The sequence below is a fragment of the Chryseobacterium sp. OV279 genome (assembly GCF_900128945.1).
Taxonomy (GTDB): Bacteria; Bacteroidota; Bacteroidia; order Flavobacteriales; family Weeksellaceae; genus Chryseobacterium.
The window spans coordinates 163,280-220,950 of record NZ_FQUD01000002.1; the positions used below are offsets into that span (position 1 = coordinate 163,280).

Below are 57,671 nucleotides of genomic sequence, written 5' to 3' on the forward strand. Positions count from 1 at the left end.
TAAAACTGTCGGGGCGGCAGGATTCGAACCTGCGACCTCCTGGTCCCAAACCAGGCGCGATGACCGGACTACGCTACGCCCCGATTATTAGGTCATCTAGACGAATTTTACTTCGTTTTTGCGAGTGCAAAGATAGAAAATTATTTTGAATAAAAAAGACTATTTGTGAAAATTATTTAATAATTATTTGTTGCATCATCGTAGTTGCGGATTAAAAAAGAGACTGTTTTTTCACGTAAGAAAATATTAAATCTTAAATGTCAGGGTTTTATATACATGGATTTCCTGCTTTTTTAAATTCTATCGAAGATTTTAATAGAAAAAAAAATAAAAAAAAAAACCTCCGGAATTTCTCCGAAGGTTTATTATTGCTGCAAAAACGGCAGTGTAAGATTTAATCTATTTTTTTATAAATTTTACATTTTCTGTTTTCTTGTCGCTTTTGAAAGTAATGAAATACGTTCCTTTTGTCAATTCAGCTACACGGATTTTCTGATCTTCAAGAGCTCCGGATTTTACGATTTGACCCACTGCGTTGTAAATTTCATATTTAGTATTGTTAGCTACGTTCGTAACGTTAAGAACATCACTTACAGGGTTTGGATAAACACCTGCTGTGTTTTTATCTTTTGTCACTTCGCTCGTAGATAATGCTCCTAATACTTTAAACTGTTTTTGCTGTGAAGAGGTGAAATCATATCCGCCCACTACAATGTTTCCTGCAGAATTTTTAACTCTGTAGAAACCTTCGTACTCATAGATACCGTCACCTTCAGAATCATTGATCGTGAAAGTATAACAGTCATTAACAGGTAATACCCAGTTTTGAGTCATTACTGCCGGAAGAGGTGTACTTGAAGTTGGGTTTGGAACGTCAGTATAAGGACCACCGCTGTAAACAACAGCACCTGCGCTGTTTTTTAAGTCCCATGTAGTTTCAGATCCCCAGTAGTCAAGCTGTAATTCAAATGTAAAGTTGGTATTCGATACAGGGATTGTATTCCCAAGAACTACAGAAGAAGCATCATTGCTGGCTCTTTGATCGGCAACTCCGTTTACAGATGTGATCTTAGCAGAAATAGTTCCTGATCCCGCTCCTGAAGGAATGCTGATTATTGCATATTTATCCTGAGCTAAGTTTCCGTTCCAGTTAACAGTCTGCTGAGCGCCTCCGTTTACAGAATAAGTAATCACTGCAGAAGTAAGCGCGCTTGTTCCTCTGTTGTATATGGAGAACTGAGCGGTAATAGGTGCAGGAGTGTCAGCACACGATGTATCAAAGCAGTTTCTTTCACCTTTTAGTTCTGCATCGTTGGCAAATAAAGGAATAGCAATATCTGCCGTAGATGTTTTCAGTTCCATTCTTCTTGGAGAATTGTTCATTACAGCTACCATTCTGTCCTTTTGGTTGATGGTGAAGATGTTCATACATGTATCGTAAGTATAGTCCATGTAGTTTTCGAACATTTCATCAGGAGTACCACAGGTATTGGATTTAGGGTGCGCAGGGCATCCGCCGTTGGACGTTCTGTGTGTCGGAGTATCTGCAACGTAGTCGGTACCACAGTTCGCATCTCCCCAAATGTGTCTCAGACCCAGAAAGTGCCCCACCTCGTGAGTCATTGTTCTTCCTTTGTCATATGGTGCGGCTAATAAAAATGTTCCGTCATTATAAGTGCTGCTTCCGAAAGTAGCATAATTAGCGACTACACCGTCTGTATAAGCATAACCTCCATTTGTGTTCAATCCAGGTAAAGTGGAATTGGAAGGAAACTGTGCATATCCAAGAAGATCAGGATCAGAGAAGTTTACACTCCACATATTCATGTATTTTGTAGGATCCCAGATTGTCATTGGCTTCACGTAGCTGTCAATAGCTGCCGTTGACCATGAAGGCTGGCAAAGATTAACACGGTCTACTCCGTTGGTAGGATTTCCTTTAGGATCCACTTTTGCCAAAGCAAACTGTATCATGGTATCTGCGCCTACAGGGCTGGTGTTGGCTCCCGGAGTTCCAGTCAGTTTTCTGTAGTCATTGTTCATTACAGTGATCTGAGACTGAACTTGTGTATCAGTAATGTTAGGGGCTGTACCTAATGCCTGTCCATTGTGGATAACATGTACTACAACAGGGATTGTGATAACTCCACCGTTTTGAGACTTGTTAGCCTGTGCGTTGGCGATTAATGGTCCAATCCAGTCTTCAAACTGTTGCTCAGTCATTCTTTTCGGATCTTTTTGCTGTAACATTGCTTCATATTCCGTAGAAGCACATCTCACAAATCCGTTTGTTTTTCTAAGCTCTTCAAGGGAATAGACTTTTCCAAAAACAATCTTATCTTTAGGATCGTTTTTCTGTCCAAATGTCAAACAGAAGAGTGTTAAAAAAAGTAAAAACGGTAATTTAAAAGTAGTTTTACCTTTCATGTGTATATAATTTAATTAATTTTACAAATATATTTATTTTTACTAATAATTTTCGGTAAAATCTAAAAAACAATGAAAATGAATTATAAACTGTTGATTGCATTAATTCCCCTTGTTTTATGTAATATGAACTGTACTTCTCAACAAAAAGGAAGTTTGGGTACTATTGCATCAAATGGTGGACAGAAGAAATCCAGGATTGAAAAGATAGAAATCACGGAACAGACCAGAGGTACAAACAGATTAATTTCATTTACTCAAGGTTCTAAAACTACGTCTGTAAATGGAAATATATCAGTGGATGTATTGTCTGCAGCAGCTTGGGAAAGTATTGTAAAACAGGCCGAAGTGATTGATCTGGACAAAATAGCATCATTAAAATCTCCATCTGAAGGCAGATTTGGAGACAGAGCCTTTGCTTCCACGATATTGATTACGAGTGGAGGTAAGACCTACGAATCATCTACCTTTGATTCCGGTGTCCCGCCAAAAGAATTGGAAAGTCTATACAGAGAGCTTTTTGTTGAAATAAAATCCAAACAGAAACTTCCTAAAAAAGGTTTGCGGTAAGAAGTGATCGCTCTTTGATATTTTAAACCAGAGAGCGATTGATAAAAATTAACCTCCTTTCTTCCTCACAAACAAATAGAAGCTCAGTCCGGCAAAAATAAATACCGCAGCCATATTACAGTAATCCAGCGGTTCGAAAGATATATTCTCAAACATTAAATTTCCGTAAAATTTATAACTTCCGGTGTACACCAGAAAATCTGAATACTTTTTCTCATTGACAAGTCCTGAAAAAATAAGCATAAACATACTGAAGCCTATCGGATAGATAAAGTTTTTAAAGATAAGGCTCACGGCGAGCTGTATCATGGCAATAGCGGAAAGTGTGATGGCGAATTTCAGAAATACATAGAATATAACTTCTCTGAAATCATAATTCTGAAACCCAAGCTCCGGGAAAACAACACTAAACAAATAACCACTCAGAAGAAAAACGATATAGGTTAAAATCATCGAAAACCAAACCGTTATAAGCATAAACAATACTTTTGAGATAAATATTTTTGACTTTGAAACCGGTATAGTAAACAGAATTTTATAGTTGTTGTTCCTGTACTCTACGTCACAGCAGGCATGGACAAAGAGAGAAACCAGAATAGGGTATAGCATATAAAGAAACGTACCTATCGTTTTCCCTAGTATGAATTTCCAGGGGTTGGATGTTCCTTCTGCCGCTTCAAGTCCTCCTTCGGTAAGAATGCTGTACACGTTATAAAAATCAATAGCGAAAATAATAAGAGCGGGAAGCAGCAGGATCCCGAATATTTCCTTATTCTTGGAGAGTTTGTATTGCTCGGAAGAAAAAGCTTTATAGAAAGTATTAGTCATGGTTTTTAGAAATTAGGTTAATGAAAATTTGTTCAAGATTCGTGCTCTGAGATTCTATGTCGTAAATCTCAATTCCGTTGTCAACTGCTGTCTTTAAGAGTAAATTAAACTTTTCGTCGTCATTAGCCCTCACAGAAATTTTATTAGGACTGTTTACTGAAACTGGAAAAGATTTCTGCAGGACAGAAACCGCTTTTTCAGTGTTGTTTACTCTCAGAACCACGTCTTTTTCCACCTGGCTCAGAAGTTCACTCTTCGTTCCTTGGAAAACCATTTTACCTCCTTCAATGATTCCGATGTGAGTAGCTGTTTTCTCCAGTTCGCTCAGAATATGACTCGACAGGAAAATAGTTTTACCCTGCTCGTTCAGATGTTGAAAAAGCTTTCTCATTTCAAAAATTCCCTGAGGATCCAGACCATTCAGAGGTTCATCTAAAATCAGCAACTTAGGATCGTGAAATATGGCCATTGCAATTCCAAGTCGCTGTTTCATCCCCATCGAGAGAGCACTGGCTTTCTTTTTCTTTTCCTTGTGAAGATCTACCAGTTCCAAAACTTCATCAATCCTTTTACTTCCCTTTCCATAGATAATGTCCAGATATTTTAAATTTTCAAAAACCGTCAGTTTCGTATAAAAGCAGGGTGATTCTATCAGATTTCCTGTTGAGGCTAGAATATCTGTACGGTTCTGTTTTAAACTTTTATTCTGGATGAATATTTTATCACCCGTCTCTTCCAGAAGTCCCAGAAGCAGCTTTATTGTCGTCGATTTTCCGGCTCCGTTTCTTCCCAGGTAGCCATAAATACTTCCTTCCGGAACATTCAGGCTGATGTTGTTTAAAATGGGTTTAGAGCCTATGGAATAACTCAGGTCTTTAGTAGTGATACTTTCCATTATTTCTTGATTGGTGTTAAAACAGTATTGGTGTCTATATAAAAGATTCCGTCAAAAGAGCGGCTCCAGTTCTTTTTCATGTCTATTCTTTGGTTGATAGTCGATACGAATTCCTTCTTCATGAAGGAGCTTTCCGGAATATTTCTCAGGTTAAGAAAGAAATATGGAGTTTTTGTCCTGTGAAATACATTTTCAATAGCATATTTTCCTGGCCTGTCGGAAATGCTTCCATTGTTATTCTTTTGGGCATAGGAAGAAAAATCAATGATGTAAGCTGAATTTCCATATTGATTACGGATATAAGCGCCTAACGGGAGATAATCTTTACTGTATCTTTCCGCAAAAGAGTGAATATTCGCGCACCATACGATGACCTTTTTATCTTTATAAACAGAATCAATCTGATAGATAAGATTCTTAGCCATCAGCGAATCTCGGAACTGCATGCTCGGCATGGATCCAGGTTTATATTTCCAATTCTTGGTCAAATTATCCTTTATATCCTGAAAATATCGGGCGTATACTATATTTTCAGGTGTTTTTTCCAGTTTTAAAACAATTTGTTCAAGACGGGTTAATTCTTGCAGGAATTTATTTTTTTGATTTCCTTTTAAAACCTTGTTGACGTATCTTTTATAAATAAAATTATTGAGCTCATCAGTACGTTTGTTGAGAATGGGGAAGGTCTTAATATCGATGTTATTGCGGCTTAAAAAATCTTTTAATAGCTTTCCACGCTTGAATGCCAATACACCTCCCGAAAACTGAATATCAAAACCTCCGATTTCAATAGGGGTAGCAGATGTTTTGGTTTTTTGATAATACTGTATCAGTGGCTGGTTTTCTTTAGCGCCCCACCAGTATCCGAAAAGCCCCAGACCTCCGATAGAATCTGCAGAAATTTTGAGCTTGTGGTGTTTCATTTCTTCATTCATGATCCACGTATCATACTGTCCAGCTTCGTAAAGCACAACATGATAATTCATATTTTCATGAAGATATTTGATAAGCCGACTTTTAGCCTCGGAAGTAGATCCGTCAATATGTGTATTTTCTCCCAGTATCAGAACTTTATTGTCTTTCAGGATAGAATCAAATATTTTCAGATCGCTGTTGTCACGGGACTCCATAGAAATACTTTTCAAAGGATGTTTGTACCGCTGGATTTCTGAGAGTTGTTCTTTCGTATCCTTATCGGGAACTTTCTGGTATACTATTTTGTTCAGGATAAAAATGGCAATAACGAAAATGATAAAACTGTAAAGTATTTTTTTCATTAATTAAAATTTACAGGTTAATAAATTTTCTGTGGTTTTCTTTGATTGGTGTTATTTTATTAAGTAATGTTACTCTTCGGTGTGAATTATTTATGAGAATGACGAAAATAATGCCAGTGAATAGAGTAGTGACGAATTGTCATTGGGCATTTCGGATTGAGTACAGTAGAGTTAATTTAGGGATTTTAGGAATAAGTTTTTCAATTTGATATGAGTACAAAGGATGACCCTCAAAATATAAAACAGACGTTTTCGGAAGACATAAGAGGCCCTTAATTCAAGTAATGACACTGTCTTGCCACTTTGAATTTAATGAAGGGATAATAAATGAATAATTAATACGTTATATTTGTATAATCCGGTAATGTACCGGAAAACTCAATACCCTCCTTATTCTAACACCCGATTTTAGCACATCTGTTTGTTCGCGTCAGGTAGATCAAACAAGATATGTTATGTCACAAAAAGTAAAATTCTCATCAGTTTCTGGTTCTCATTTCTATGCAACCCTCAGGAGCAGAGTAGATGAATTTTTCAGTCAGAATCAAATAAGTCAACATGCCAACGCCCACATGTGGGGGAAAACTATATTTTTCCTTACAGGATTTATAGGGATTTACCTGATCATCATTTCGGACTTGGCGCCTGTCTGGATGCTTTTACCACTGGCAGCGGCTCTCGGAATGTTTAGTGCCTTTGTAGGCTTTAATGTATGCCACGATGCTATACATGGCTCCTTTTCCGGTAATAAAAAGGTGAATAAAATGTTCGGATTTATTTTTAATCTGATCGGTGCCAATCCATACGTTTGGAGCATCACTCATAATCTGGTTCACCATACCTATACCAATATCCCCGGACATGACGAAGATATTGAGATCGCCCCGGGATTGATCCGGATTGCTGAAGAAGATGAGGTGAATCGCATTCAGCGATACCAGCATTGGTATGCCTTTCCGCTTTACAGCCTGGCTTCTCTTTCATGGGTATTCCGCAAGGATTATGTGAAATTTTTCCAGAAAAAAATTGGCGCACATCAGAATAAACATCCTAAGCGGGAATATTTCAATTTATTTTTCTTTAAAGCACTTTATTACTTCCTTTTTATTGTATTGCCTTTATTGGTGCTGGATGTAAGCTGGTGGCAGTTTCTGATCGGCTTTCTGCTTTTGCATATTGCTGAAGGCCTGACGATGGGACTGGTGTTTCAGCTGGCCCACGTTGTTGAGGGGACAACCTTCCCTTTACCGAACGAAGCAGGGCAGATAGAAGAAGCCTGGGCAGAGCACCAGATGCGGACAACAGCAAATTTTGCAACACACAATAAGCTTGCGGCATTTTTCCTGGGTGGACTGAACAGGCAGATCGAGCATCACCTGTTTCCTAAAGTCTGCCACATACATTATGGAGAGATCTCCGTGATTGTGAAAAAGACAGCAATGGAGTTCAACTTGCCTTACAATGAAAATAAGAGCTTTTCATCCGCGCTGCGTTCCCATTTTCTAACGTTGAAAAAATTTGGCAAAGAGGCGGCTGTCAATTAACCGAATTATACCTGGTTACTTGTTGTAAAAGACGTTCAGACTTTAGGCGATAGCTTTCAAATTGTTTGTCGTTAAATGAGCGGGAAAAGAAAACAACAAAACTCACAATAAAAATGGTGAGTTTTGTGAGCATGGAAGTATCATTATTGAATACTTTTATGGATTACTTAATGCCGTTATTTTACTTAATTACGTGATTTTTTTTTATTTTTAATTTCAATTCAATTTTCCAAGTCAAAGCTTGATATAGTATGAAAAGCATCTATTGTTTTATTCTTTTCCCCTTGAAAGGTATCATAGTTAACGACTAATAATTTTCCTTTATAAATAATCGTTTCACAAGGGTTATCCAGTTGTCCATCAGAACCATCTGCATTGTCATTTTCCCAAATCAGCGAAATGGTATTGGTATCTAAGTTGAGCTGATGCACACTATTATTATCATAATTGGCAATAAAAATCGAATTCCTTTTTTCATCATAAAAAAATCCGTCACAGCATTTTAACTGATCTGAATCGAAAACTATTGTATTCGATTTTACTTTTCCGTTTTTGTCGAATTCCAGTTTATTAATAACACCATCTCCAAAATTTCCTGCATACAAATTTCCTTTTTTATCAAAAGCAATCCCGTCAATTCCTATCGTGTTTTTCGTAACTTCTGATTTTAAAGTAAAAGTGGCAATGATATAATTTTTCTTATTGGCTGCATCTAAAGTGATGTTTTTAGAATTTAATTGTTCCAATGAAAAACTGTAAATTCCGCTTTCTCTTCTGTTTTCAAATAAAGCATCTGTTATATAAACCCGGTTTTTATACCATCTTACGGCTTCTCCGAAATTAAATCCTTCAACCAAAACTTCAGCATTTATCGGTTTCCCGTCTTTTACATTAATCCGTATCAATCTTGAAAAGTTTTCTTTTCCTGTAAAAAACTGATTATCCATTATATATAAATTTCCATCGGGACCAAACTCCATTCCCATTGGATGTACTTTTTTAGTAATAGGATGCAATGGGAGTTGATCAAACCAAATGACGGGTTTATCATTTTTATCAAAAGTTAGAATTCTGCTTCCATATTGATTAAATGTAATTGGATTGGTGATCGATAAAAATAGATTGCCTTTTTTATCTAAGGCCATCCCGTCTGGCGTTTGGTTTGTTTCTCCCAAATCAGCAAACAAGGTTGGCTTTATGAGTTTAGAAGTTTTGCTGTATACTATTTCTTGTTTGCGCTCTTGTGAAAACAAGTTTAAGGCATTTAATAGCATTAGAATACCAATTGCATTTGTAATTACTTTTTTCATTTCGTTTTGTTGGTTTAATCATTTCCCGTTAAAAAGGGGTTTTATTATAGTACTTAACAGTGCTGCCAGTAGAATAATAAATTTGATCATTTTGTTATTTTAAGCGAATATAACCACGTCATTATGATCCTGTTTTGAGAACCGTTGAAGAGCCTGTTTAAGCATTCATATAATCGAATTTTAAATTTTATTGAATTCATGTGCTGAAATGCGGTTTTTAGAAGCTAAAACAGGCTATTCAGATTAATTATCGAACTTTAATCCTATATTTTGTTACTTTGCCGTCAATTAAAATATATAATGAATTTTATTAAGAGAATTGACTTAAAAAGGACAGCGCTTCATTGCTTATACTGGATTTTCTTTTTACTGTTTTTCTTTTCAAATAAATCGGACAATGAAGATTCTTATGCATTCATTGTTGTTTATTCCTGTAAAATTTTAGCACAGGCCGCTGTTGCTTACGGTTTGATATATTGGATTATTCCGGAAACTTTAAATAAAAAAAGATATTTACTTTTCATAATTTCGGCCTTAGGCTGGCTTTATGTTGTTTTTGCTGTTTTAATAATTTTAAAATTTTATTATCTGGAACCCAGATTTCCAACTTTCTTCGATGATTGGCTTGGGCATACAATGACGGTTCGTGAACGTCTTACTTCGGGCAAACTAATATTAAGAGAGTTTTCTTTTATCACATATCCTGTTATTATTTTAGGATTTATCAGTTTTAATCGCAAACAACAACGTCTTTTAAAATTGGAAGAAGAAAAAAGATCAATAGAATTAAAGGTGCTGAAAAACCAGCTGAATCCACATTTCTTGTTCAATACTTTAAATAATTTATATACTCTAACCCTAAAAAAAGATGATAAGGCACCTGAGGTCATTGCTAAATTATCTGAAATTTTAGACTTTGTTTTATATCGCTGCAATGAAGATTATGTTTCTGTGGAAAAAGAAATTACGCTGATTGAGAATTATATTGCTTTGGAAAAACTACGTTATGACGAAAACAGATTGGATATTGTATTTACGAAAGATATTCAGGAAAGTAATAAAATTTCGCCTTTGATTGTGTTGACTTTTATTGAAAATGCTTTTAAGCATGGTGTAATCAATGAAACTGAAAAAGCAACAATCAGGTTGAATTTAGAAAGCAAAAAAGGACAAATTATTTTTAGTATTGAGAATACAAGACCTCAAAATGAATTTGCCCGAATTTCAGACAAATCTAAAATTGGCTTAGAAAACGTCCGGAAACAGTTGGATTTATTATATCCAAAAAAACATCAATTGGAAATTGAAGAAACGAAGACGTCTTATAAAGTTAAACTTTGTCTGAAAAATCAAACCGGGAAAGAAGTTGCATAAGACCGCCGATCGACCATTCAAAACCATTAAATTAGCTTTTAGAATTCCAAACTACTTATCTCGAATGAAACACAGATGTATTATTGTTGACGACGAACCTTTGGCAAGAGAATTAATTGCTTCTCATTTGGCAAATTTTGAAAGTTTTGAGTTAATAGATTCTTTTGAAAATGCATTAAAAGCGTATTCCTTTTTAGAGTGTAATTCTGTTGATTTAATCTTCTTAGATATTGAAATGCCTTTACTGAAAGGAAATGATTTCTTAAAAAAATTAAAGAATCCGCCTAAAGTAATTTTTACAACAGCTTACAGAGAATATGCGATTGAAGGCTATGAACTTAATGTGATCGATTATCTTTTGAAACCCATTACTTTTGACCGCTTTTTTGTTTCAATAGAAAAATTTAAACAGCTTCAAACTCCAAAGAAAGAAGTTCATACAGAATCTGAAAATCATATTTTTGTAACAAGTGGTAATAGACATATTAAAATTATTTTTAATGAAGTTGTGTATATCGAAAGTCTGAAAGATTATATAACGATTCATTTGGAAAATGGAATATCACATCATATAAAACAGAATATCTCGGTTTTTGAAAAATTATTGAATTCTGATTTCATTCGAATTCATCGTTCCTTTATTATTCAGGCAAAAAAAATGACTGCTTATACTAAGAACGAAATTGAAATAAATTCCATAGAAATTCCCATTGGAACCAGTTACAAGGAAAACTGGCTGAATTATTTGGAAACCATTACTTCAAAATAGTAAAAACCGAATACCATCGTTAGTCAAGATTCAATGGGAGTGCTGAATAAGTGACCGTTATATTGACTTTCTATATCGCATGTCCTTAAGAGCGAGAAAGGATTCGAACCTTTGACTGTCCCGATTACAAAATCGGGATGCTCTATCTAGGTTTGCTCTTATTGAGATAGTATACAACAAAAAAGACTCACAATAAAAATTGTGAGTCTTTTTAAGTGAGCGCGTCAGGATTCGAACCTGAGACCGTCTGCTTAGAAGGCAGATGCTCTATCCAGCTGAGCTACGCACCCATTAAATAATTTTGAGAAAATTAATAAAACTGTCGGGGCGGCAGGATTCGAACCTGCGACCTCCTGGTCCCAAACCAGGCGCGATGACCGGACTACGCTACGCCCCGAAGTATATATTGATAGTGAAAGAAAAAATAGCGGAGGGTAAGGGATTCGAACCCTTGCGACGCTTGCACGTCGACAGTTTAGCAAACTGCTCCATTAACCACTCTGGCAACCCTCCTTTTTTCTTATTTTTTAATGATCGTTGTTCCGTTATTGCGAGTGCAAATATAGAATAGATTTCTTTATTTACCAAATAAAATTCAAGAAAAATTTGCGTATTTTTGAGGTGATAAATGATTAAAAAAATAAACTGATGCGTAAGACATTATATATCATCGGATTAAGTACTTTTGTTTTTTCATGTACTTCCCAACAAAATGTAAAAAAAAATACATACAAGCCGAAAACCCCGGTATCACAGGTAAAACCGACCGCTAAAACTCCGGTGGCCGAAACTCAAAAACCAAAAATTACCAACGAGCATGGTGTAGAATTTTTTACAACCAATTTGGCTGATCCCGCGAAAAATGATAATACGGCAAGCTACGGTTCTATAGTATCAGCAAAACCGGCCGGATATAAAGTCGTGAAGACTTATTTCCCTGCGATTGCACAGAATTTCAGACAGCGTTATCTTATATTACACTATACTGCACTTCCTGATGATACATCCATTAAGGTGCTTACCCAACAGGGTGTAAGTGCTCATTACCTGGTGAACAATACCGGAGATAATGAGATCTATCAATTAGTAGATGAAAACAAACGTTCTTATCATGCAGGAGTAAGCGCATGGAGAAATGACAAAAACCTTAACGATACCTCTATAGGGATTGAAATCGTTAATGCAGGTTATACATCAGATGCTACAGGAAAAAAGGTATTTGCTGGTTTCAGTGATGAGCAGGTAAGAAAAGTAGCTGCACTGGCTAAAGATATTGTGGCAAGATATCAGATACCGGCAACCAATGTGTTGGCCCATTCAGATATTGCGCCTACAAGAAAACAGGATCCGGGACCTATGTTTCCATGGAAGAAACTGTATGACCAATACCAGCTCGGAATGTGGTACGATGAAACGGCAAAACAGAATTTCCTTTCTCTGGCACAGGAAGAAGTCCCTGTAAAATATAACGATCCGTCGTTTATCTTTGTGGTTCAGACGGCATTGCAGAAATTCGGTTATTATATTGACCTGAGTGGAAAGTGGGATGATGCAACAAAAAGAACCATTGAAGCCTTCCAGTATCATTTCCGTCCGTTGAATTACGATGGAATTATGGACGCCGAAACATGGGCGACCATTCAGGCTTTAAATCAAAAATATCCAGCGAAATAACAACTAAAACGCATCGGTTCAGATGCGTTTTTGCTATATTTAAACAATAAAAAACAGTTAAAATATCTGTAATGGAAAATTTCAGAAAAGAGAGTGATCTGTTAGGCGAATTGAATGTGCCTGCAGACGCATATTACGGGGTACAGACGCAGAGAGCGATCGATAATTTCAAGATTTCAGGACAGCTTCTGTCTTCATATCCGGATTTTATCAAAGGTTTGGCTTTCGTGAAAAAGGCGGCGGCAAAAACCAATTATGAATTGGGTCTGCTTGATGAAAATCTTTATTTCAAAATTGCGGAAGCGTGTGATGAAATTGTAGCAGGGAAGTACCACGAGCAGTTTCCTGTGGACATGATCCAGGGAGGAGCAGGAACTTCGATCAATATGAATGCGAATGAAGTAATTGCCAATATCGTTTTAGAAAAATTAGGAAAAAATAAAGGCGAGTACGAATTCTGTTCACCGAATGACCATATCAACCTTTCCCAATCGACCAACGATGCTTATCCTACAGCCATCAAAATGGGATTATTGCACATGAATATCGGACTTGTGGAAAGACTGGAGAAAATCGTTGCCGCTTTCCGTGCGAAAGGGGAAGAGTTTCATGATGTCATCAAAATGGGCCGTACCCAGCTTCAGGATGCTGTTCCCATGACTTTGGGGCAGGAATTTGAAGCCTATGCCGCCACTTTAGAAGAAGATATTTCTAAATTAAATAACAATGCCGATTTATTTGTAGAAGTAAATATGGGCGCTACAGCTATCGGGACAGGATTGAATGCTCCTGTAGGTTATGCTACACTTTGTGCAAAAAACCTGGCTCAGATTACGGGTTTCCCGGTTATTTCCGCACCCAACCTTGTTGAAGCAACACCGGATACAGGTTCTTATGTGATCTATTCTTCCGCTACAAAACGTCTTGCTGTAAAGCTTTCAAAGATCTGTAATGATCTGAGACTTCTTTCTTCAGGTCCTAGAGCCGGATTATTTGAAATCAACCTTCCGCCAATGCAGCCGGGATCATCCATTATGCCAGGAAAAGTAAACCCTGTTATTCCGGAAGTAGTGAATCAGGTATGTTTTAAAGTATTTGGAAATGATCTTACCGTGACTTTTGCGGCAGAAGCAGGACAATTACAGCTTAACGTAATGGAGCCGGTGCTTTCTCACGCGATCATGGAGAACATCAATTTCCTTTGCAATGCTTTGGATACGCTTCGTGAAAAGTGTGTAGTAGGAATTACAGCCAACAAAGAGATCTGCCTGAACATGGTAAAACACAGCATCGGTATCGTAACGGCTCTTAACCCTTACATTGGGTACAAAAAGTCTACAGAGATCGCTAAAGAAGCTCTGGAGACCGGAAACAGCGTTTACAATCTGGTTCTGCAGAAGGGAGTTCTTTCCCAGGAAAAATTAGATGAAATTCTTGATCCTAAAAATATGCTGAAACCGCACAACAAATAAAATAATATAAGCGATAATTGATCCGTCTATCATTGATCAATTATCGCTTATCATTCATCATTTATAAATTCTAAGCTTGAGGTTTTTAATCATCATTCCTGCCCATAACGAAGAAGAAAATCTTCCTTTCACTCTGGATTCTTTACAGCAGCAAAGTTTTAAGGATTTCAGAACAGTGATTGTTAATGACGGTTCTACAGACAGAACGGCGGAAGTAATCAGTAAATATACGGATCACGATTCCCGTTTTGAAACCGTAAATCTTCAGAAATCAGCACACCAACCGGGTTCTAAAGTGGTCAATGCCTTCAAAAACGGTCTGAAAACTCAAAATACAGACGAATTTGATATCATCTGTAAATTTGATGCAGACATTATCCTTCCTGAACATTATCTTGAAACAATAGAAAAAGCCTTTAAAAACAATCCAGAATACGGACTTGTCGGAGGATTGCTTTATGTAGAGAAGGACGGAAACTGGGTGTATGAAGGAAATTCCAATAAACACCATGTGAGAGGCCCTATGAAGGCTTATCGTAAGGAGTGTTTTGTACAGATCGGAGGTTTGAGAGAAACGCTGGGTTGGGATAATATTGATTCCATTTTGCTGGAAAATCTGGGCTGGAAAGAAGTTGTTCTTCCTGAACTTCAGGTGAAACTGATCAAGGTGAAAGGAGCGGATTATACCATCAGACCGGCAGATTATTACGGTAGATATTTTTACTTTTTAGGACTGAACAGATTTCTGGCTTATATTGCGTCTTCAAAGGAAGCTGCGAAAAGTAAATCCATTTCTTTTTTCTTTAATATAATCAAAGCTTACGAAGCCTGCAAAACAGCAAAACTGGAACTGAAAATCTCAAAAGAAGAGCAAAAAGTCATCAACGGCAAACGCTGGAAAACACTAAAGAAAAAATGGCTGAAAATATAATAAATACAGATTAAAACCCAGTCAAACCTTTTACCTTTGCTAATCCCTAATCCCTAATCCCTAATCCCTAATCCCTAATCCCTAATCCCTAATCCCTAATTGAAAAAAATCGCCTACATAGAAATAGACACCCACGCAGAAATTGCACAGGCTTTCATGAATATCATGAAGGATTCTTCTGATTTTAATGTAGATTATTATTTTTCAAAGAAGATCAAGGATCTGGTGGAGGAGAATGATGAAACGGTGTTTTTATCTGACGGTTCTATGATTTTAGAGCAGCTGAAGTTAAAAAAATACGATCTTATCATTATTGGGACGGTTCACCGGTATTTCAACACCTTTCATGCATTGGTTCAAAAGTATAATGCATCGGTGATTGTTCATAATATCAATTTTTCAACGGCTTCCAAGGGGGCTTTGATGAAAAGTATTTTCAAAGGAGATCTTATTTACAGACTTAAACTTTGGTGGAAAGAAGGTTTATTTTATACCGGAAAAACGTATCGCAATGCTAAAAGTTTAATGGTATTGGATGAAGAACTTTCCTCAGATATGTATCAGTTTCTGCCTGTTTTTTACAGCGAAAATTTTGAAAAGCAGGAAAATGAAGCCCTGACAGTTGTGATTCCGGGAGGTGTCTCTCAGAAGAGGAGGGATTATGATCATGTTTTTAAAACCATTCAGAATTTAAAAACCGAAGAGAAATATGAGTTTATATTTCTTGGAAAAGCTAAAGATGATGAGCTGAAAAAGCTTGAAAAATTAGCAAAAAAACTTCCCGAAAACATCTCTGTACAATATTTTTCAGACAGAGTTTCCAATCATGATTTCGAAGAAGGGATGCAGAAAGCAGATGTTTTGTGGTGTCCGATTCAGCAGAAAACTGAATTTTTCAGCAGAGAAGAAATTTATGGCCTGACCAAAATGACCGGAAACCTTGGAGATGCCATCAAATATGGCAAAACAGCTGTTTTTCCTAAGGATTATCCTTCGAAACTGGAGTTTATCATTCCTGAGGCGGAAAATATTTTAGAGCAGTTTAAAACGCTTAAAAACGGTCGTTTCGATTTCCAGAAAGAATACAACAAAAAGTCTGTATTGAAAAAGCTGGAAGATGTTCTTTTGGGCTTGATTTAGAAGATTTCAGATTTCAGATATCAGACGTCAGACATGAGACTTTAGGTTAAGACTGGGATTGAAAAACGTCAATGGTGAATTTTGCTTCGCAAGTGAATGGTGAATTTTGAGAGAAAGAATCAAGAAACAAGACTTTAGATACCAGATACCAGATGTCAGACATCAGATTTCAGACATTATTATCAACCAGCAACTGCCAACTAGCAACTTTCTACACCCATAAACCTTAAAACACTCAAGCTCTCCAACCCCGCATCCCGTCCTTATTTAAATTTAAAAATACTTTTGATAAAATTGACATTCAGATAATTCTCGAGTGGGAATACTTTGGTGAAATAATTTCCGATGTAGATCAGGATCAAAACGACAGCCGGTTTGTAAACCAGGTTGATGAAATTATTGTTGAAAGTAGGCAAAACAATTGCCACTGTAATTGCTAATGTACAAATGATGGAAACAAAAATCATCTCAATGGTCAATGGAGAAACTTTGAAGACAAAGTAATTGAACGCAATCTTGATGACATTATAAGTCGTGAGTGAAATAGCGGTAGATAAAGCAATTCCGATCAGTTTAAGATCCGTATTTTTAATGAAATAATAGTTCAGTCCTATCGTAAGTCCTGCCAGAAGAATCATGACAAGAATGTTGAATCTGTAGTATTTGGAAAGCGAAATAATATTTCCGTTAAAGCCTGTTGCGAGGTCAATTAAAACAGCAGAACCCCAGATCCATACTACGGGCTCATATTCTCTGAGCAGGGTTCCGTTTTTAGGCATAAATTCCGTCAGATAAGGAAAGCCAACCATAATGCATGAAAACAGGACAGCACCTAAAAAATATAAAGATAAAGATGTCTTTTTGTGAAACCGGTCAAGTTCCTCCATATCGCCGTCTGCCAGTGTTTTGCTGATAATCGGGGCTGAAATATTAAAAAGTCCCAGCTGAGGAATAGAAATTAATGAAATCAAAGCATACAAAACAGAGTAGATTCCAACTTCCTCCATTCCCATGAACTCTCCAATCATGAAGTTGTTGATCGCGAGATAATTACCGAAAGTTCCTAAGAATCCGAAAAAGCTGTAGGCAGCAAATTCTTTATAAAAATTATCTTTTTTAAAATAGTCTGTACTGAAATCAAGGGTAATCTTTTCCAGCTTATTGGTATAAAAAACATATCCGATAAACATTAGGAAAAACATTCCGAAGAAAAATATGAGTGCCGTTCTTTCAGGTATTGGTGAGGCTTCTGTGTATTGGGAAACCAGATAGATGAAGATCAGAAAGGCTCCAAGGTTGGCAATTTTCGGGAAGAGATTGTCGAAAATATTTGAAACGACTATTCTTTTATAGTTTGAAATGTATTTATTGAAAATAGCACAAAAAGAAAGCATTAAGGTAAGAGGGAGGATAATTTCTTTGATTTTCCAGGCTTTTGTATTCTTAAACCCCGGAAAAAAATAGGGGAGCAGGAAAAAAACACATAAAAATAAAATGAAATTAATAAGAACGGCTGCTAATGAAAGCGAAAGCATATTTTGCTTTTTTCCGTCTTTGTCTACCTTATTGAAAAATTTTACGTTGGAATAAGAAATCCCGAAAACAACAAAAGGCACGAGTATTTCAGCGGTTGGCATGATGTATCTTAACGTCCCGTAGAACTCAAGATTATTCATGAAAATAAAAATGGAACCGGTACCCAGCAGAAAGCCAATATAACCTATGATGGAATACTTGAACCCCTGTCTCGCTACTACACTCATACTGTTCTTTTAATGGTTTTTTGGCGTAAAAATAATGTTGTTGATATAGCTGGTCTTGTTTTTTTCATCGTTCGTGTTGTGTAGTAAAATCTCTTCCGTAAGAAGTTCCAGCTCAAAACTGTCACGGTTAAGATATTTGGCTTCATATCCCCAGGTTTTTACTTCAGAAATATCATTCCAGATGGGATTTTCGTGGTGTCTCTGTTCCATTTCGACCATTAATGTCGGAAGAAACCGTTTGATGATTTCTTTGGCACCGGACAAGGTCTTCATTTCATTGCCTTCCACATCTATTTTAATGAAATCCAGTCTGTCGAAATGTTCTATGGCAGCCCATTCATCCAGCTTGATTACTTTTACCTTTTCGGTGTAGCTTTTCTCTTCGCCCTTTTCTTTGTATGTGGTGTTCAAAGTCCCGCGGGAAGCGATTTGTCTGCCATTGATGATCGGAACCTTAAATTCAGCGGTCGTGTTTTCGTCAGAAAGGGCTAAAGGAAATATCCTCATCCCTGGAAAAAGCCTTTTCAGACGTCGGTAAAGCTTTTTGTTGGGTTCAAAACCATAAATGTGCTCATGGTTCAGTTTGTTTTCCAGTTGATAAAGAAAAGTTCCAACATTCGCTCCGATGTCCAGTATTACAGCATTTTTAGGAAGGTATTCCTTGATCCATACCAGTTCCGGTTCTACATTCCGCGCCGAAAAATTACTTTTTGTAAGATTGTTTAAATTCTTAAAATATCTTTTCTTGTAAAAACCCGGACTTATATATTGTAGTTTTTCTGCAATTGTTTGGTATAAAGACATCCTTAGTTGTTTGACGAAAAGCAAAGATAAGCAAAAATGTTAAACTGATGTTAAAAAATAATAAATATAACCAATTGGTTATCAATTTATAACTTTTAAGTTGTATTTTATAAAAAATTGAATTTTAGAACATTGACGGTTTGCCATAAAGACGATTCCTGAAAAAGATATTCTGAAATAGGATTTCACCTGATTGATGATAAAATGAAGGCTTGTTTAAATTTATAATCACGATGATGACAAATCCACAGATTTACAAAAAGGTTTTTTTGACCACAAAAGCCACAAAAGTTTTTAACACTTCAGTTATTTAAAGTCTAAATGTCTTGCGCATGAAAAGTTCACATAAGTTTTGGAAAAATCAAGATTTTTGTACAATACTATCCATAAACATCTGTGAAAATCTGTGGAATCTGTGGTTGAAAAATTCAACTGCAAAAGTGACAAAATTAAAATTCCCACAGCTCACAGCTCCAAAAGCAATAAATTACTCCTGAAATCAATGCACCTGCGGGAACTTTAAAAATAAAACTCCTTATTTAGTTTTGAGAATATTTAGCATAAGCCTTGGCTAGTTTTTCATCATATTTATTTTGCCTGTAGCCGGCTCCATTATAGAGTTTGGCAAAACCTGCCCAGTTTTTATTTCTGAGATGAGCCAGACAATTATTTTTCTCCAGAAATTTTCCAAAAGCTTTCAAATGCTCACCTTCATTGATTTCCATTTGTGAAACGAAATGCTGAACATCCGTATAGCCTAAGTTTTTAGCATGATAACCCATAATCTGAAAACTTCCCCACGATGCAGAAGATAAGGCAGCCTCTTCGAAGTTCGGACTGTTGTCAAGGCTGATCGCTTCATTAAGCCGGTCATATTCTTTCACGCCTCCCTGATAATAGGCTCTCGTCCATTTTGGATAAAGGACATTCTGGCTGTTTGAATTGTAATAAGAATTAGGGTCAATGCCTCTTTTCTTGAGTTCGCTCCAGAAAACATGACCTTCAAACAGAATTTTTGGCTTATTGTTGATTAAAAAACCTTTTCCGCTGCTTTCAATTTCATTTACCGCTTTTACAGCAGCTAATTCCAGATTGTATTCTTCAGCAAAATTAATAAGATCACTTTCTTTCAGGAATTTATCAGTCTGGCTGACTGGTCTTTCATCTTTTTCAAAGAGAACGGCCCAGGTTTTTACGCCAACGATTCCGTCTACGACCAAACCGTTTTTGCTTTGAAAATCCTTCACCGCTTCATCGACTTCCAAAGTGAATGAATCTGAAATCTTAATGCTGTATCCCAGTTGATAAAGGATCTCACATAGTGTTAGTACTTCCGGTGCTTTTGTATAATATTTTAAAAGTTTCATGACAATAGTTTTTATTAAATAGTGAATTGTGAATTGTGAATTGTGAATTGTGAATTGTGAATTGTGAATTGTGAATTTTTTATGATAGACCTCAATAATCTCATTCTCATCCTTAATCTTAGTCTTAACCTCAGTCTGATATCTGACGTCTGATATCTGATATCTGAAGTCTGTCATCTAATTAACCGGTATCCTCGGCATCTTCTCACAAATCATCCCGATCAGGAAAAAAGATTTAAATTTCACTTCCTCCCTTTGAAGTTTATATTCCAAATTGAGAGGCATAGCGCTGGTGACACTGAAATTCTGATTTAATATCGCATAATCATCGATTCTCAGTTCGATACTGTAATCCCCGAGAGGAATTAATTGGTTGATCATCCCTGTTTCATTGCTTTCGATCTCAAAAATCCGGTTGTTATTGGTTCCTTTGATAGAAATACCGCATTTATAGATCGGTTCATTATTGATCTTATCTAAAATCCTGAACTGTACAACAGCTCCGGCAGGCGGTAGCGGAACAGGAATGGGAATTGGTGTCGGAGTAGGAATCGGCGTAGGAGTCGGTGTCGGTATTGTAGGGAATTTAGGTCCCCAGGAACCCCAGGGTACTTTGATGGGGTTGGCTGGCTGGGGAGTATGCTGTACCGGACTGGCTCCGTGAGGAACAGGATTGAGGGGTTGTAAGTTTTTAATATTATTGATGATGTTTCCCATATTAGTCTTACCCGCGAAAGATGCATTGACCGTTGTTTTCATTGCCTCTACCGGCTCCGGTTCTACAGCTGTTTTAGCATTGAAGCTGTTGACTACTGTTGCTTTTTGGGTTCCTGTAATTGCTGTTTTTCTAGCCATATAACTTAATTGATCGGACTTGATGGTTTTTACATTAGTGATCGCTTTCAGGAACTTCTGATTATTATTTTTATTCACAAAAACCTGCTGCTTCATCACCATCGGCCCGAAATAAACCAGCTGTTCCGCATTGCTTACACTGGCGTTGATTATTGACGGATCTAAAATCACTTTCAGATTTTTAATCAGAATCATGGTTTTTGGATAGGCGGGAAGCTTGAAATCGTTGGAAATTGTCTGCCCGTCTGATATTTTTTTAGGCTCTTTCCATTCAAAATAATTGGAAAGCATGAAATTTTTATTGAACCAGTTTCTTTTTAAATGAACAAAAGAATAATCCACTTCTACAGCCTGAATCATACTTTCATCATAATCAATAGATAATATTTCAGAAGGAATATTCTCATTGCTGTTTTTCGCTTCGGAATGAAGTCCCTCCAGTTCAGATTTTTCAATACGCATGCTGTTCCATCCGGATTCATTCTCCATAAAATCATAAGGAATGAAATTGATATCATGAATAGAGGAATTACTAATCACATCTGTCTTCTCAGCAGCTTCAAAAGTATGTTTTGCATTCTGTGCCATGGCGAGATAGAGATCAGCGTCAGATGATTTGTTAATTCTTGTCAGTTCCTTTTCAATCGTGTCTTTACTGCCTTTCACCTTCCATTCAGAAAAAGCGAGTTCTTTTAAATTGTTCAGGGTTATGAGCCTGTCGTTCCAGTTACTTTTTTCTTCCTCGGTATCAAGTCCGTCAAATAGCAAAAGATGATCAGTCACTTTATTTACGGTATCTTCAAATAACACTCTATATTTTTTGTAAGCTTTAAATTCCTTTGTATCGCTGTTTTTGGCATCAAATAAAACGGTGCTTTTATTGTCGAGAACTTTGTCCAGATTTTCCTCCAGGTTTTTCAGATTGTTTTTGTCCAGAATATCCCTGTAAATATCAAACAGAGAATTGTTCGGGTTCAGATCCCAGAAATTGGGTGAGATAGGAACTGAATTAAGTTCATAGGCTACATTCTGCTTTTTAATAATCGAAAGCGCCTTTTTTTGTTCATCGTTCAACAGGCTCTGAGGTTTCAGAAGTTCCAGTTCCTCATTGTCATAGATTCTAAGCGATGGACAAATCATTGGCAGATCATTCTCCATCGAACTTTGCGACATATAAATGTTTTTAAGCTTCTGGTAGACGGCTACAAAATATTTCATGGGTATAGTTTTTAGTTTAGGTGAATAACCGGCAGAAAAAACTTCTGCCGGCTATTCTTATTGAGAAGGATATATGAAGTTATAAGATAGGAAGAGGGAAGAAGGGAGGCTGGAAGTCAGTATTGTATATTCATCTTGTAATAGTTTTCAAAAATTAATTAAAACTATACCATGAATGAATTTTGGCACTAATAACTTCTTTCTTCCAGCTTCAGACTTCCTTTCTGCTTATGATTTCCCGTCTGCCCATTTCTTGATCTCCGGATTTGGGTTGGGAGATTTTGGTACAATGTGACATTTGTAACCGATAATGTAAATTCCTGTTGAAGTCAGCTTTTTGCCTTCCCATTCATAGCTGGATTTTACATTTTGGTTGTCGTAGCTATAGTTTCCTCCGATTACGAAAGGTCCTATTCCTACAGCACCACCTGCTGAAACTGACTTTTTAGCTTCCGTATACGCAGAACTGCTGTCCTTAAAGTTGAATGAAACATCTTTTGCGATAATCAGTTCAGTAATGATAGATGGCATTAATCCTTTACCTTTTCCGTCGCTGATCATGTCGCCGTTCAAAGTTTGTGGAGACTGTTCGTGAAGCTTCCAGTATTTGGATTCGATAAACTGTTGATTGAACCAGCCTCTTTCCACTCTTACCTTTCCAATTTTGAAAGAGATATCCATGCTGGTATAATCAGAGTTGATCTGTGTTTTCTCATCTTTCCCTCCGGCTTTTGCCCCGATGGAGAAAAGTCCCATGCTGAAACCGCCTGCAGCTCCCCAGTTATGAATGGTTTTAGAATAGTCGTAATTGGCTTTCCCTTGTGAGATAGAGATTTCAGGCCATCCTTTTGATTCTCTTAATGCATTGGCTGCTACGGGAATACATGGAGAATAATTCGTGTAATCTAAAATTCTGGTTCTCTGGCTGTTTCTGAATTCTGCCTGGATTCTTTTCTTGATCACAAGCATATGTTTTTCTTCAATTTCGCTCAGATAATTTTGAATTCTTTCTACAGCTTCCTTGTATCCTAAAGACTGCCATGCTTTTAAAGAGGCCTCTTCACGTTTTTTCATGTTTTTTCCGTCGATGGAAACTTTAGCCATTGCATCAGGATCTCCGTTATCAGCAGCTGTTCTGATTTCGTTGTTGGCATCTACAATATCATAATACTTCATCTGGTACTCTACATATTTAGCATAAGTAGGCGCTACAAAAGTGTGGATCAGTTCAGGCTTGTTAAAGTCGTCTACCGGAGCATTCTCATCAAAATCAGGATTTTTCACCTTTTTGATTTTGAATAATTTATCTCTCAGAGAATCCAGTTTTTTCTCTGTTTTTTTGTCAAAATCGGTGTCTACCACGACAGACCATTGTAATAGATCCTCGTATACTTTCGAAACTCTCTTCTGAGAATCATTCATAATGGTGATCGCTCTTCCTTTTCCGTCTGCAGTAAGTGGCGGAAGCTGAGAAGGAATAGCATCGGTCATTGCAGCGAACTGCTCCATCTGAAGATATTTTTTGAATTTACTGTTGGATAAAGCAGTCTGATAAGCTTCCATATCCACTTTCGGATTTCCGTTCGCGTCAAGAATGGGTTTTCCTGTTCCGTCCAGCATAGGTTTTGGTGAAGGGGCATCTCCGAAAAGTCCGTTCAGGGCATAATCGAAAGTATCTTCAGAAAGTGTAATCCCTACCGGATCAAAGGCGATGAAATCATCAGTTCCTAAATGTTCAGGATTTCCTCCGTTGGTTACCGTGTCATAAACCTGCTTTAAAAGCATGCTCATTAATGAATTTGTTTTGGCTTCTTGAGTTAAAGTTGGCATAATTATAAGTTTTTAAATTTTTTCTTTGCTTACTCTTTTTGGTTTTCAGCATCCTCCTTATTTTCTATGGTACAAATGTATTTCGGTTCTGAAATAAATTCAACAGTGGTTTTCCTGTTTTTTGATGTGGTTTTCACTGTTTTTAAATTTATGTTGTGTTTTTTATAAATAAAAGTGGTTTTTCTGAGGATAATAAAATGTCGGAAGGGTGGATTTTGAATAATTCCTATGAAGAAGAATGTTAAAGTTTGCATATTGTTATAATATTTTTTAAAATATTGATGTTTTGATAAAATTTTGGCAGAAGTTTTGATATCGAAACAATACTTATCGATAAGAACACCTAAAACTAATAATCACTGATTTTAACAGTTTAAATATTTAATAGTGATGAAACACCTAAACCAAAACCAGGAATTTCGTTTCAACGAAGTTCTGTTCGAGCACCGAAACAAAGAATACGGTGCCTATGCATTAAGAAATGAATCAGATAGAATATTAACCAAAGCACTTTTTGTGGGGGTGAGTTTATTGGCTGCCATTTCGATAACACCTCTTGTGATTTCGGCTTTTACGAATGGATCGTCTGTTCACGTACCTGTAGATGGCCCACCAGTAGTGATTAAACTAAAAAAAGTTGATGATCAGCCGAAACCGCCTGTAGAAATTGTAAAACCTGTACAGCCTGTTGCTCCGCCAAACGTGAAACAAGTAGATACTTCTGTGCCAACACCTAAAAGTGATGCTATAGAGCCAATTAAACAAGATAAGCCTAAAGATGCAACTCCAGGGCTGGTAGATAACCTAAAAGGAGAACCTGTAAAATCTGATAGCTATCTTCCTCCTCCTCCTGTTATTGGAACTGGTCCAGTTGTAAAGTATACTCCTCCGACAGCTCCAAAAGTAGATGATAATCATATCGCAGATCCTACAGAACTGGCTTCTGAAGCCGTATTTGCAGGAGGAATTGATTCATTCAGAAATAAAGTAATGAACAATTTTGACGGTTCAGGATTTGGAGACGATGGAGGTACTATGAAAACGGTGATCACCTTTATTGTAGAAAAAGACGGAACTATCTCAGGATTAAAAGCAAATGGCAAGGATGCTGACTTTAATAATGAAGCCATCAGAACCATTAAAAATATTAAGGGTTTATGGAAACCTGCTAAAAATAAGCAAGGGGAATCCGTAAGAAGTTATTTCAAATTTCCGATTTCGATGAACTTTGAATAGTTGATGAAAAACAAATCTTGATAGTTATCCACAAAGAATTTTTTTTGTGGATAATTTTTTTTATTGCTAAAGTGTTTATTAACAATATTTTAACTCAATTTTGAATTTCATCACTCATCGAGAGCAAAGAAAAAAGTGTATTTTTGAAACCTAAAGTTCTAATAATGGCAAAAATCATAGGTATCGCTAATCAAAAAGGAGGAGTTGGAAAAACTACCACAGCTGTAAACTTGGCGGCAGCATTGGGGGTATTGGAAAAAAGAATATTGATCATTGATGCCGATCCGCAGGCTAATGCAACCTCGGGGCTTGGTGTGGAAGACGTTCAGTATTCTACCTATAATCTTCTAGAGCACAGCGCAGATACAAGAACCTGTATCAAAAGAACCGCGACTCCCAATTTGGATATTATCCCTTCGCATATTGACCTGGTAGCAGCAGAAATTGAGCTCGTGGACAAAGAAAACCGTGAGTACATGCTGAAAAAAGCATTGGCGGAAGTGAGAGATGATTATGACTATATCATCATCGATTGTGCACCGAGTTTAGGACTTATTACAGTAAATGCGCTTACGGCAGCAGATTCTGTGATCATCCCGATTCAGTGTGAGTATTTCGCATTGGAAGGGTTAGGAAAGCTTTTGAACACAGTAAAAAATGTACAGAAGATCCACAACAAAGATTTGGGTATCGAAGGTCTTCTTCTTACCATGTACGACAGCCGATTGAGATTATCCAATCAGGTAGTGGAAGAAGTGAATTCTCATTTCCCGGACATGGTTTTTGAAACCATTATCAGCAGAAATGTAAGATTAAGTGAAGCACCTAGTTTTGGTGAAAGTATCCTGAACTACGATGCAGAAAGTAAAGGTGCTATCCAGTACATTCAGCTAGCAGAAGAAGTTTTGCTGAAGAACGAAAATTTAGTAAAAAATTAATTTAATAATAAATGGATCCTAAGTGAATGCACATCATCACTTATTAATTATCATTTATCAATTATATCTATGAAGGACAAAAAAAGAGCTATGGGACGTGGTTTGGGCGCTATTCTAAGTGCTGAATCCAAAGCGAGTATCAACTCCGCTACCGATGAAGGAGCAGATAAGTTTGTAGGAAATATCGTAGAGGTAGCTCTGGAAGATATTTATCCGAATCCGACCCAGCCGAGAACTTATTTTGATGAAAAAGCATTAAACGAACTTGCCCTGTCGATCACAAACTTAGGGGTAATCCAACCGGTTACTTTAAGAAAAGACGGCGAGAAATTCGAGATCATATCAGGGGAAAGACGTTACCGTGCCAGTAAAATTGCCGGGCTTCCGACGATTCCTGCCTATATCCGTTTAGTGAATGACCAGGAGCTTCTGGAAATGGCTCTTGTTGAAAATATTCAGAGAGAAGATCTGGATGCTATCGAGATCGCTTTGACTTACCAGAGACTTTTGGATGAGATTGGTCTTACTCAGGAAAACCTGAGCCAGAGAGTAGGGAAGGACAGAAGTACCATTACCAACTCAATCAGACTATTGAGATTGAATCCGGATATTCAGAACGCGATCAGAAGTGGTGAAATCTCTGCCGGACACGGAAGAGCCATCATCAGTCTTGAAAGTGAAGAGCATCAGCAGATTCTATTTGATCTGATCATCAAAGAAAAACTCAATGTGCGTCAGGCTGAACAGGCTGCCACCGCATTGAAAAACCCTAAATCACCGGCAGCGAAAAAAATAAATGCTGAGCTTTCCAACAACTTTAAGAGAGCCCAGAAAACGATCGCTGATATTTTAGACGTAAAAGTAGAGATCAAAACCTCCGGAAACGGTAAAAAAGGTAAAATAGTCCTGGACTTCAAAAATGAAGAAGAACTGGAGTATATTTTATCCCATATTAAATAATGAAGAAAATATTTTTCACATTTTTTTTGTGCACTTTTGCTTTCGCTTATTCGCAGGTAGTTCCTGGCGATACAGTTCGTATGGGACCTCTTCCTAAAGACAGTGTTGCGGTGATCACTAAGCCTTCAAAGCCGGCAAAACCTGTGAAAACAGAAGCTAAGATCATAGAAGATCTTGAAAATGCAAACGGACCCACAAAAAAAACCATCAAACTGAACCCAACAAGAGCCGGACTGTATTCTGCAGTGTTTCCGGGGCTTGGGCAGTATTACAACAAAAGGTACATTAAAATTCCTATTGTATGGGGTGCTGTAGGAGCCGGTATTGGATATACCATCTGGAGTAATAATCAATACAAGAAATACCGGGAATATTATGTAGCCAAGCTTAACGGAACACCTAATGAGTTTGTGGACAGCCACCCATGGCTGGATAAAAAAGCTTTTGGAAATGCCCAGGACAGATATAAAAGACAGCGTGATTACGCGATTGCCATCACAGGTCTTATTTACATTCTGAACATTGTGGATGCCGTGGTAGATGCCCATCTTTACGAGAGCCGGCATGACCCGGATCTTAGTTTTGCGCCTACCGTAATTCAGGATCAGTATGGATATTCTACTCCGAAAACAGGTTTAAGTTTAAGTTATAGATTTTAAAACAGAATTGTAATAAAGTTGATATGAGCCGAAGGGCTGATACCATCATCATAAATAAGATATCACATGAGAATAGCATTAGTTGGATACGGTAAAATGGGGAAGATCATTGATGAGATCGCACAGAAAAGAGGTCACGAAATCGTTGCCCGCCTGAAAGAAACTCCAACCGCTGAAAATCTTAATAATCCTGACGTAGCGATCGAATTTTCATTACCGGAAGTGGCTTATGATAATATCAAAGCATGTCTTGAACATAAAATTCCTGTAATCTGCGGAACTACAGGTTGGCTGGAGAAAAAAGAAGAAGTTGAAAACTTGGCTGTAGACAACGACAGCGCGTTTTTATATGGTTCCAATTTTAGTTTAGGTGTCAATCTGTTTTTTGCCCTGAACGAAAAAGTAGCCGATATCATGAAAAATGTGGATGAATACTCCTGCCAACTGGAAGAAATTCACCACGTCCACAAAAAAGATGCTCCCAGCGGAACGGCAATTTCCATTGCTGAAGGAATCATCAAAAATAATCCTAAATTTAACGCGTGGAAACTGGAAGAAACCCAAGGCAAAGAATTGGGAATATTCGCCATCCGTGAAGATGAAGTTCCGGGAACCCACAGCGTTTATTATAAAAGTGAAGTAGATGAAATTGAAATTAAGCATACTGCCTTCAACAGAAACGGGTTTGCACTCGGAGCTGTAGTCGCTGCAGAATGGATTAAAGATAAAAAAGGAAACTTCACCATGAAAGACGTTTTGGGGCTTTAATTTGTAACAAATTCTTTAAATTGCAGACCAATACAAGGGAAATGATGAATAGTAAATTATAAATAGCAGAACGCTGTAATCATTTATTATTCATCATTTATCATTTATATATTTAGAATAGGCACAGAAAAAACTATGAATTATTTTTTAACTTACACAGTATATGTTCTCATTTTGTCTGTACTGATGGGGATTTCCACTTGGAAACTGTTCAAAAAAATGGGGCACAGTCCCTTATTTGCATTTATACCTTTCTATAATTATTTCATTATTTTAAAGGAAACAGACCATCCGAAATGGTGGGCAATCCTGTCCTATCTTCCGATAGTAGGGCCTATTATGATGTCTGTTTTCCATATCTATCTGATGAAGAAATTTGGAAAGACCCTGTTTCAGCACCAGCTTCTTACCGTGATCCTGCCGTTTATCTATATGGCTACGGTGAACTATTCTAAAGATGCAGAAGTAGAAGATGTAAATGCCAACGACCTTTTCATTACCGATGAAGAGAAAAGTGCAAAAAAGAAAGATACTTTCATGGGGTCTATTACTTTTGCCGTAGTTTTTGCAACCATCATCCACGTTTTTGTAACGCAGCCGTTCGGGATTCCTACAGGATCCATGGAAAGAACACTTCTTGTAGGTGACTTCCTTTTTGTGAACAAATGGAGCTACGGATACAGAATGCCAATGCGTCCTGTGGCTATACCATTCCTTCAGGGAACCATTATGGATACAGGTCAGAAAGGAAATCCGAAAGATGATCCAAAATCATATGTTGATGGCATAAAACTTCCTTATACAAGAATTTTCGAGTTCGGAAAGCCTCAGAAAAATGATGTGGTTGTTTTCAACTATCCAAGAGATTCCGTGCATACAGCAATTGATAGAAAAGATCCTTATGTTAAAAGATGTGTGGCTGTAGCAGGTGATACTTTTGAAATGAGAGCCGGAAGACTTTTCGTCAATGGTAAACCAGAAACGGTTTTAGGTGACCAGGAAGTTCAGCACAGATATATTGTGAATACAGGCAGTCAGCTTGATATTCCAGGACTATATAATACCTACGGATTCTTACCGGTACAGGAGATTCAGGGAGAGAAAGGATATATTTATGCTTTCCAGGGACTGACAGACAAAACGGCTAAAGAAATCAAGCAGCTTCCTCAGGTTATAGACATGAAAGAAGATGTTACACCAAAAGGTGAAGCAGCGGTATATTACAGAGACGAAGCCAAAACAAAAATTGATACCACACAATCTATTTTCCCGATCAACAAAGCGTGGAACCAGGATTGGTATGGACCATTAAAGATTCCTAAAAAAGGAGATGTTGTCACACTTAATCAGGAAACCTTACCGGAATACAAATGGATTATTTCTCAGTACGAACACAACCGTCTGGAAAACAAAAACGGAAAGATTTTCATCAATGGAAAAGAAACTACACAATATACGATCCAACAGGATTATTATATGATGGTAGGGGATAACAGAGATGCTTCCTTAGATGCAAGATTCTTTGGTTTCGTTCCAGAAGAAAACATTGTAGGAAAACCGATGTTTACATGGATGAGTCTTCAGGGAGCTTTCTCAGACAGCAGCTCTACGTATCAGGCTCCGTTCAAAGTACGTTGGGACAGAATGTTTAAAGCAACCAATACGGGAGAAGCCAACAAAACTTCATACTGGTGGGTTGCAGCTATTATTCTTTTACTGTTCTTCGGATGGGAATATTTCATGAAATTATTCGGAAAGAAGAAAAAGGAAGAAGAGATATAATTGAATCTAAAACTTAAAGATAGAATGAAGTATTTGAAAAAATACTTCATTTTTTAATATGATGAATATGACAAATGTATTATTGCCGGTATTTTATATGCCCCCGATTTCATGGTTTTCAGTGTTTTTAAATCCTGAGAACGAGATTGTATTTGAACAGTTTGAAAATTTTCCGAAGCAGACCTACAGAAACAGAACCAACATCTATGGGGCTAATGGAAAGCTTTCTTTAATAATCCCTATTAATCATAAAGGTAAGAGAGAATTTAAAGATACGGAGATTTCTTACAGGGAAGACTGGAGAAACCTGCACTGGAAATCTATCAAAACGGCCTATCAGAGCTCACCTTATTTTGAATACTATGAAGATAAATTCAGAAAAATATATGATCTGAATGAGAAATTTCTTCTTGATTTCAACCTGAAAGGACTGGAAGTTATACAGCAGATCCTTAAAACAGAAAAGGCACAGTCTTTGAATGAAGAATATATCAAAAATCCTGAAAGCATTAATTTCAGAGAAAAGTTCTCGGCTAAACATCCTTCTGAATTTCAGATGGAAGAATATTACCAGACCTTCTCAGATAAATTAGGATTTTTAGAGGATTTGTCAATTTTAGACCTTATTTGTAACAAAGGTCCTGAAACTCTGACTTATATAAAAAATATTAAACAATCATACTAAGATAAAATCGCCGTTAAAAGAATTCTCTGGAAAATAAACCAATGACAATGGCGATTGTATATAACTTTAAAGTAAATATCAACATATGAAAAAGGTATTATTAGCAGCTGTTTTTCTGACAGGTTTTAGTTTCTCTTATGCTCAGGAAGCTCAGGCTAAAAGCATTGATCCCAAAGAAGATAAAGATCTCATGACTTGGTATCATAAAGATTTCTCAACCTCAAAAGTATACGGAGTAAATACGGCAAACGCTTATAAATATTTAGAATCCAAAGGTCTTAAGCCTAAAACTGTGGTAGTAGGAGTTTTAGACAGTGGTGTTCAGGTAGATCACCCGGGTCTTGTGAAAAACGTATGGTCAAATCCTAACGAAGTTCCCGGAAACGGAAAAGATGACGATGGAAACGGATACATTGATGATGTACACGGCTGGAACTTTATCGGTGGGAAAAACGGTGATATTGATATCGACAATATGGAGGTGACCAGAGTTGTTGCTAAATACAAACCGGTTTTCGAAGGTGACGATTCTGCAAAAAACAAAGCGAACCAGGCGAAAATGCCGGAAGACTTTGCGATGTACATGAAGTCTAAAGAACTTTTCAACAAAAAAAGTATTGAAGCAAAACAGAATCTTCAGACTTATACAATGATCAACAGTTTGATCCCTAATATGGTAAAATTGTTGGGAGGTAAGTCTGTAACTGCTGAAACCTTACAGGGAATTAAACCTCCTACGGACCAGAAAGATGCTATCGCGGTGCAGGTTCTGGGGCAGGTTTCTCAAAGCCCGGAATTCAAAGGGAAATCTTCTGCAGATTTCGAAAAACTGATGAAAGAGCAAATGAAAGAAGCAATCGATCATTATGCACCACAATCTAAGCAGTACGATCTGAGCTATGATCCGAGAAAAGAAATTGTAGGCGATAACTATGACGATTATGCTGAAAAAATCTACGGAAACAATGACTACGAAGGACCTGATGCAGAACACGGAACACACGTTGCCGGTATTATCGCCGGTCTTCCGCAAGGCAAAGAAATACAGTATGGGGTAGCTTCTAAAGTAGCTAAAATCATGTCTGTAAGAACCGTTCCAAACGGAGATGAAAGAGATAAAGATGTAGCCAACGCGATCAGATATGCCGTGGACAACGGAGCTAAAGTGTTAAATATGAGTTTCGGGAAGCCAGTTTCTCCAGGGAAAAATGTAGTTTGGGATGCTTTTAAATATGCTGAAGACAAAGGAGTTCTTTTGGTGAAAGCAGCAGGTAACGAAAATGAAGATGTTGCAGAACACCTTGCATTCCCTACGAACTTTAAAAATGTTACAGATGAGAAGCCTTTTGTAACTAACGTATTGGTAGTAGGAGCCAGCACCAACAGAAATAACGAACTGCGAGCAGATTTCTCCAATTACAACAAGAAAATGGTTAACGTTTTCGCACCAGGAGAAGAAATCTATTCTACAGTACCTAAAAACGAATATAAATATCTTCAGGGAACTTCTATGGCATCGCCTGTAGTAGCAGGAGCAGCAGCCGTATTATTGGCTTATATGCCCAACCTTAAACCTGATCAGATCATTGAAGCGCTTGTAAAGAGCAGCAATCTGAGCTCAGAGAACAAATTTCCGGAGTATTCTCAGGCCGGAGGGGTTATCGATCTTCAGAAAGCAGCTGAATATGCTTACACGAATTTCTACAACGGAAAATCTTCACCATCGAAGAAGCCTGCGAAATCCGTAAAAAAGGCTGTTAAAAAATAATATATCTCCCTGTATATAAGGAGAAACCATTTAAAGTCCGAAATTTTCGGACTTTTTTTATTTTTATTTTTCAATTTGGCACGGTTTTTTGTAACTTTATAAGTAACAAAATAATAAACAACAAAATGAAAAAGTTACTACTTGCAGGGATGATTGGAACATCACTTTTTGCAGTGTCTTGTTCCTCAGTGAAAAAAGCAGAAACATCACAAAACCAAAGAGTTGAATATCTTAAATTAAAAGGCGACTGGCAGATTGTCAGCGTTGATTATGAAAAAGGATTCAAGATCAAGCCTTTTGACGAAGGTGCAGATGCTCAGTGTTTTGTAGGAAGCCATTGGAGATTAATCCCAAATAATTACACCGGTGCCTACACTTTAAACGGAGGAGGAGCTTGCCCAAGCATTACTCAGCCAATCAAATTTGAAGTAAAAGACGGCAATACTTTCATGTTTAAAAAAATCGCTGAAGGAACTAAAGCTAAGCAAAATCTTGCAGGATATTCTTTAACGATTACCAACCAGTCTACAGATCAGTTCTCCCTTGTACAAAGTGTTCCATTTGATGGAAATACAGTGCAGGTTGTTTACAACTTTCAGAGAACATTCATGAAATAATTTATCAACATAAAAGATCAAAAAAATGAAATTTACTAAAACATATATAGGAGCTCTTTTCTTATCATCAGCATTATTATTAACCAGCTGTGAAGCTGTTCAGAATTCTAACCACCAGCAGAGAGGTACAGCAGTAGGTGTTGCATCTGGAGCTGTAATCGGAGGTATTTTGGGGAATAATGTAGGAAGTGGTAAAAACTCAGCTTTAGGAGCAGTATTGGGAGGTATTATCGGTGGTGTTGCAGGTAACGTGATCGGTAACAAAATGGATAAACAAGCTAAGCAGATTAAAGAAACTTTACCAGGTGCTGAAGTGGAAAGAGTAGGTGATGGTATTAAGATTACCATGAATGAAAGCATCGTAAACTTTGCTTTTGATTCTTCAAACTTAACTTCTGTTGCACAGACCAACCTAAATAAATTAGCTCAGGTTCTTGCTGACAACCCGGATACAAACATCAACATCTACGGTCATACAGACAGCAAAGGTGCAGATTCTTATAACTTATCTCTTTCTCAAAGAAGAGCAGATGCAGTAAAAGCTTACTTATCGGGAAAAGGAATCGCTTCTGCAAGAATGATGACAAAAGGTGAAGGTGAATCTATGCCTGTGGCAAGCAACGATACTGAAGAAGGAAGAGCTAAAAACAGAAGAGTAGAATTCGCTATTACAGCTAATGAGAAAATGATTAATGACGCCAAGCAAGGGCAGTAATTAATTTAATATATAAATATTTTCGTAAAAGACCGCTCCGGCGGTTTTTTTTGTATTTTTATGCTATGAATTTTGAATTTGCTATTTTTGTAACTGAATTAACATAAATGAAGAAATATCTTAAACTCCTCCGGGTGGAGCAATGGGTGAAAAACCTGTTTGTTTTTGTTCCTCTGTTCTTTTCGGGAAACATTACAAACATAGACTTACTAAGCAAAAGCATCTTTGCATTTATTATCTTTTCCCTCGCAGCAAGTGTAGTCTATATTCTCAATGATTATAACGATATAGAGGCCGACAGTAAGCATCCCGAAAAAAGAAGAAGACCTCTCGCAAGCGGTGCTATTTCAAAACCAAAAGCCTTAAGCATTCTTGCAGCACTCGTTATTGTTGATGTTGCGTTGGTAGGTCTTGCTCAACTTTATTTTCACGAACCTTTATGGAAATTTGCCACGATCATAGGACTTTATATTGTGATCAATCTCGCGTATACCTTTAAACTGAAGCACGTTCCGATCATTGATATTTTTATCATTGCTACTGGTTTTGTACTGAGAGTTTTAGCAGGCGGATACATCACCGGAATAGGGATCTCACAGTGGGCGATCCTGCTGACTTTCGTGCTGGCTCTTGTTTTAGCCATTGGAAAAAGAAGAGGAGAGCTGATTAATGCACAGGTTTCAGGAAAGACAAGAAAGGCCTTAGACGGATACAATGTACAGTTTGCAGATATTGCCCTGTCTATTTCAGTAACGCTAGCTATCGTCTGCTATCTGATGTTTACCCTTTCACCTGAAGTTCAGGGAAGATTTCATCAGCGGGTTTTTTATACCGTTATATTTGTAGTCTTTGCTTTTTTAAGATATCTGCAGCAGACTTTAGTATACAACAGAACAGAATCTCCTACAAAAATTGTCTACAGAGACCGGTATATCCAGGTGACTTTGGTACTTTGGGTAGCCGCATTTTTAATCCAGATTTATTTTAAAAAATGAAGCCGAATTTCACACAGAAAGTTACTAACTGGGGCAATTTCCCGGTAGTAGAAAAAGAAATGAGATCTGAGGACAGCTTCAAAAGAATCAAGGAGTTTGTACTTAATCATAACGAAATTATTGCCAGAGGAAACGGAAGATGCTACGGCGACGCTTCTCTGGGAGAAACCATATTTTCCACTAAAAAATTAAATAAATTCATCAGTTTCGATCGTCTCAACGGGGTCATAGAATGTGAATCTGGAGTGTTGCTTTCAGATGTACTTGAAATTTCAGTTCCACAGGGATATTTTCTGTACGTAACACCGGGAACCAAATTTATTTCCGTGGGAGGAGCTATTGCTTCAGATGTTCACGGGAAAAACCATCATGCAGAAGGTTGCTTTTCAGAATATGTGATTGAATTTAAGCTGATGACCGAAAGAGGAGAAATCATCACATGCTCAAGAGAAGAAAATTCTGATAAATTCTGGGCTACTATTGGTGGAATGGGACTTACCGGAATTATTCTTACCGTAAAATTTAAGCTTAAAAATATAGAATCTGCCTACATCCGTCAGGAAAGCATTAAAGCCGAGAATCTGGATGAAATTTTCAGACTCTTTGAAGAAAGTGAGAACTGGACGTATACTGTAGCGTGGATAGACTGTCTGCAAAAAGGAAAAGATCTGGGAAGAAGTATTCTGATGAGAGGAGAACACGCCTTTCAGCATGAACTACCTCAAAATCTGACCAAACAGCCCCTAAGACTGAAGAAAAAATTTCAGCCTACTGTTCCGTTTTATTTTCCGGGATTTGTTCTGAATGCACTGACCGTGAAAATATTCAATCTGCTGTATTACAAAAAGCAGACTAAGAAAGAAGTGAAGTCTTTCATCGACTACGAAACCTTTTTCTATCCGCTGGATGCCATCACCGACTGGAATAAGATCTATGGAAAATCAGGATTTATCCAATACCAGATGGTAATTCCTAAAGAAGCAGGAAAAGAAGGAATGAAACAGATCCTTGAAACTATTGCAGCAAGTGGAAACGGATCGTTTTTAGCGGTTTTAAAACTCTTCGGGAAAAACAATCCGGAGGCTTACAATTCATTTCCTTTCGAAGGCTATACACTGGCCCTTGACTTTAAAGTGAATTCAAAACTGAAGAAACTGGTAGAAAAATTAGATGATACCGTGCAGCAGTTCGGAGGTAGGATTTATCTTACGAAAGACAGCATGAGCAGGTCTTCACTCACGAATTACCTTAAAAATATTCAAAGTTCAAAATTTGTGTCTTTACAGCACAAAAGAATCATAAACAACAATTCATAATGATAGTTCTGGGAAGTACGTCTGAAGTGGCGCAGGCTTTTGTGGAAAAGGCTCTTCAGGAAGGAGAAAAGTTTGAAAAAATATACCTTTTCACTTCAAATAAAGAGACAACGGAAAGATTTGCAAGACATATTGATGTCAAATTTCTGCAGCAGTCTGAAGTCATCGAAATTGATCTGATGAAAGAAATTGATTACACTACATTTGATCATGTCAGTTCAAATGTATTATTTTGTGCTGTAGGTTATTTGGGAGATGGGACAGAGGAAGGTCTTTATGACAACAGGAATACAGAAAGAATCATTACTATTAATTATTCAAAACTGATTCCTGTGATGAACTATTTTGCACAGAAGTTCGAAAGCAGAAGATCCGGAACCATTATCGGACTTTCATCGGTAGCCGGAGATCGAGGAAGACAGAGTAATTTTATCTATGGTAGCGCAAAAGCGGCTTTTACGGCTTATCTTAGCGGTCTTAGAAACTATCTTTTTGAGAAAAAAGTACATGTTCTTACCGTTAAACCGGGCTTTATGGCAACGAAAATGACGGAAGGACTGCCCTTAAATCCTAAACTGACTGCAACTCCCAAACAGGCGGCTGCATGCATTTATAAAGCATTCAAAAAGCAAAAAAATGTGGCATATGTTTTGCCGGTTTGGAGTATTATTATGATGATTATCAGGAATATACCTGAATTTATATTCAAAAAATTAAAGCTTTAATAAAAATGAAAAAACTGTATTGTTTTGATTTTGACGGAACCCTGACGTATAAGGATACAATGTTTATGTACCTTAAATTCTACGATTCTACCAAATTCCGGATACAGTTTTTGAGACACGTTCCTCTGTTCATTCTGCTGAAACTGAAACTTGCAGAAACCGAAAAAGTAAAGAAAAGCTTTATCGGATCTATTCTGAAAGGACAGACCCAGGAAAAGATCGAATTGAAGTCTAAGCAGTTTTTTGAACATCATTATCCTAAAATCGTAAGGGAAAACGCCCTTGACTTTATACAAAATATCGATAGGAATAATACACAGAGTTTATTGGTAACCGCGTCGCTGGATATCTGGGTAAAACCTTTTGCTGAAGAACTGAAAATGCAGCTGGTATCCACACGTGCAGAGTTTAAAAATGGAGTTTTTACAGGAAATTTCATAGGCAAAAACTGCAACGGAAAAGAGAAACTGGTGAGAATAAAAGCTGAAATTCACGACTCTAAATACGATAAAATAATCGCTTTCGGAGATACTTCCGGAGATCGCCAGATGCTTAAATGGGCAAATGAAGGTCATTACCAATTTTTTCACTAATTTTGGATGGTAAAAATGTAAAAATGAAAAGACTGCTTGTGATAGGTACTGCAATCTTAATGAACTGTACAGCTACGCCATCTCAACCATCATCAGATATGCAGGGAAATGCAGAACTTCTGGTGTCTGAGGCGCAGGGCGGTAAAGATGAAGCCGGATTTACGATTATTAAGAATGAACAGGAATTCCGTAACGCCATTAAAGGCAGTTTCGGTCTTATCAATTTGAAAAAAGAGCCATCCGTTAACTATCCTAAATTTCCAAGAAACAAAAAAGTGGTTTTGTATCATATGGGACTTTTCAGATCGGGTAGCCACAGAATTACCAGCATCAAAAACACATCCGTAAAAAATAATATCCTGTACGTGGAAGTTCCCGCTACAGCATCTGGTGGAATGGAAATTCAGGTACTTTCAAATCCCTGGTTTATTTTTGCTGTTCCTTCAGATTATCAGTTTACCTCAGTAGAATTAAAATATTCCAATTAAAAATGAACAAAATATATTTAGATAACGCTGCAACGACGCCTCTTGCGGAAGAAGTCATAGACGCAATGGTGGGGACCATGAAAATGAATTTCGGAAACCCTTCTTCTACCCACAGCTTCGGTCAGGAGGCGAAAATTCTTATCGAAAATGTAAGAAGACAGATTGCAGACTATCTTCATGTAACTCCTGCGGAGATTATCTTTACTTCGTGCGGAACAGAATCGAACAATATGATCATCAAATCCAGTGTAGAACACCTTGGAGTGGAAAGGATCATCAGCTCTCCTCTGGAACATAAATGTGTTTCTGAGAGTATTTTAGATATGAAAAGCAGAAGGGGAGTAGAGGTAGTCTACATTCGCCCCAATGAAAAAGGAGATATTGATCTTAATAAGCTGGAAGAGCTTTTAAAATCCTCAGATAAAAAGACCTTAGTAAGCTTAATGCATGCCAATAATGAAATTGGAAATATTGTAGATATTAAAAAAATTGCAGAATTATGCAAAGCCAACAATGCTCTTTACCATTCTGATACGGTGAAGACCATGGCTCACATGAAATTTGACTTTTCAGATATTCCTGTAGATTTTGCATCATGCAGTGCTCATAAATTCCATGGTCCGAAAGGAATCGGGTTTGCTTTTATCAGAAAGGCTACAGGAATGAAGGGAATTATCACTGGCGGACCTCAGGAAAGAAGCCTGAGAGCAGGAACTGAAAATGTTTCCGGTATCGTTGGTTTAGGTAAGGCTTTGGAGCTTTGCATTAATAATATGGAGGCATATGCAAGTCATATTAGAGAAATTAAAGAATACGCTATTGAAAAATTGTCTGCGGAAGTTCCAAACATTAAATTCAATGGACGAAGCGGTGAAATGGAAAATAGTGTTGACAGTGTTTTAAGTGTCTTACTTCCGTATAAAAATCCATTGATAGGCCTTCAGCTGGATATGAAGGGAATAGCGGTCTCTCAGGGTAGCGCATGCTCTTCTGGAGCGTCCAAACCTTCGATGGTGATGATGATGGTGCTTTCTGAAGACGAAATGGATCATTGTACGCCATTACGTGTCTCATTCAGCCATATGACGACCAAAGCAGAGATCGATGCTCTGGCAGAAGCTTTGAAGGAAATTTCAAAAGATTTTGCTATAGAAAAAACAAATGTTGAGCATAGATAGTCTTATTGCTTAAAAATCGTAATTTTGAATATCCAATTACGGATTGAAATAAGAAAATAAATATTAATTTAAATAAAAGAAACAAAATGGCTTTAGAAATTACGGACAGCTCATTTCAGGAAACGGTTTTAAAATCAGATAAGCCGGTATTGGTAGACTTTTGGGCAGTATGGTGTGGACCATGCAGAACTTTGGGACCAATCATCGAAGAAGTAGCATCAGATTTTGAAGGAAAAGCAGTGGTAGGAAAAGTTGATGTAGACAACAATCAGGAAATTTCAATGCAGTATGGCATCAGAAATATCCCTACAGTTCTGATTTTTAAGAACGGTGAAGTGGTTGATAAATTAGTAGGTGTGACTCCAAAGGAGATTATCGCTGAAAAATTAAGCGCGCACTTGTAAAAAATAACTTTGATAATGAAGGCCTTCCGTTTTTGGAGGGCTTTTTATTTAGAAATAGTTTGCAGGTAATAAAAAAAGTTGTAGTTTTGCAATCACAAAAAAGAAACAACGTTCTTTATAACAACAGAAAATGATCCGGTAGTTCAGCTGGTTAGAATGCCGCCCTGTCACGGCGGAGGTCGCGGGTTCGAGTCCCGTCCGGATCGCAAAAGTTTTTCAATTTACTTTTAAAAAAAAATAGATCCGGTAGTTCAGCTGGTTAGAATGCCGCCCTGTCACGGCGGAGGTCGCGGGTTCGAGTCCCGTCCGGATCGCAACTATTAAATCAAAATAGTACAAAATGCTGTAAAATAGATGTTTTACAGCATTTTTTGTTTTGTGTCTGTTCCAAATGGAGCTAAAAAACCACAACCTGAAAGTGACCTATTCAGTGACCTGTTATAAAGGTTGAAAAAAGGTCACTGAAAAGTAAGAAGAAAGCCTGTTCATGGGCTTATTCAGAAATTGAACATCTTGTGGGAAGTTTTTAATGTATTTAATTTAAAATTTTTAAAAACGGCACATATGAATAAGACATTCAACCTGCTTTTTTATCTCAAAAAAGCTAAAATTAACACCCAGGGAGAAGCACCCATCTACATGAGAATTACTATTGACGGAAAAATTTCTGAAATCAGTACAAAACGCACCGTATTGCCTTCAAAATGGAACTGCCAAGCTCAAAGTGTAAAAGGGTCTTCAGAAGAATGCAAATCACTTAATTTTTATCTTAAAACATTTGAGCAGAAAGTTTATGATACCTATCATACACTAATATGGGAAAGTGAACCGGTAAGCTGTGAAATTCTTAAGAACAGACTATTGGGCAGAGATCAAAAAAATCGAATGCTGATACCAATATTTCAGGATCATAACGACAGAATGGAGAAGTTAGTAGGGAAAGAGTACGCTAGTGGAACCTTAACCCGCTATAAAACCTGCTTAAGCCATACCAAAGAATTTTTGCAGTGGAAATATGATATTTCTGATATTGATATTAGGAAAATTAATTATGCCTTTCTCAATGATTTTGAATTTTTTCTACGAACTGAAAAACTTTGTGGTAACAATACAGCCGTAAAGTATATCATGAACTTTGGGAAGATCATCAGAGCTTGCTTGAATCATGGTTGGTTGGAAAAAGATCCATTTATGAATTATGATTCAAAATTTGATGAAGTAACAAGAGTATTTCTTAATGAGCAGGAGTTAGAAAAACTTTTTACCAAAGATTTCAAAAATATGAGACTATCATTGGTCAGAGATATTTTTTTATTTAGCTGCTATACGGGGCTGGCATATATTGATACTCGAAAGTTAACTACCAACAACATCAATATTGGATTAGATGGAACTCGATGGATTTTTACCAAACGACAAAAAACGAAAACAACCTCTAACATTCCATTGCTTGCCCAAGCCGAATGTATCGTTGAGAAATATAAAAATCATCCGACCTGTGTAAATAGTGGAAGATTATTTCCGATTCTTAGCAATCAAAAAATGAATGCTTATCTGAAAGAAATTGCTGATCTGTGTGGTATCAATAAAGAATTAACCTATCATATAGCACGTCACACCTTTGCGACAACAGTTACCTTATCAAATGGGGTTTCTATCGAGAGTGTGAGTAAAATGCTCGGTCACAAAAATATAAGAACAACTCAGCATTATGCCAAGATTCTGGATAGTAAAGTGAGTGAAGATATGATTTCTTTAAAACAAAAATTCCTTGATAAGATTCTTTAACAAAACTACAATATTATTAATCACTTAAAGGGTCACGCTTATGTAAGAGAAAATACATCAATTTGACAAATGATAAATCAAAAATATATTGACCAAATATAATTTATTATTGTTTGATCAGGATTGTTGGGTTCTTCTTTTGCAGAGAGGAAGGGAAAACCACCTATTCTTTAAATCTCTTTATTCATCAACGTTTTCTCAAATTGAAGTCCAGCTACTCACCGAATTACTCACTTTTGAAATGTAGGTTTTTGATTCATTTTGTAAATCAAATATATTAACTTCTTTTGTATTTTAATGAATAAATGTTGAAGTTTTTTATGTCCGTTTAGAAATTGTTTCTACACAAAATTGTAAGGTTTTTTGCTTAGAATAAACTACGTGAAGCAAAGGTTCGAGAAATTCTTTAGCAGTGTATCGATTATTCTGTAAAGTGAGAAGTGTTGGAAGTCAGTTTTAAGACAAAAGGTAACGATTATTGTATGAAAATGCGAAAATATAAAGAAGCAATGTATCACTATAAAGAACCTGCAAGAATTTATACCAATCTATATAATTTTCGTGATGTTATGATTGCTTACGAAATTATTGCTAATGTGAAAAAGCTATTAAATTATACTACGAAACGCATGTATCTGTAAAAATACTTAGGAGTAAAGAAAAAGGTTGAAATAAATAGGAATGATGCTGTAAGTATTTCGATTGAGAAATTGCTTTTAGAAGAAAAAGAACTTTCACAGAAACATCGCAATAATTTAGACATATATTTTTATGTTATTTATAATTATTTATTCATCTTTTTATAGGAAATACTTAAAAAGCATTGCTCAAAAACGATTTTTTTGACGAACTCATTATACTTGCAAAAAAGAGTGATTCTTCTTTTTTATCTAGATTTGAGGAAATTTACCCTGAATCCAGTAAGGAATTACTTTTAATCAATTTTAGCCTTTCTTCCTCAGAATTGTGATTCTGTGCGAGGATAAGACTAAATTTTTCGACAAAAGAGATTGCAACTTACACTTTTGTACAGCATTGGTGTGTTCAACAAAGGAAAATATAGAATTAGAATAAAACTTAATATTCCAAGTGATGAAGATCTATATTTATTTTTAGAAGATTAGATGATTCGGAATTCTAGATATCCAATTCTTTAAGTGAAAGTTCCCAAATAACTAGTTCGTCTGAAAGCAGAAGGTCTGATTATTTTTTTTTGTTAAAAGGGTATGTTTGCGATTAAAATTAATTGTTTTATTGATTATGGTATGTGTATTGAAGGATATTTGTAGTATGTTTTTATTACGCTTTTACCTTATTATTGTTGGTATCTTTGTTAAAGATTAAAATGAGTAGTAGTTTGACTAGCATTTTAAAGAAATTGGTAAAAAAGATATATGAAAAAAAGAACTTTAGTAGTTTGTTTGTTAACGGCTGGTTTTACAAGTACCCAGGCACAGAGATGGGAATCTATTTCTCAACGGTCTTCTCAAATAAGAAAAGAAGTTGAGGTTAAAAATGCTTATCGTGTAGATTTGGCAACCTTGAGGAATCTTTTAAAAGATGCTGCTGAAACAGGAAATAATGCAAAACCTGTAGTAGTTTCCTTGCCAACAGCAGAAGGGAAAATAGAGAAGTTTGCAGTCTACAGTAATCCTGTTATGGCAAAATCAATAACAGAAAAATACTACCTTGGTTCTTATGTTGGGGTAGGGATTGATGATCCTTCGAAATATGTAAGATTTAGTACATCGCCAACTGATATGGAATCAATGATTATTAAAGATGGAATATTCCAGTTTATTGAACCTATCAGTACAGATAAACAAACTTATGGAGTGTTCTATAAATCGAAAGGAGAAGCCGGAATTCACGGTTTTGAATGTGGGACAGATGAGCACGATCTTAAAGATATCGATAAATTAGTGGAAAATGGGAAAAAGCAACTTTCAAATATTGGAATAACAAGCAGGCCTACCAACACTCGATATAGAACTTTTCGAATGGCTATAGCAGCAACAGGAGAGTACACCCAGTTTCATGGAGGTACACAAGCTGGAGCGCTTACGGCGATCAATAATACAATGACCCGAATTAATGGAGTTTTTGAAAAAGACTTTGGGGCTCATTTTAATGTTCAGGATCTACCTGGAATAATTTATACGGATCCGGCAACAGATTTTTATACTCCACCAGCTGTTCAGACGGACCCGTCATTTAATGTCCAGCTTCAGCAAACATTGACGGCGCAAGTTGGAAATGCCAATTATGATATAGGACATGTATTCCATCGTAATGTTGGAAGTAGAAGCGGAAATGCAGGTGTAATAGGAATAGTGTGTGCAAATCCTGCTGATAATACTTCTTTGGCTAAAGGGTCTGCCTTTTCAATGAGCCCGGATCCTATTGGAGAAGTCTTTGACTTAATGGCAGCACATGAAATGGGGCATCAATTAGGAGCAAGGCATACTTTTTCAATGAGGTCCGAAGGTTCAGGAGCAAATGTGGAGCCATGGGGAGGAACAACTATTATGGGATATCCAGGTATTACTCAGGATGATATCCAGGCAAACATGGATGGATATTTTCATTACAAATCTATTTCGCAGGTATTAAATAATCTCGAAAGTAAACCTACATGCGGAACTTCGGCTGCTATTGTGACGAATACTGCTCCTGCAATTACCCCACTTACCGCACATACCATTCCTAAAGGGACCGCTTATTACCTGGATGCAATTGTAGTAGATGCTGAAAACGATCCTTTTAATTATACCTGGGAACAATACAATAGTGTGGGTGATAGAAACTCAATTTCAGGAGATAGTGGTTGGGGATTTAATGCAGAGGGAGCATTGGCGCGATCACTTCCGGGAACAGCAAACAGCAGAAGATATTTCCCTAAACTGGAAAGTGTATTAAATGGAGTATTAACAGACAAACAAGCTTGGGAAACTGTTTCTTACATTCCAAGACAATTGAATTATGCTGTTACCGTAAGGGACCAGAATGCTCAGAGACCAATGACCTCTACTTCAGAAACTACTGTAACGGTAGGAAATGATGGGCCTTTCAAATTTAATGGGTTGACAGCTTCTTCAGTTTTATACAACAATACAATCAATACCATTTACTGGGATGCAGTCAATACCAATAATGCACCTTATAATGTCGCTAGTGTAAAGATAGATTATACAACTAACAACGGAACAACCTGGACGGATCTTGTAGCTTCTACTCCTAATACCGGAAGTTATTCTGTGCAAATGCCAGCTAACTTAACAGGTACTGTTAAATTGAGAATGTCGGCTGTTGGAAATATTTTCTATGCAGTATCGCCGGCAATTACAATTGGAGTCGCACCTACATCTAGCGTGGCTTCACCAACAGGTGTTGCTGCACTGGATAAAGAAATTTTTAAAACAACAACAAGAGTTGCCTGGAACCAGTTGCCAGGTGCTACGTATTCAATCAATTACAGAAAGGTTGGAACAGCAAACTGGACTAATGTGACAAGTAATGCAAGTTCTGTTGTATTAAGTAATCTTGAAGATGAAACAAATTATGAAGTTCAGGTAGCGGCTGTGGTGAATACCGTTCCTGGAGCATTCTCAAATAATTATACTTTTAAAACAAAAGGCTTAAGAACGGGAATAGATTATTGTTTAATGACAACAGGAGGAAATGGAGGTAACTTTAATAGCGGTCTGGTTAAACTGACTTTATCTAATTTAAACTATGTATATTCTGGTTTGGATGTTTATAAAACCTATCTGGACTTTAGTGAAGATGCAGCCAAAGTGGTTAACTTGACAAAAGGGACTCAGTATACTGCTACTTTCAGAAACCTTGCTGTTGGAAATTACAATGATTGGCTGGAAATCTGGATAGATTATAACAGAAACGGTATTTTCGAAGATTCAGAAAAAGTGGCCTCTGACGGTGATACTCCTGTTTTTGTAGCTGCTGCCAGTGCATACCTTCGTGATGGAAGTGTGACATTCACAGTACCTGCTACTGCTTATTCAGGAGATAAAACCTTAAGAATGAGAGTGGCCAGTACTTTCTTTAATGCGGCTAATAGCCCATGTGGCAGCCCTACTGTTCCTGTTATTGGGGGTGGGGTTGTTTCAAGTGGTTCTTTTAGAGATTTCACAGTAAGAATTGCAGATAATAATGCGCTTGCCTTAAAAGAAATGGCAAATGTTAAATCTGAAATAGAAATTTATCCAAACCCTGCTGATACCTTTGTTGAAGTTAAAAACTTAAAAGGTAAAGCAGATTATAAGATTTATAGTGCTGATGGAAGATTAGTTCAAAGCGGTAAATTAGATGGTCAGAGAATTAATGTAGCTTCTTTAGTAAAAGGAATGTATATAATTACTATTACAGACCATAGTAAAATTTATAAGACGAAACTAATTAAAAAATAATTTTAGCCTATTTATATCTAACAATGGATAAAATAAAAATATGTTTTAGCAACTCCATTTCGATATTGTAGTGTTTAAGTAGTAGGTGTTTTTGTGTTTTTTTTTCAACAGTGCCCTACTTTTGCAAATGTAATCCATATAAGTTTAGTGAATTTAAGTAAGTATGGAATTACAATGACTAGTCCTGAAAATCCAGATTAAAGGACAAAAATAAATAATTAAACCAGAGCAAATTTGTTTTTGTTTTGGTTTTTGTTTTTATAAGTTTTCATTTTGATTTTCTTTTGTTGATGCATTTGATTTGGGGTTAAATAATGATTCGAAAAATAAGGTCGTAATTCATTATAAATTCCAATAGCTTCATTGACCAATTTTCTTCTGAGCGAAGTCTCAATATCATATTTATCGATATCAAATTCTTGTTTTAAAATACCATTCACTCTCTCTGCGATAGCATTTTCATAAGGATCGGAATTCTGAGTCATACTGCATTTTAATTGATATTTTTTCAAAATCCTTTGATACCCATTTGAGCAATATTGCAAGCCTCTGTCAGAATGATGAATCAGTGGTTCTTTTTCAATGTAATTGTTTTTTAATACCTTTCTCAATGCTACGAGACTGCTTTCTGTATGAAGGTTGTCTGCAACATGATATCCAACAATTTTCTTGGAATAGGCATCGGTTATCAAACTTAAATAACTCGGCTTTTTTCTGTTCCCGATATAAGTGATATCTGCCACGCAAACTTGGTTGGGTTTGTTTATACTATAATCCAGAATCAGGTTTTTATGCTTTCTGAATCGATGATGAGAATTGGTTGTGATATGATAGCTCCTCTTGGGTAATATGAGCAAATGATCGGCTCTCAAAATATCAAAAAACTTATCCCTGCCTATATTAAAGGATCTTAAAGGCTCCTTTAATAGAAAATATAGCTTCTTGCCTCCTAATTTTGGCATTTTTACGCACATATCTTCTGCGAGTTTTATCACTTTTGAAGCTTTGGTTTGTGAGTTTTTATACCGCTTGATACTTCTGTAATAGACTTGTCTATCCAATCCGAACAATTCGCAGGTAAAGATTAAGGTTTTTTTCTCTTCACTGCGGAAGCTGGTGATTGTCCGGGTGGTAAGTTCTTTCTGATATCAATATCATATTCTTTCTCAGCAAGATTAATCATCATATCGAAAAATATGACCTTTTTATCCGCGATATAAGCCTGTTTCTCTAAAAATGCTTTCTGCTTTTCAAGCAGTTTAACTTCAGCTTCCAATTCCATTATACGCTGTTCCGGAGTCTTTTTCATGGTAATCTATATTTCGAGGGGATGTATAAATAGTGGACATTTTACGTAGTGATTTACCATATTACTACTTGAAATAATTATAGCAAATATTATCTTTCTGATGTCGATTTAAAAAGTTTCAGTCAATTAGTTTAAAACCGATTCCTCTGATGTTTAATATCTCTACAGATGGATCAAGAACAAGGAATTTACGCAAACGCGTTATATAGACATCCATGCTTCGTGCCGCAAAAATATTATCATCTCCCCATAACTTAAGCAGGGCTGTTTTACGTTCGAGGACTTGATTTTTATGAATAAGAAGTAGATTTAATAATTCAGCTTCTCTCTGAGATAAATTAATGGTTACGTTTCTGTGGACAAGTTCCAATCTTTTAAAATCAAATTGGAATTTACCAATTGTATTATCCATTAAGGCGGTTGACCCACTTTCAATCGGATGTACTGATGATCTTCTTATTAATTTTTTTATTCTTAATATAAGCTCTTCCATGCTAAAGGGTTTTCTCATGTAATCATCAGCTCCAAGTTCCAATCCTTTTATAACATCAGCAGTTTGTGATTTAGCAGATAAAAAAATAATAGGAACCAAATCGTCTATTTTTCTAATATCTTCAACTAAAGAAAAACCATCCTTTCGTGGCATCATGATATCCACCACACAAACATCGGGCTGTTTATTTTTAAATTTTGTCCAACCTTCTATACCGTTATTTGCAATCTCTATTTCGAAACCATTCATTTCTAAGGTTTCTTTTACGACCATTGCCAACATCTCTTCATCTTCTACTAATAAGACTTTTATTTTATTCATATACTTGGAAATTTTATTATAAAAGTAGTTCCTGAATTTATTTTGCTTTTAACTGTAATCTCCCCATTTAATGTATTTACAAGCGTCTTTACAAAGCTCAGACCCAAGCCATACCCTTTTACATCATGAAGATTTCCGCTAGGAACCCTGAAAAATTTATCGAATATATAAGGCAGGTATGCGGAATCAATTCCTTTACCATTATCTTCAACATGAAATTGAATTCCATTTTTAATTGGGGAAACCTTTAGGAGAATATCTACTCTGTTATCAGCATATTTTACCGCATTATCCAATAAGTTGGAAAGCACAGTATCAATAACATAGGGGTCAGTGTAGAGTTCGTTCTCTTCTAATTGATTGATATATCTTATATTGGCATTTTCATTAATAGTAAATCTATTGATGATGGATATGATTAAATCATTTAATTGCACTTTAACAAGTTTGGGAGGATCCAAACGATCATTGTATTGCGCAATATCAAGTATCCTGTCTACATTATGATCGAGTTTGTTCAGAATATCATTATTAAGGGTAAGGTATCTTTTTGCCTTGTCAGTGTCATGAATGGCATTGAAATTTAACAACGCTTCATTTGATGACTTCAATATGGATATCGGAGTACGGAGCTCATGGGTCATATTGTTGATAAAGTCATTTTTAATATCATCCAGTTTCAATTGCCTTTTTATTGTGAGCGCCATAAAATAATAGCTTCCCACTGATAGCAGAATAAGAATCAGGGAAACCGATAGCGAAACTATATTTTGTTTTATGATGTACATATCAAAATTATTCATCTGGACTTTTATCAAAATATTATCTTTTGATAACTGCACAGGGAGGTAGAAAACATTTTTAAGTGGAATTTTGTCATGACTTAAAGAAAGATTAAAATCAATATCAATATTATTTCTGGCCAATTCTTGTTTTATTATAGGGGCCAATTCTTTTAGATCCATTGACTTTAATGTCGATGCTTTTAACTGCAAAAGCATTTTTTTTATCATTGGCAATTGTTGTTTAGGTATTTCAATACGATTTATTATCATTCGATAAGGTTGTTCAGTATTCTTTTTTTTCTTTTTGAGATCGACAGACTGTTTCTTTATCGCATAATATATGCGTTGGTCATCATCTCTTATAACGGGTATTGAATCGAGTTGCTTAAGCTGATAAAGCTCAATGCTTTTTTTCAGGGTATTATCTATTGTATTATTTAAATTTTTCTCTGCGATTTTATATGAATTAAAGGTCCAGTATAACTGAAAAATAAAAATGCAGCAGACCGTAATGGATGCAATTAAAAATACTTTTTTTAATTTCTTATTCATGTTTTGTTCTGTATTTAAGATGTAGAAGTCATCAAGATGTCTACAGCTATGACAAATGTACAATTTATTTAAACTCTGATTTACAGCGGTTAACACTAGTTAACACTAGTTAGTGTTCGATTAACAATTTAGCTGATAGGACTTCTTTAAGTTTGTACAGTGAATTAATCAAAAGTGTATTAATCAAAATGGAGTAGATAATGATTATAAAATTATTAAGACTCCTAAAATACTAAAAAACACAAAACATAAGGAAATGAAAAGTAAAAATTGGTTTTTATTAATCCTCCTATTTTTAGGGATAGGACTCAACGCACAGATAAAAAATCCTGTCAAACTCAAATTCAGCATCACTGACCTTGGCAACAATCAGTATGAAGCTGTTTTGAATGCTACTCTGGAAAATGGATGGCATATTTATTCAAAAGACCTGCCTGAAGATACGGGAATTCCTACTGAATATAAAGTTTCCGGAAAGAATATCGAGCTGATCGGAAAATTTACAGAAACCGGGAAAAAGCATGAGGAATTTTCTGAAGCCTTTGGTGGAAAGATTGTTTTCTATTCTAATGCCGCAGGATTTAAGCAAAAATTCAAATTAAAAGATCCTGCTAAACCGGCAGATGTTACTGCTGAGATCACTTATCAAACTTGTGATGACCGGGTTTGTCTTGCTCCAAATACCTTAGAATTTAACCAAAAAGTTACTCCAAAAGGAGTTTCTGAAACAGCGGTTACCGAGGAGATCAAAGCAGACGCTAAGGATTCTGTAAAAGCAGTGGAAACGGTGACCGATACTCCTGTAAAAAGTGAAATGACCATTACAGAAGTTTCCAAACTTGACCCTAAAAAATTAAAAATTGAAACGCTTGATTTTAAAAATCCTTTAACCGACTGTGGAACTGCTTCAGCAAAAGTTTCTGAAAACTATTGGACGTATCTGTTCTTAGGATTTATCGGAGGGCTTATTGCCTTATTAACACCGTGCGTTTTCCCGATGATCCCACTTACGGTTTCATTCTTTACGAAAGGAAATAAAAACAAAGCCAAAGGGAAAAGAGATGCTCTTATCTATGGATTCTTCATCCTACTAATTTTTGTTTTATTAAGTCTTCCTTTCCATATTATTGACGGTATTGCAGGAAATATCTTTAACGAAATATCAACAAGCATCTGGTTAAATATCACCTTCTTTATCATATTCATTTTCTTCGCAGGAAGTTTCTTTGGATATTATGATATTACACTTCCTAGTTCTATTGCCAATAAATCGTCTAAAGCTGAAGAAGCAGGAGGCATCATTGGTATTTTCTTTATGGCTTTAACGCTGGTTATTGTTTCATTCTCTTGTACGGGTCCAATTTTAGGAAGTTTATTGGGAAGCGCCGTTACGGGTTCTACGAATGTACCCATGTTACTGACTTTCGCATTAGCCGGATTCGGATTGGCCTGGGCAATTATTTTTGGTCTTTTAGCCTTATTCCCACAAGCTTTGCAGAGTCTTCCTAAGTCTGGAGGATGGATGAACACGGTGAAAGTTGTATTAGGTTTCGTAGAATTAGCATTAGCTCTAAAATTCTTATCTAAGGCTGATCTGGTTTCTAAAACATTCTTCCTGAAAAGAGAACTTTTTATTGCGATCTGGATCGTTATTGCCATAGGACTGGCTTTGTATCTGTTTGGATTAATACGATTCCCACATGATGATAAAAAACCAAAGATCTCTATCGGCAGAAAGATTCTGGGCATATTGGGTGTTGGATTTGTGATCTATTTAATCCAGGGATTAATTCCTTCTGAGCGTCCAAAGCTTCAGCTGCTCAGTGGAATCTTGCCTCCACTGAACGTTAGCTATTTCCATGATGAGAAAGACGGAATACTGGGTATGCATCCGGAACACGATTTCTTTAGCGCTATTGAATTGGCTAAAAAGGAAAATAAACCCATCTTAATCGACTTCACTGGCTATGGTTGTGAAAACTGTAGAAAGATGGAAGAATTCGTGTGGAGTGAACCTGATATTTTACCAACTCTACAAAACGATGTTGTTCTGGCATCTCTTTATGTAGATGACAAAGAAGAACTTCCTGAAGATCAAAAAGCTAAAATTGATCTTGGAGAAGGACAGATTAAAAAAGTAAAAACAATTGGCGATCGATGGAGTTTATTTCAACAGGTGAATTTCAATAACAATTCTCAACCCCATTATGTTTTGGTAACACCCGATGGAAAAGTTATTAATACCCCCGTATCAGGTTATATGTCGAAAGAGGATTTCAAAAAATTCCTTGAATGTGGAATCAATTATTACAAAAAAGTAAAATATTAAATAAAAAAGCATGAAAAAGTTAATCGTTTTATTACTAATCATCTTTGGAACTTGTACCTATGCCCAAGGAATTAAATTTGAAGAAAGTAAATTTGCTAATATTCTTACTAAGGCTAAAAATGAAAATAAACTTGTCTTCATTGATGCTTACACTACATGGTGTGGGCCATGTAAATTAATGGCAAAAAATATTTTTGTTCTTCAGTCTGTAGGAGATTACTACAATTCTAATTTTATTAATGTAAAAATTGATATGGAAAAAGGGGAAGGGAGAGATATTGCAACAAAATATAATGTTTTTTCTTTTCCAACCTATTTATTTCTCGATGGAAACGGCGAAGTAGTTTTTAGAAGTGGAAGTAGTCTCACCGAACAAGAATTTATGCAAGTAGGAAAAGATGCTCAAGATCCAAGTAAACAACTTGCACTATTAAAAAAGAGGTTTAATGAAGGAGAAAAAGACCCCACTTTCTTAAGAAACCTATTTATAGTTTCGGTCGAAGATCAGGAATTTTCCAACAAAATAGTCAATCGGTATTTTAAAGGAAAAAAAAGTATAGAGAGAGAAGATTTAACAATGTTTAAAAATAAAATGGATAATACTGACACTCCACTCTATAAAATATTTAAAGAGAGGAAAGCAGAGATTTTAAAACTTATACCCCAGGATAGGTACAATATGATGAATGAGTATGCCATAAACTCGACTCTTTTATCAAAATATTACGATGAAAAAACAAAAATAATTAATGAGCCACTTTATTTGAGTGAAGCCGAAAAATATTATGGAAAAGAAAAAGCACTCACACTTCTACAAAGACATAAAATAAGCATCGCATTGAATAACAATGATATACCGGCTTTTGAAAAATTATCATTAGAATTTCTTAAAAATTATACTGAAATTGATGGTAATACACTTAGTGCATTTGCTTTGTCTTTTTTTAAAGAAGTAACTAATAGATCTTCCTTAGAAAAAGCAATACAATGGGCATTGGAATCTGTAAAGAAAGGAGAGCATTATGATAACACAGAAACATTAGCTAATCTTTACTATAAGATTGGAGAGGTAAATAATGCGAAAATATGGGCAGAAAAATCTATTGAATTAGCAAAAAAAGAGGAGCGAAATTCTTTTGAAGCTCAAAAAATATTAGATAGCTTAAAATAATTAGTTCTCTTTATATTCTGAATATTGTTAAATGAAAATATAGTTATTTTAATTTAACAGCATAAATTTTTTGTCTTTTTGAATATTATAATACTTTTTCAAATTTGTCCTTATTGATTAATATTAGCTTCGGGGTAATCAAATGAAATTAAAGTTTTTTTCTGAAATTGTTAATATTTATTTATATTAGTACTGTATCATAACATAGCTGCTGCAAAATGAACTACAATAACTCTAAATATCTTCTAATTTTCTTATTTACTATTGGCAACTTTCTTTATAGCCAGGAATTTAACGAAAATAACTTTGATGATATATTAATTAAAAAAAATCAATCTCTCAAACTTATGGGACAGTACAACAATGCTGTGGAATTAAATAGAGAGTATTTAAAAAAAGCGATAGAACAAGATTATTTACAAGGACAAGTTTTGTGTTTTATTAACTTAGCAGGTATATGTACTTCAATAGATAAATACAAATTTACATTTTTATATCTCAAAATGGCAGAAGTTCAACTTAATAGGATAAATGTTCCTTATTTATCTGCAAAGTTGAATCAAGAGTATTGCATAGTAAATGCTCTTGTAGACCTTTTTCAAAGTGCACTTATGTACAATGCGAAAGCAATACATTATTTAGAGAGTGTGGATAAAAATAAAGTTAAAGAATATAATTTAAGTTATATTTATGTTGACAGAGCTAATCTCAAATATGCTACAGGAGATACATGTGATTCCTCAATGGTTTATATACGCAAAGCACTAAAAATAGATAGGAATCCCTCGACACTGGTTATGGCTACAAAATTAAATCTACATTGTGATTTGGACCTAGATTCTGCTATTAGACATCTCCACGAAGCAGAGAATTTATTTTCTAAGGAAAAAGTAGAAAATACAGGAAAGGCTAGTTTTAACTTAATGTATGGTGATTATTATATTAAAATAAAAAAGTATGAAGAAGCAATTTATCGTTATAAAGAATCTGCAAGAATTTATAGCAATATGTATCAGTTTCGTGATGTTATGTATGTTTACGAGAAAATTGCTGGTGTATATAAAACATTAAATAATGTAAGTAGTCAACATATATATTTGGAAAAGTATTTAGATGTAAAGAAAATTGTTGAAGAAAATAGAAATGAGGCAGTGAGTATTTCAATTGAAAAATTACTTTCAGAAGAAAAAGTATTATCAAGCAAGCATAGTAATAAAATATATGAGTATGTTTATTTATTTATATTATTAATCACTATTTGTATATGTACTTTTTATTGGAACTACAAAAAAAAAGATGCTTCAAATATTGTATTAACTCAAAAGAATGCATTATTAGAAGATAAACTTAAAAATGATTTTTTTGACGAACTCGTTTCATTAGTTAAAAAAAATGATTCTTCTTTTTTATCAAGGTTTGAGGAAATTTATCCTGAATTTAGAAAAGAATTACTCTTACTAAATTCTAATATTTCTTCGTCTGACCTGACATTTTGTGCGATGGTGAGGCTTAATTTTTCTTCAAAAGAAATTGCAGCTTATACTTTTGTGCAGCACAAATCCGTACAACAGAGAAAATATAGGATTAGAATAAAACTAAATATTCCCAGTGACAAAGATCTTTATTTATTTTTTAAAGGATTAGATAATAAAGATTTTTAGATATCGAAGATTGGATGCCAGTAAGTGTAAATTACGCTCTTATAGGATGTCCGAAGAGGCTATTAAATTAAGATTTTAAAAGTTGATTTCCACATAATTTTAGATTTTGAGTAAAAAGAATATAGAATGAATTTTTCAATGTGACACTATCCCGTAAAGTGTGTAAGCTAAAAAGTCAGGGCTTAGATTTATAATCTGAGCCTTTTTTCAAAAATAAGCATAAATTGGTTTAAAATCAATCCCCTATTTTGGATGGACATGGTCCATTTTTTAGTAGATTCTTTTAGGGCGAGATATACAGATTTTAAAACGGCATCATCAGTCGGAAAAAACATTTTATTTTTAGTGTATTTTCGTATTTTACCGTTGTGATTTTCAATTAAATTGGTGGTATAAATTATTTTCCTAATCTCGATTGGAAACTCAAAAAAGACGGTTAATTCGTCCCAATTATTTCTCCAGGATTGTATTGCATAGAGATATTTACTTTCCCATTTGGCTGCAAAGTCATCCAAAGCAGCTTTTGCAGCTTCTTTTGTGGGAGCAGTATAAATGTGTTTCATATCTGCAGAAAATTCTTTTCTATCTTTCCAAACAATATATTTACAGGCATTTCTAATCTGGTGAACTACACAGATTTGAGTTTGAGATTCTGGAAAAACTGAGCGAATGGTCTGGGTAAATCCGTTTAGATTATCGGTAGCGGTAATCAAGATATCTTCTACGCCACGAGCTTTTAAATCGGTCAGAACACTCATCCAAAAGCTGGAGCTTTCGTTCTTTCCGAGCCACATCCCGAGAACTTCTTTTTTTCCTTCACGATTCAAGTCAACGGCAAGATAGACGGTCTTGTTGATGACCTTTGAGTTTTCTCTCACTTTGAAGACAATTCCGCCCATCCAAACAATCAGATAGACATCATCTAGAGGTCGGTTCTGCCACGCCACCACTTCGCTGGCAACAGCATTGGTAATTCGTGAGATGGTGGAAGTAGAAACATCAAAATCATACATCTCCTTGATCTGTTCTTCAATATCGCTTACACTCATCCCTTTAGCGTAAAAGGAGATGATAATATTTTCCAAACATCGATGATGTTGTGCCTCTTTGGAACTAATGCAGGTTCAAAACTACCTTCTCTATCTCTGGGAACTTTTATTTCTGATTCACCAAAAGATGATTTTATCTTCTTGATACCGTGCCCGTTCCGATAATTTCCGTTAGTCGTTTTTTCGTGTTTTGAATTATCCAGATGGCTGTCCAGCTCAGCATCCAACATATGTTCCACTGCCTTTTTGTGCAGCTCTTTGAAGAATGAAGTTAAATCTTCTCCATTTTTAAAGGACTTATAGAAATCCTTGTTGTTTAATCATTCTTCTTTGTCGATCATAACTATGTAATGGTTAAAAATAATAAAAAGTTATTTCCGTAAAATTTTTTGAGCTGTAAGGGCTCAAAATTTTCCAGAATAACTTTTTAACTTACACAGTTTGTGAGATACTACCTTCAATCAATTGTTTATCTTTTCTTTTTGATAGTTACAATGTGTAGAATTTTCAAATATTGTTGAGACAATATTTATATACTCTTTATGCTATATTTTTAGATGGATTAGATATTAAATTTTGATACTCTTTTATGTTTAAATTTCCCTAAAGCCGAAATCGAAGATTCGATGAAGTCAATGCCTTCTGTGAGTGTTGTAAAATGTTTCTATATATTCAAACACAGAGTTTTTGGCATGGTCTCTAGTTTCATATTTATTTTGATAAATAAGTTCCGTTTTTAAGGCTTTGAAAAAACTCTCCACTACAGCATTATCATAACAATTTCCTTTTCCGTTCATACTTCGGGTAATGTTTTTTCCGACTAGTGAGGTAAATTCTGTTCAGGCATACTGTATCCCTCTGTCCGAATGGAAAATTAAACTATCATGATCCTGTAAAGGACGGTTGAAGTTTACCAGTTCAGCGTAGTATTTTCAGGAGAGCGATCACTCAGAAGCAAAAATTTTTTCGTCGCATTAGAATAATTACCGATTTGAAATCGTAGTATAGGAGACATAAATATTTGTTACCTTTTTGTGGGATTTCCACCGTTGTGCGGTAGTAATTATTTTCAACCCTTTTCTTGGTAGTTTTTTCGTGTTCTTGTGATGACTGTATAATTTATTGTCATTTTTATGACAGAAATTATATATAATGATTTGTATTAGATTGAAACAAAGGGGTCTATTGGTGTTATTTTGTGACTGATCAAATATTTTAAAAACCTTGTGTGGTAATTAATGAAAAGATAAAAGACAGTAATGTGCTTATTTTTAATGAATTTGATAGGATGAAGGATATTAGTAGTATAAGATTATTTTTACTGATAATGAAATTGATAATACATTTGGAAAAAATTGTTATGTCATTTGCCTGACCAAATATCTAACGGAAGTTTGGTTGCTATAGGTGGGCCAAACAAACTTTATTATGGCGTGCTGTAAGTTTTTAGTCAGTTTCTATATTAATCCTTGAGGCTTACAGTCTGGTCTGGTTTATTTTTTTTTAAGGTAACTTTCTGTAGTGGAAAGAAACTTAAAATCATAGGGATCCTTTATATGACATATGACTGTTTAGACATAATAGTTAGCCAATAGAATAATCAGGGTAAAGTATCCGAAATAGAAAAAAATATATAATTAGGTTATGCCAGAAGCTAGCTTCTGGCATAACCTCAAAAAATACTGGAATATTGTGATGAACTATAAAGATATCCACATAGGAATTATAATTCAAAAAACTGTTGTAGAAAGCGGAATAGAACCTGGGAGAATCACTAATTTTTTTAAGTGCACTGAAGAAGAAATCAAAAAGATGTATTCTCATGCTGATCTGGCTACGGATTTATTACTGAAGTGGTGCAAATTGTTAGAGTTTGACTTTTTTAGGATTTATTGTCAACATCTTATT

Annotated in this window: 45 protein-coding genes, 6 tRNA genes and 2 pseudogenes (1 of these 53 cut by a window edge); 33 read left to right on the forward strand and 20 right to left on the reverse strand. The window is 35.9% G+C overall.

Annotated elements, in window-relative coordinates; all coding sequences use genetic code 11:
- Nucleotides 1-8: 8 nt before the first annotated feature.
- Together BUA72_RS08730 and BUA72_RS08735 are read right to left on the reverse strand one after the other, a co-directional pair.
- A tRNA-Pro gene (locus tag BUA72_RS08730) sits at nucleotides 9-83 on the reverse strand.
- 316 nt (nucleotides 84-399) lie between these two features.
- On the reverse strand, nucleotides 400-2,427 hold the full coding sequence (locus BUA72_RS08735; RefSeq protein ID WP_072922630.1) for a M43 family zinc metalloprotease: 2,028 nt from the start codon (nucleotides 2,425-2,427) through the stop codon (nucleotides 400-402).
- A gap of 78 nt (nucleotides 2,428-2,505) precedes the next feature.
- On the opposite strand from BUA72_RS08735, the gene BUA72_RS08740 reads away from it, so the two are divergent.
- Nucleotides 2,506-2,997, forward strand: coding sequence for a hypothetical protein (locus BUA72_RS08740; protein ID WP_139259575.1), 492 nt, complete (start codon nucleotides 2,506-2,508; stop codon nucleotides 2,995-2,997).
- A 48-nt stretch (nucleotides 2,998-3,045) separates the two neighbouring features.
- Here BUA72_RS08740 and BUA72_RS08745 read toward each other — a convergent pair whose 3' ends face one another.
- Genes BUA72_RS08745 through BUA72_RS08755 form a run of 3 tightly spaced genes read right to left on the reverse strand, consistent with a single transcriptional unit; the run spans nucleotide 3,046 to nucleotide 5,997 of the window.
- Nucleotides 3,046-3,825: an ABC transporter permease gene (locus BUA72_RS08745; protein ID WP_072922632.1), complete on the reverse strand. Its 780-nt coding sequence runs from the start codon at nucleotides 3,823-3,825 to the stop codon at nucleotides 3,046-3,048.
- Complete coding sequence (locus BUA72_RS08750) at nucleotides 3,818-4,720, reverse strand: ABC transporter ATP-binding protein (RefSeq protein ID WP_072922633.1); 903 nt, start codon at nucleotides 4,718-4,720, stop codon at nucleotides 3,818-3,820. The genes BUA72_RS08745 and BUA72_RS08750 overlap by 8 nt, the downstream gene beginning before the upstream one ends.
- Entirely contained in the window at nucleotides 4,720-5,997 is a 1,278-nt protein-coding gene (locus BUA72_RS08755) for an erythromycin esterase family protein (protein WP_072922634.1), read from the reverse strand. Before BUA72_RS08755 ends, BUA72_RS08750 begins: the two co-directional genes overlap by 1 nt.
- A gap of 455 nt (nucleotides 5,998-6,452) precedes the next feature.
- Between BUA72_RS08755 and BUA72_RS08760 the strand changes: the two genes are divergently transcribed.
- Entirely contained in the window at nucleotides 6,453-7,541 is a 1,089-nt protein-coding gene (locus BUA72_RS08760) for a fatty acid desaturase family protein (protein WP_072922635.1), read from the forward strand.
- 221 nt (nucleotides 7,542-7,762) lie between these two features.
- Here BUA72_RS08760 and BUA72_RS08765 read toward each other — a convergent pair whose 3' ends face one another.
- Nucleotides 7,763-8,851, reverse strand: coding sequence for an NHL repeat-containing protein (locus BUA72_RS08765; protein WP_139259576.1), 1,089 nt, complete (start codon nucleotides 8,849-8,851; stop codon nucleotides 7,763-7,765).
- A 300-nt stretch (nucleotides 8,852-9,151) separates the two neighbouring features.
- On the opposite strand from BUA72_RS08765, the gene BUA72_RS08770 reads away from it, so the two are divergent.
- Both BUA72_RS08770 and BUA72_RS08775 read left to right on the forward strand, forming a co-directional pair.
- On the forward strand, nucleotides 9,152-10,225 hold the full coding sequence (locus BUA72_RS08770; RefSeq protein WP_072922637.1) for a sensor histidine kinase: 1,074 nt from the start codon (nucleotides 9,152-9,154) through the stop codon (nucleotides 10,223-10,225).
- Entirely contained in the window at nucleotides 10,218-10,994 is a 777-nt protein-coding gene (locus BUA72_RS08775) for a LytR/AlgR family response regulator transcription factor (protein WP_228407853.1), read from the forward strand. Before BUA72_RS08770 ends, BUA72_RS08775 begins: the two co-directional genes overlap by 8 nt.
- Nucleotides 10,995-11,210: 216 nt before the next feature.
- On the opposite strand, the gene BUA72_RS08780 is transcribed toward BUA72_RS08775, so the two are convergent.
- The 3 genes from BUA72_RS08780 to BUA72_RS08790 form a co-directional block, all read right to left on the reverse strand.
- Nucleotides 11,211-11,284: transfer RNA gene (locus BUA72_RS08780), tRNA-Arg, on the reverse strand.
- A gap of 32 nt (nucleotides 11,285-11,316) precedes the next feature.
- Nucleotides 11,317-11,391: transfer RNA gene (locus BUA72_RS08785), tRNA-Pro, on the reverse strand.
- A 31-nt stretch (nucleotides 11,392-11,422) separates the two neighbouring features.
- Nucleotides 11,423-11,507: transfer RNA gene (locus tag BUA72_RS08790), tRNA-Ser, on the reverse strand.
- Between the two features lie 135 nt (nucleotides 11,508-11,642).
- On the opposite strand from BUA72_RS08790, the gene BUA72_RS08795 reads away from it, so the two are divergent.
- The 4 genes from BUA72_RS08795 to BUA72_RS08810 all read left to right on the forward strand — a co-directional run bounded on the left by BUA72_RS08795 (nucleotide 11,643) and on the right by BUA72_RS08810 (nucleotide 16,211).
- Nucleotides 11,643-12,668 (forward strand): N-acetylmuramoyl-L-alanine amidase, encoded by a 1,026-nt coding sequence (locus BUA72_RS08795; RefSeq protein ID WP_072922639.1) that lies wholly within the window; start codon nucleotides 11,643-11,645, stop codon nucleotides 12,666-12,668.
- 71 nt (nucleotides 12,669-12,739) lie between these two features.
- On the forward strand, nucleotides 12,740-14,140 hold the full coding sequence (gene aspA / locus BUA72_RS08800; protein WP_072922640.1) for an aspartate ammonia-lyase: 1,401 nt from the start codon (nucleotides 12,740-12,742) through the stop codon (nucleotides 14,138-14,140).
- Nucleotides 14,141-14,216: 76 nt separating this feature from the next.
- Nucleotides 14,217-15,071: a glycosyltransferase family 2 protein gene (locus tag BUA72_RS08805; protein ID WP_072922641.1), complete on the forward strand. Its 855-nt coding sequence runs from the start codon at nucleotides 14,217-14,219 to the stop codon at nucleotides 15,069-15,071.
- A 99-nt stretch (nucleotides 15,072-15,170) separates the two neighbouring features.
- A complete protein-coding gene (locus BUA72_RS08810; RefSeq protein WP_072922642.1) occupies nucleotides 15,171-16,211 on the forward strand; it encodes a hypothetical protein in 1,041 nt (346 codons plus the stop codon).
- Between the two features lie 263 nt (nucleotides 16,212-16,474).
- Here BUA72_RS08810 and BUA72_RS08815 read toward each other — a convergent pair whose 3' ends face one another.
- The 5 genes from BUA72_RS08815 to BUA72_RS08835 form a co-directional block, all read right to left on the reverse strand.
- Nucleotides 16,475-17,974, reverse strand: coding sequence for a lipopolysaccharide biosynthesis protein (locus BUA72_RS08815; protein ID WP_072922643.1), 1,500 nt, complete (start codon nucleotides 17,972-17,974; stop codon nucleotides 16,475-16,477).
- Between the two features lie 9 nt (nucleotides 17,975-17,983).
- Nucleotides 17,984-18,778: an FkbM family methyltransferase gene (locus BUA72_RS08820; RefSeq protein ID WP_072922644.1), complete on the reverse strand. Its 795-nt coding sequence runs from the start codon at nucleotides 18,776-18,778 to the stop codon at nucleotides 17,984-17,986.
- 539 nt (nucleotides 18,779-19,317) lie between these two features.
- Nucleotides 19,318-20,145: an N-acetylmuramidase domain-containing protein gene (locus tag BUA72_RS08825; protein WP_072923141.1), complete on the reverse strand. Its 828-nt coding sequence runs from the start codon at nucleotides 20,143-20,145 to the stop codon at nucleotides 19,318-19,320.
- A gap of 177 nt (nucleotides 20,146-20,322) precedes the next feature.
- Entirely contained in the window at nucleotides 20,323-22,218 is a 1,896-nt protein-coding gene (locus tag BUA72_RS08830; RefSeq protein WP_072922645.1) for a hypothetical protein, read from the reverse strand.
- Nucleotides 22,219-22,446: 228 nt separating this feature from the next.
- Nucleotides 22,447-24,048, reverse strand: coding sequence for a hypothetical protein (locus BUA72_RS08835; RefSeq protein ID WP_139259577.1), 1,602 nt, complete (start codon nucleotides 24,046-24,048; stop codon nucleotides 22,447-22,449).
- Between the two features lie 390 nt (nucleotides 24,049-24,438).
- Between BUA72_RS08835 and BUA72_RS08845 the strand changes: the two genes are divergently transcribed.
- The 21 genes from BUA72_RS08845 to BUA72_RS08945 all read left to right on the forward strand — a co-directional run bounded on the left by BUA72_RS08845 (nucleotide 24,439) and on the right by BUA72_RS08945 (nucleotide 46,093).
- Nucleotides 24,439-25,284, forward strand: a complete 846-nt coding sequence (locus BUA72_RS08845) for an energy transducer TonB (RefSeq protein WP_072922647.1) — start codon at nucleotides 24,439-24,441, stop codon at nucleotides 25,282-25,284.
- Nucleotides 25,285-25,448: 164 nt separating this feature from the next.
- On the forward strand, nucleotides 25,449-26,222 hold the full coding sequence (locus BUA72_RS08850) for a ParA family protein (RefSeq protein WP_034730090.1): 774 nt from the start codon (nucleotides 25,449-25,451) through the stop codon (nucleotides 26,220-26,222).
- Between the two features lie 69 nt (nucleotides 26,223-26,291).
- On the forward strand, nucleotides 26,292-27,182 hold the full coding sequence (locus tag BUA72_RS08855; RefSeq protein ID WP_034730087.1) for a ParB/RepB/Spo0J family partition protein: 891 nt from the start codon (nucleotides 26,292-26,294) through the stop codon (nucleotides 27,180-27,182).
- The gene (locus BUA72_RS08860) at nucleotides 27,182-27,841 is read left to right on the forward strand and encodes a DUF5683 domain-containing protein (RefSeq protein WP_072922648.1); all 660 of its coding nucleotides are present in this window, start codon (nucleotides 27,182-27,184) and stop codon (nucleotides 27,839-27,841) included. The genes BUA72_RS08855 and BUA72_RS08860 overlap by 1 nt, the downstream gene beginning before the upstream one ends.
- A gap of 66 nt (nucleotides 27,842-27,907) precedes the next feature.
- Entirely contained in the window at nucleotides 27,908-28,609 is a 702-nt protein-coding gene (dapB, locus tag BUA72_RS08865) for a 4-hydroxy-tetrahydrodipicolinate reductase (protein ID WP_072922649.1), read from the forward strand.
- Nucleotides 28,610-28,744: 135 nt separating this feature from the next.
- Nucleotides 28,745-30,391 carry a signal peptidase I gene (gene lepB, locus BUA72_RS08870; protein WP_072922650.1) on the forward strand — a complete coding sequence of 549 codons (1,647 nt, stop codon included), beginning with the start codon at nucleotides 28,745-28,747 and terminating at the stop codon, nucleotides 30,389-30,391.
- A 61-nt stretch (nucleotides 30,392-30,452) separates the two neighbouring features.
- Nucleotides 30,453-31,076 (forward strand): WbqC family protein, encoded by a 624-nt coding sequence (locus BUA72_RS08875; protein ID WP_175548894.1) that lies wholly within the window; start codon nucleotides 30,453-30,455, stop codon nucleotides 31,074-31,076.
- An 85-nt stretch (nucleotides 31,077-31,161) separates the two neighbouring features.
- Nucleotides 31,162-32,844, forward strand: a complete 1,683-nt coding sequence (locus BUA72_RS08880; RefSeq protein ID WP_072922651.1) for a S8 family serine peptidase — start codon at nucleotides 31,162-31,164, stop codon at nucleotides 32,842-32,844.
- Between the two features lie 125 nt (nucleotides 32,845-32,969).
- Nucleotides 32,970-33,461, forward strand: coding sequence for a lipocalin family protein (locus BUA72_RS08885; RefSeq protein WP_034730073.1), 492 nt, complete (start codon nucleotides 32,970-32,972; stop codon nucleotides 33,459-33,461).
- 25 nt (nucleotides 33,462-33,486) lie between these two features.
- Entirely contained in the window at nucleotides 33,487-34,176 is a 690-nt protein-coding gene (locus BUA72_RS08890; RefSeq protein ID WP_047456264.1) for a YiaD family glycine zipper/OmpA-like lipoprotein, read from the forward strand.
- A gap of 107 nt (nucleotides 34,177-34,283) precedes the next feature.
- A complete protein-coding gene (locus BUA72_RS08895; protein WP_034730069.1) occupies nucleotides 34,284-35,171 on the forward strand; it encodes a decaprenyl-phosphate phosphoribosyltransferase in 888 nt (295 codons plus the stop codon).
- A complete protein-coding gene (locus BUA72_RS08900; protein WP_072922652.1) occupies nucleotides 35,168-36,487 on the forward strand; it encodes an FAD-binding oxidoreductase in 1,320 nt (439 codons plus the stop codon). Before BUA72_RS08895 ends, BUA72_RS08900 begins: the two co-directional genes overlap by 4 nt.
- Nucleotides 36,487-37,212, forward strand: a complete 726-nt coding sequence (locus BUA72_RS08905; RefSeq protein ID WP_072922653.1) for an SDR family NAD(P)-dependent oxidoreductase — start codon at nucleotides 36,487-36,489, stop codon at nucleotides 37,210-37,212. The genes BUA72_RS08900 and BUA72_RS08905 overlap by 1 nt, the downstream gene beginning before the upstream one ends.
- A 5-nt stretch (nucleotides 37,213-37,217) precedes the next feature.
- Entirely contained in the window at nucleotides 37,218-37,805 is a 588-nt protein-coding gene (locus BUA72_RS08910; RefSeq protein ID WP_034730062.1) for an HAD-IB family hydrolase, read from the forward strand.
- Nucleotides 37,806-37,828: 23 nt separating this feature from the next.
- Nucleotides 37,829-38,293, forward strand: coding sequence for a hypothetical protein (locus BUA72_RS08915; RefSeq protein WP_047456351.1), 465 nt, complete (start codon nucleotides 37,829-37,831; stop codon nucleotides 38,291-38,293).
- Between the two features lie 2 nt (nucleotides 38,294-38,295).
- Nucleotides 38,296-39,471, forward strand: coding sequence for a cysteine desulfurase family protein (locus BUA72_RS08920; protein WP_072922654.1), 1,176 nt, complete (start codon nucleotides 38,296-38,298; stop codon nucleotides 39,469-39,471).
- Between the two features lie 86 nt (nucleotides 39,472-39,557).
- Entirely contained in the window at nucleotides 39,558-39,875 is a 318-nt protein-coding gene (gene trxA / locus BUA72_RS08925; protein ID WP_034730057.1) for a thioredoxin, read from the forward strand.
- Between the two features lie 132 nt (nucleotides 39,876-40,007).
- Nucleotides 40,008-40,081, forward strand: a tRNA-Asp gene (locus BUA72_RS08930).
- Nucleotides 40,082-40,115: 34 nt separating this feature from the next.
- Nucleotides 40,116-40,189, forward strand: a tRNA-Asp gene (locus BUA72_RS08935).
- A 250-nt stretch (nucleotides 40,190-40,439) separates the two neighbouring features.
- Nucleotides 40,440-41,663 carry a site-specific integrase gene (locus BUA72_RS08940; protein ID WP_072922655.1) on the forward strand — a complete coding sequence of 408 codons (1,224 nt, stop codon included), beginning with the start codon at nucleotides 40,440-40,442 and terminating at the stop codon, nucleotides 41,661-41,663.
- A 1,394-nt stretch (nucleotides 41,664-43,057) separates the two neighbouring features.
- Nucleotides 43,058-46,093 carry a reprolysin-like metallopeptidase gene (locus tag BUA72_RS08945; RefSeq protein WP_072922656.1) on the forward strand — a complete coding sequence of 1,012 codons (3,036 nt, stop codon included), beginning with the start codon at nucleotides 43,058-43,060 and terminating at the stop codon, nucleotides 46,091-46,093.
- A 218-nt stretch (nucleotides 46,094-46,311) separates the two neighbouring features.
- Here BUA72_RS08945 and BUA72_RS08950 read toward each other — a convergent pair whose 3' ends face one another.
- From BUA72_RS08950 to BUA72_RS08965, 4 genes are all read right to left on the reverse strand, one after another.
- Nucleotides 46,312-47,163, reverse strand: a complete 852-nt coding sequence (locus tag BUA72_RS08950) for an IS3 family transposase (protein WP_072922657.1) — start codon at nucleotides 47,161-47,163, stop codon at nucleotides 46,312-46,314.
- 14 nt (nucleotides 47,164-47,177) lie between these two features.
- Nucleotides 47,178-47,402 carry a hypothetical protein gene (locus BUA72_RS08955; protein WP_139259579.1) on the reverse strand — a complete coding sequence of 75 codons (225 nt, stop codon included), beginning with the start codon at nucleotides 47,400-47,402 and terminating at the stop codon, nucleotides 47,178-47,180.
- A 118-nt stretch (nucleotides 47,403-47,520) separates the two neighbouring features.
- On the reverse strand, nucleotides 47,521-48,216 hold the full coding sequence (locus BUA72_RS08960; protein ID WP_072922658.1) for a response regulator transcription factor: 696 nt from the start codon (nucleotides 48,214-48,216) through the stop codon (nucleotides 47,521-47,523).
- The gene (locus tag BUA72_RS08965) at nucleotides 48,213-49,553 is read right to left on the reverse strand and encodes a sensor histidine kinase (RefSeq protein ID WP_072922659.1); all 1,341 of its coding nucleotides are present in this window, start codon (nucleotides 49,551-49,553) and stop codon (nucleotides 48,213-48,215) included. Before BUA72_RS08965 ends, BUA72_RS08960 begins: the two co-directional genes overlap by 4 nt.
- A 256-nt stretch (nucleotides 49,554-49,809) precedes the next feature.
- Here BUA72_RS08965 and BUA72_RS08970 point away from each other — a divergent pair, with 256 nt between their 5' ends.
- The 3 genes from BUA72_RS08970 (at nucleotide 49,810) to BUA72_RS08980 (ending at nucleotide 54,714) form a co-directional block, all read left to right on the forward strand.
- On the forward strand, nucleotides 49,810-51,882 hold the full coding sequence (locus BUA72_RS08970) for a protein-disulfide reductase DsbD family protein (RefSeq protein WP_072922660.1): 2,073 nt from the start codon (nucleotides 49,810-49,812) through the stop codon (nucleotides 51,880-51,882).
- Between the two features lie 10 nt (nucleotides 51,883-51,892).
- Nucleotides 51,893-53,053, forward strand: a complete 1,161-nt coding sequence (locus BUA72_RS08975) for a thioredoxin family protein (protein ID WP_072922661.1) — start codon at nucleotides 51,893-51,895, stop codon at nucleotides 53,051-53,053.
- A gap of 218 nt (nucleotides 53,054-53,271) precedes the next feature.
- Nucleotides 53,272-54,714 (forward strand): hypothetical protein, encoded by a 1,443-nt coding sequence (locus tag BUA72_RS08980; RefSeq protein WP_072922662.1) that lies wholly within the window; start codon nucleotides 53,272-53,274, stop codon nucleotides 54,712-54,714.
- A 188-nt stretch (nucleotides 54,715-54,902) separates the two neighbouring features.
- On the opposite strand, the pseudogene BUA72_RS08985 reads toward BUA72_RS08980, so the two are convergent.
- Nucleotides 54,903-56,071, reverse strand: a pseudogene (locus BUA72_RS08985) (IS256 family transposase); the annotation flags it as partial.
- Between the two features lie 327 nt (nucleotides 56,072-56,398).
- A pseudogene (locus BUA72_RS24605) lies at nucleotides 56,399-56,641 on the reverse strand (IS3 family transposase); the annotation flags it as partial.
- A 766-nt stretch (nucleotides 56,642-57,407) separates the two neighbouring features.
- Between BUA72_RS24605 and BUA72_RS08995 the strand changes: the two are divergent.
- A protein-coding gene (locus BUA72_RS08995) for a transposase (protein WP_317043237.1) crosses the window boundary here: on the forward strand, nucleotides 57,408-57,671 show its 5' portion. The gene runs 216 nt beyond the window's last position; 264 of the gene's 480 nt are visible here — the first part of the coding sequence; its start codon is at nucleotides 57,408-57,410; the stop codon falls past the right edge of the window.

Excerpts from the sequence above, each read along its gene's own strand:
- BUA72_RS08860 (WP_072922648.1), top strand. The coding sequence starts at position 27,182 with ATGAAGAAAATATTTTTCACATTTTTTTTGTGCACTTTTGCTTTCGCT.
- BUA72_RS08815 (WP_072922643.1), bottom strand. The coding sequence starts at position 17,974 with ATGAGTGTAGTAGCGAGACAGGGGTTCAAGTATTCCATCATAGGTTAT.
- BUA72_RS08750 (WP_072922633.1), bottom strand. The coding sequence starts at position 4,720 with ATGGAAAGTATCACTACTAAAGACCTGAGTTATTCCATAGGCTCTAAA.
- BUA72_RS08745 (WP_072922632.1), bottom strand. The coding sequence starts at position 3,825 with ATGACTAATACTTTCTATAAAGCTTTTTCTTCCGAGCAATACAAACTC.
- BUA72_RS08895 (WP_034730069.1), top strand. The coding sequence starts at position 34,284 with ATGAAGAAATATCTTAAACTCCTCCGGGTGGAGCAATGGGTGAAAAAC.
- BUA72_RS08940 (WP_072922655.1), top strand. The coding sequence starts at position 40,440 with ATGAATAAGACATTCAACCTGCTTTTTTATCTCAAAAAAGCTAAAATT.
- BUA72_RS08740 (WP_139259575.1), top strand. The coding sequence starts at position 2,506 with ATGAATTATAAACTGTTGATTGCATTAATTCCCCTTGTTTTATGTAAT.
- BUA72_RS08900 (WP_072922652.1), top strand. The coding sequence starts at position 35,168 with ATGAAGCCGAATTTCACACAGAAAGTTACTAACTGGGGCAATTTCCCG.
- BUA72_RS08765 (WP_139259576.1), bottom strand. The coding sequence starts at position 8,851 with ATGAAAAAAGTAATTACAAATGCAATTGGTATTCTAATGCTATTAAAT.
- BUA72_RS08920 (WP_072922654.1), top strand. The coding sequence starts at position 38,296 with ATGAACAAAATATATTTAGATAACGCTGCAACGACGCCTCTTGCGGAA.
- BUA72_RS08980 (WP_072922662.1), top strand. The coding sequence starts at position 53,272 with ATGAACTACAATAACTCTAAATATCTTCTAATTTTCTTATTTACTATT.
- BUA72_RS08885 (WP_034730073.1), top strand. The coding sequence starts at position 32,970 with ATGAAAAAGTTACTACTTGCAGGGATGATTGGAACATCACTTTTTGCA.
- BUA72_RS08770 (WP_072922637.1), top strand. The coding sequence starts at position 9,152 with ATGAATTTTATTAAGAGAATTGACTTAAAAAGGACAGCGCTTCATTGC.
- BUA72_RS08960 (WP_072922658.1), bottom strand. The coding sequence starts at position 48,216 with ATGAATAAAATAAAAGTCTTATTAGTAGAAGATGAAGAGATGTTGGCA.
- BUA72_RS08945 (WP_072922656.1), top strand. The coding sequence starts at position 43,058 with ATGAAAAAAAGAACTTTAGTAGTTTGTTTGTTAACGGCTGGTTTTACA.
- BUA72_RS08760 (WP_072922635.1), top strand. The coding sequence starts at position 6,453 with ATGTCACAAAAAGTAAAATTCTCATCAGTTTCTGGTTCTCATTTCTAT.
- BUA72_RS08830 (WP_072922645.1), bottom strand. The coding sequence starts at position 22,218 with ATGAAATATTTTGTAGCCGTCTACCAGAAGCTTAAAAACATTTATATG.
- BUA72_RS08965 (WP_072922659.1), bottom strand. The coding sequence starts at position 49,553 with ATGAATAAGAAATTAAAAAAAGTATTTTTAATTGCATCCATTACGGTC.
- BUA72_RS08975 (WP_072922661.1), top strand. The coding sequence starts at position 51,893 with ATGAAAAAGTTAATCGTTTTATTACTAATCATCTTTGGAACTTGTACC.
- trxA (WP_034730057.1), top strand. The coding sequence starts at position 39,558 with ATGGCTTTAGAAATTACGGACAGCTCATTTCAGGAAACGGTTTTAAAA.
- BUA72_RS08855 (WP_034730087.1), top strand. The coding sequence starts at position 26,292 with ATGAAGGACAAAAAAAGAGCTATGGGACGTGGTTTGGGCGCTATTCTA.
- BUA72_RS08970 (WP_072922660.1), top strand. The coding sequence starts at position 49,810 with ATGAAAAGTAAAAATTGGTTTTTATTAATCCTCCTATTTTTAGGGATA.
- BUA72_RS08845 (WP_072922647.1), top strand. The coding sequence starts at position 24,439 with ATGAAACACCTAAACCAAAACCAGGAATTTCGTTTCAACGAAGTTCTG.
- BUA72_RS08890 (WP_047456264.1), top strand. The coding sequence starts at position 33,487 with ATGAAATTTACTAAAACATATATAGGAGCTCTTTTCTTATCATCAGCA.
- BUA72_RS08955 (WP_139259579.1), bottom strand. The coding sequence starts at position 47,402 with ATGAAAAAGACTCCGGAACAGCGTATAATGGAATTGGAAGCTGAAGTT.
- BUA72_RS08905 (WP_072922653.1), top strand. The coding sequence starts at position 36,487 with ATGATAGTTCTGGGAAGTACGTCTGAAGTGGCGCAGGCTTTTGTGGAA.
- BUA72_RS08835 (WP_139259577.1), bottom strand. The coding sequence starts at position 24,048 with ATGCCAACTTTAACTCAAGAAGCCAAAACAAATTCATTAATGAGCATG.
- lepB (WP_072922650.1), top strand. The coding sequence starts at position 28,745 with ATGAATTATTTTTTAACTTACACAGTATATGTTCTCATTTTGTCTGTA.
- BUA72_RS08755 (WP_072922634.1), bottom strand. The coding sequence starts at position 5,997 with ATGAAAAAAATACTTTACAGTTTTATCATTTTCGTTATTGCCATTTTT.
- BUA72_RS08880 (WP_072922651.1), top strand. The coding sequence starts at position 31,162 with ATGAAAAAGGTATTATTAGCAGCTGTTTTTCTGACAGGTTTTAGTTTC.
- BUA72_RS08820 (WP_072922644.1), bottom strand. The coding sequence starts at position 18,778 with ATGTCTTTATACCAAACAATTGCAGAAAAACTACAATATATAAGTCCG.
- dapB (WP_072922649.1), top strand. The coding sequence starts at position 27,908 with ATGAGAATAGCATTAGTTGGATACGGTAAAATGGGGAAGATCATTGAT.
- BUA72_RS08735 (WP_072922630.1), bottom strand. The coding sequence starts at position 2,427 with ATGAAAGGTAAAACTACTTTTAAATTACCGTTTTTACTTTTTTTAACA.
- BUA72_RS08825 (WP_072923141.1), bottom strand. The coding sequence starts at position 20,145 with ATGAAACTTTTAAAATATTATACAAAAGCACCGGAAGTACTAACACTA.
- aspA (WP_072922640.1), top strand. The coding sequence starts at position 12,740 with ATGGAAAATTTCAGAAAAGAGAGTGATCTGTTAGGCGAATTGAATGTG.
- BUA72_RS08850 (WP_034730090.1), top strand. The coding sequence starts at position 25,449 with ATGGCAAAAATCATAGGTATCGCTAATCAAAAAGGAGGAGTTGGAAAA.
- BUA72_RS08875 (WP_175548894.1), top strand. The coding sequence starts at position 30,453 with ATGAATATGACAAATGTATTATTGCCGGTATTTTATATGCCCCCGATT.
- BUA72_RS08910 (WP_034730062.1), top strand. The coding sequence starts at position 37,218 with ATGAAAAAACTGTATTGTTTTGATTTTGACGGAACCCTGACGTATAAG.
- BUA72_RS08795 (WP_072922639.1), top strand. The coding sequence starts at position 11,643 with ATGCGTAAGACATTATATATCATCGGATTAAGTACTTTTGTTTTTTCA.
- BUA72_RS08915 (WP_047456351.1), top strand. The coding sequence starts at position 37,829 with ATGAAAAGACTGCTTGTGATAGGTACTGCAATCTTAATGAACTGTACA.